The sequence below is a fragment of the Acinetobacter sp. AG1 genome, from assembly GCF_001005525.1.
GTDB classification, from domain to species: domain Bacteria; phylum Pseudomonadota; class Gammaproteobacteria; order Pseudomonadales; family Moraxellaceae; genus Acinetobacter; species Acinetobacter modestus.
Genome location: NZ_LBMZ01000108.1, coordinates 1 through 57,671 on the forward strand (window position 1 = coordinate 1; position 57,671 = coordinate 57,671).

Annotated in this window: 57 protein-coding genes and 1 riboswitch (1 of these 58 running past the window's edge); of the genes, 36 read left to right on the forward strand and 21 right to left on the reverse strand. The window is 39.1% G+C overall.

The window, feature by feature from the left end:
* Positions 1-6: 6 nt before the first annotated feature.
* Together AAV96_RS07945 and AAV96_RS07950 are read left to right on the forward strand one after the other, a co-directional pair.
* Positions 7-819 carry a TorF family putative porin gene (locus AAV96_RS07945; RefSeq protein ID WP_046738965.1) on the forward strand — a complete coding sequence of 271 codons (813 nt, stop codon included), beginning with the start codon at positions 7-9 and terminating at the stop codon, positions 817-819.
* A gap of 324 nt (positions 820-1,143) precedes the next feature.
* Positions 1,144-1,932, forward strand: coding sequence for a TorF family putative porin (locus tag AAV96_RS07950; RefSeq protein ID WP_005218751.1), 789 nt, complete (start codon positions 1,144-1,146; stop codon positions 1,930-1,932).
* 58 nt (positions 1,933-1,990) lie between these two features.
* Here the strand turns inward: AAV96_RS07950 and AAV96_RS07955 are convergent, their stop codons facing one another.
* The 3 genes from AAV96_RS07955 to AAV96_RS07965 all read right to left on the reverse strand — a co-directional run bounded on the left by AAV96_RS07955 (position 1,991) and on the right by AAV96_RS07965 (position 4,473).
* Entirely contained in the window at positions 1,991-2,686 is a 696-nt protein-coding gene (locus AAV96_RS07955; protein WP_046738925.1) for a hypothetical protein, read from the reverse strand.
* A 12-nt stretch (positions 2,687-2,698) separates the two neighbouring features.
* Complete coding sequence (locus AAV96_RS07960; protein WP_046738926.1) at positions 2,699-4,177, reverse strand: YifB family Mg chelatase-like AAA ATPase; 1,479 nt, start codon at positions 4,175-4,177, stop codon at positions 2,699-2,701.
* A gap of 68 nt (positions 4,178-4,245) precedes the next feature.
* Entirely contained in the window at positions 4,246-4,473 is a 228-nt protein-coding gene (locus AAV96_RS07965; RefSeq protein ID WP_046738927.1) for an accessory factor UbiK family protein, read from the reverse strand.
* Positions 4,474-4,748: 275 nt separating this feature from the next.
* On the opposite strand from AAV96_RS07965, the gene glnK reads away from it, so the two are divergent.
* From glnK to AAV96_RS08000, 7 genes are all read left to right on the forward strand, one after another.
* Entirely contained in the window at positions 4,749-5,087 is a 339-nt protein-coding gene (gene glnK, locus AAV96_RS07970; protein WP_000780326.1) for a P-II family nitrogen regulator, read from the forward strand.
* 67 nt (positions 5,088-5,154) lie between these two features.
* Positions 5,155-6,567, forward strand: coding sequence for an ammonium transporter (locus AAV96_RS07975; protein ID WP_046738928.1), 1,413 nt, complete (start codon positions 5,155-5,157; stop codon positions 6,565-6,567).
* 127 nt (positions 6,568-6,694) lie between these two features.
* Positions 6,695-7,159 (forward strand): transcriptional regulator NrdR, encoded by a 465-nt coding sequence (nrdR, locus tag AAV96_RS07980; RefSeq protein ID WP_004659444.1) that lies wholly within the window; start codon positions 6,695-6,697, stop codon positions 7,157-7,159.
* 12 nt (positions 7,160-7,171) lie between these two features.
* On the forward strand, positions 7,172-8,272 hold the full coding sequence (gene ribD / locus AAV96_RS07985) for a bifunctional diaminohydroxyphosphoribosylaminopyrimidine deaminase/5-amino-6-(5-phosphoribosylamino)uracil reductase RibD (protein ID WP_046738929.1): 1,101 nt from the start codon (positions 7,172-7,174) through the stop codon (positions 8,270-8,272).
* The gene (locus AAV96_RS07990) at positions 8,269-9,561 is read left to right on the forward strand and encodes a DNA adenine methylase (protein WP_004659442.1); all 1,293 of its coding nucleotides are present in this window, start codon (positions 8,269-8,271) and stop codon (positions 9,559-9,561) included. Before ribD ends, AAV96_RS07990 begins: the two co-directional genes overlap by 4 nt.
* A 341-nt stretch (positions 9,562-9,902) precedes the next feature.
* Positions 9,903-10,742, forward strand: coding sequence for an MIP/aquaporin family protein (locus AAV96_RS07995; RefSeq protein ID WP_046738930.1), 840 nt, complete (start codon positions 9,903-9,905; stop codon positions 10,740-10,742).
* Between the two features lie 151 nt (positions 10,743-10,893).
* Positions 10,894-11,553 (forward strand): riboflavin synthase, encoded by a 660-nt coding sequence (locus AAV96_RS08000; protein WP_046738931.1) that lies wholly within the window; start codon positions 10,894-10,896, stop codon positions 11,551-11,553.
* A gap of 43 nt (positions 11,554-11,596) precedes the next feature.
* Here AAV96_RS08000 and AAV96_RS08005 read toward each other — a convergent pair whose 3' ends face one another.
* The 3 genes from AAV96_RS08005 to AAV96_RS08015 are packed head-to-tail and all read right to left on the reverse strand — an operon-like array spanning position 11,597 to position 14,118.
* On the reverse strand, positions 11,597-12,223 hold the full coding sequence (locus AAV96_RS08005) for a hypothetical protein (RefSeq protein ID WP_046738932.1): 627 nt from the start codon (positions 12,221-12,223) through the stop codon (positions 11,597-11,599).
* 35 nt (positions 12,224-12,258) lie between these two features.
* Entirely contained in the window at positions 12,259-12,666 is a 408-nt protein-coding gene (locus AAV96_RS08010; protein ID WP_046738933.1) for a DNA polymerase III subunit chi, read from the reverse strand.
* Positions 12,667-12,669: 3 nt separating this feature from the next.
* Positions 12,670-14,118 carry a leucyl aminopeptidase gene (locus tag AAV96_RS08015; RefSeq protein ID WP_046738934.1) on the reverse strand — a complete coding sequence of 483 codons (1,449 nt, stop codon included), beginning with the start codon at positions 14,116-14,118 and terminating at the stop codon, positions 12,670-12,672.
* Between the two features lie 157 nt (positions 14,119-14,275).
* On the opposite strand from AAV96_RS08015, the gene lptF reads away from it, so the two are divergent.
* The 5 genes from lptF to AAV96_RS08040 all read left to right on the forward strand — a co-directional run bounded on the left by lptF (position 14,276) and on the right by AAV96_RS08040 (position 19,803).
* Positions 14,276-15,376 (forward strand): LPS export ABC transporter permease LptF, encoded by a 1,101-nt coding sequence (gene lptF / locus AAV96_RS08020; RefSeq protein ID WP_004659434.1) that lies wholly within the window; start codon positions 14,276-14,278, stop codon positions 15,374-15,376.
* Entirely contained in the window at positions 15,376-16,446 is a 1,071-nt protein-coding gene (gene lptG, locus AAV96_RS08025) for an LPS export ABC transporter permease LptG (protein ID WP_004659432.1), read from the forward strand. The genes lptF and lptG overlap by 1 nt, the downstream gene beginning before the upstream one ends.
* A gap of 14 nt (positions 16,447-16,460) precedes the next feature.
* Positions 16,461-16,955, forward strand: coding sequence for a putative molybdenum carrier protein (locus tag AAV96_RS08030; RefSeq protein ID WP_046738935.1), 495 nt, complete (start codon positions 16,461-16,463; stop codon positions 16,953-16,955).
* A 118-nt stretch (positions 16,956-17,073) separates the two neighbouring features.
* Complete coding sequence (gene gpmI / locus AAV96_RS08035; RefSeq protein ID WP_046738936.1) at positions 17,074-18,618, forward strand: 2,3-bisphosphoglycerate-independent phosphoglycerate mutase; 1,545 nt, start codon at positions 17,074-17,076, stop codon at positions 18,616-18,618.
* A gap of 9 nt (positions 18,619-18,627) precedes the next feature.
* Positions 18,628-19,803 carry a S41 family peptidase gene (locus AAV96_RS08040; RefSeq protein WP_046738937.1) on the forward strand — a complete coding sequence of 392 codons (1,176 nt, stop codon included), beginning with the start codon at positions 18,628-18,630 and terminating at the stop codon, positions 19,801-19,803.
* A 40-nt stretch (positions 19,804-19,843) separates the two neighbouring features.
* Here the strand turns inward: AAV96_RS08040 and AAV96_RS08045 are convergent, their stop codons facing one another.
* The 3 genes from AAV96_RS08045 to AAV96_RS08055 are packed head-to-tail and all read right to left on the reverse strand — an operon-like array spanning position 19,844 to position 23,517.
* On the reverse strand, positions 19,844-21,274 hold the full coding sequence (locus AAV96_RS08045; RefSeq protein ID WP_046738938.1) for a sigma-54-dependent transcriptional regulator: 1,431 nt from the start codon (positions 21,272-21,274) through the stop codon (positions 19,844-19,846).
* Positions 21,275-21,296: 22 nt separating this feature from the next.
* A complete protein-coding gene (locus tag AAV96_RS08050) occupies positions 21,297-22,862 on the reverse strand; it encodes a sensor histidine kinase (RefSeq protein ID WP_046738939.1) in 1,566 nt (521 codons plus the stop codon).
* Positions 22,863-22,881: 19 nt separating this feature from the next.
* On the reverse strand, positions 22,882-23,517 hold the full coding sequence (locus tag AAV96_RS08055; RefSeq protein ID WP_005163158.1) for a response regulator: 636 nt from the start codon (positions 23,515-23,517) through the stop codon (positions 22,882-22,884).
* Positions 23,518-23,728: 211 nt separating this feature from the next.
* Here AAV96_RS08055 and pbpG point away from each other — a divergent pair, with 211 nt between their 5' ends.
* Entirely contained in the window at positions 23,729-24,796 is a 1,068-nt protein-coding gene (pbpG, locus tag AAV96_RS08060; protein ID WP_155857125.1) for a D-alanyl-D-alanine endopeptidase PBP7/8, read from the forward strand.
* 171 nt (positions 24,797-24,967) lie between these two features.
* On the forward strand, positions 24,968-25,738 hold the full coding sequence (locus AAV96_RS08065) for a hypothetical protein (RefSeq protein ID WP_046738941.1): 771 nt from the start codon (positions 24,968-24,970) through the stop codon (positions 25,736-25,738).
* A gap of 75 nt (positions 25,739-25,813) precedes the next feature.
* Here AAV96_RS08065 and AAV96_RS08070 read toward each other — a convergent pair whose 3' ends face one another.
* The 5 genes from AAV96_RS08070 to xerD all read right to left on the reverse strand — a co-directional run bounded on the left by AAV96_RS08070 (position 25,814) and on the right by xerD (position 31,258).
* The gene (locus AAV96_RS08070; protein ID WP_046738942.1) at positions 25,814-26,641 is read right to left on the reverse strand and encodes a hypothetical protein; all 828 of its coding nucleotides are present in this window, start codon (positions 26,639-26,641) and stop codon (positions 25,814-25,816) included.
* 134 nt (positions 26,642-26,775) lie between these two features.
* Positions 26,776-27,915, reverse strand: a complete 1,140-nt coding sequence (gene thrC, locus AAV96_RS08075; RefSeq protein WP_046738943.1) for a threonine synthase — start codon at positions 27,913-27,915, stop codon at positions 26,776-26,778.
* Positions 27,916-27,973: 58 nt separating this feature from the next.
* Positions 27,974-29,275, reverse strand: coding sequence for a homoserine dehydrogenase (locus AAV96_RS08080; protein ID WP_004659413.1), 1,302 nt, complete (start codon positions 29,273-29,275; stop codon positions 27,974-27,976).
* A gap of 127 nt (positions 29,276-29,402) precedes the next feature.
* The gene (locus AAV96_RS08085) at positions 29,403-30,218 is read right to left on the reverse strand and encodes a DsbC family protein (protein ID WP_046738944.1); all 816 of its coding nucleotides are present in this window, start codon (positions 30,216-30,218) and stop codon (positions 29,403-29,405) included.
* Positions 30,219-30,337: 119 nt separating this feature from the next.
* Positions 30,338-31,258 (reverse strand): site-specific tyrosine recombinase XerD, encoded by a 921-nt coding sequence (gene xerD / locus AAV96_RS08090; RefSeq protein ID WP_046738966.1) that lies wholly within the window; start codon positions 31,256-31,258, stop codon positions 30,338-30,340.
* A 150-nt stretch (positions 31,259-31,408) separates the two neighbouring features.
* Between xerD and AAV96_RS08095 the strand changes: the two genes are divergently transcribed.
* From AAV96_RS08095 to ftsW, 5 genes are all read left to right on the forward strand, one after another.
* Positions 31,409-31,669, forward strand: coding sequence for a FeoA family protein (locus AAV96_RS08095; RefSeq protein WP_034600743.1), 261 nt, complete (start codon positions 31,409-31,411; stop codon positions 31,667-31,669).
* Entirely contained in the window at positions 31,666-33,519 is a 1,854-nt protein-coding gene (gene feoB, locus AAV96_RS08100; RefSeq protein WP_004659407.1) for a ferrous iron transporter B, read from the forward strand. Before AAV96_RS08095 ends, feoB begins: the two co-directional genes overlap by 4 nt.
* A 12-nt stretch (positions 33,520-33,531) precedes the next feature.
* Complete coding sequence (locus AAV96_RS08105) at positions 33,532-33,783, forward strand: DUF6587 family protein (protein ID WP_046738945.1); 252 nt, start codon at positions 33,532-33,534, stop codon at positions 33,781-33,783.
* Positions 33,784-34,182: 399 nt separating this feature from the next.
* A complete protein-coding gene (gene murD / locus AAV96_RS08110; RefSeq protein ID WP_046738946.1) occupies positions 34,183-35,541 on the forward strand; it encodes a UDP-N-acetylmuramoyl-L-alanine--D-glutamate ligase in 1,359 nt (452 codons plus the stop codon).
* A gap of 10 nt (positions 35,542-35,551) precedes the next feature.
* Positions 35,552-36,745, forward strand: coding sequence for a putative lipid II flippase FtsW (gene ftsW / locus AAV96_RS08115; protein WP_046738947.1), 1,194 nt, complete (start codon positions 35,552-35,554; stop codon positions 36,743-36,745).
* Between the two features lie 51 nt (positions 36,746-36,796).
* Here ftsW and gluQRS read toward each other — a convergent pair whose 3' ends face one another.
* From gluQRS to thiC, 5 genes are all read right to left on the reverse strand, one after another.
* Positions 36,797-37,738, reverse strand: coding sequence for a tRNA glutamyl-Q(34) synthetase GluQRS (gene gluQRS, locus AAV96_RS08120; protein ID WP_227505831.1), 942 nt, complete (start codon positions 37,736-37,738; stop codon positions 36,797-36,799).
* Positions 37,739-37,740: 2 nt separating this feature from the next.
* Entirely contained in the window at positions 37,741-38,274 is a 534-nt protein-coding gene (gene dksA / locus AAV96_RS08125) for an RNA polymerase-binding protein DksA (protein WP_004659397.1), read from the reverse strand.
* Between the two features lie 189 nt (positions 38,275-38,463).
* Positions 38,464-39,279 carry a 3',5'-cyclic-AMP phosphodiesterase gene (gene cpdA, locus AAV96_RS08130; RefSeq protein WP_046738948.1) on the reverse strand — a complete coding sequence of 272 codons (816 nt, stop codon included), beginning with the start codon at positions 39,277-39,279 and terminating at the stop codon, positions 38,464-38,466.
* 19 nt (positions 39,280-39,298) lie between these two features.
* A complete protein-coding gene (locus tag AAV96_RS08135) occupies positions 39,299-39,910 on the reverse strand; it encodes an NUDIX domain-containing protein (RefSeq protein WP_046738949.1) in 612 nt (203 codons plus the stop codon).
* 75 nt (positions 39,911-39,985) lie between these two features.
* Complete coding sequence (gene thiC / locus AAV96_RS08140; RefSeq protein ID WP_004659392.1) at positions 39,986-41,881, reverse strand: phosphomethylpyrimidine synthase ThiC; 1,896 nt, start codon at positions 41,879-41,881, stop codon at positions 39,986-39,988.
* 84 nt (positions 41,882-41,965) lie between these two features.
* A riboswitch (TPP riboswitch) is annotated at positions 41,966-42,086 on the reverse strand.
* Between the two features lie 146 nt (positions 42,087-42,232).
* Between thiC and phoU the strand changes: the two genes are divergently transcribed.
* Entirely contained in the window at positions 42,233-42,955 is a 723-nt protein-coding gene (gene phoU / locus AAV96_RS08145; protein ID WP_004659390.1) for a phosphate signaling complex protein PhoU, read from the forward strand.
* A gap of 462 nt (positions 42,956-43,417) precedes the next feature.
* Here phoU and AAV96_RS08150 read toward each other — a convergent pair whose 3' ends face one another.
* Together AAV96_RS08150 and argH are read right to left on the reverse strand one after the other, a co-directional pair.
* Complete coding sequence (locus tag AAV96_RS08150) at positions 43,418-43,690, reverse strand: oxidative damage protection protein (protein ID WP_004659388.1); 273 nt, start codon at positions 43,688-43,690, stop codon at positions 43,418-43,420.
* Positions 43,691-43,699: 9 nt separating this feature from the next.
* Positions 43,700-45,133, reverse strand: a complete 1,434-nt coding sequence (gene argH / locus AAV96_RS08155; RefSeq protein WP_034602814.1) for an argininosuccinate lyase — start codon at positions 45,131-45,133, stop codon at positions 43,700-43,702.
* Between argH and AAV96_RS08160 the strand changes: the two genes are divergently transcribed.
* The 14 genes from AAV96_RS08160 to trpE form a co-directional block, all read left to right on the forward strand.
* Positions 45,124-46,266: a sensor histidine kinase gene (locus AAV96_RS08160; RefSeq protein WP_046738950.1), complete on the forward strand. Its 1,143-nt coding sequence runs from the start codon at positions 45,124-45,126 to the stop codon at positions 46,264-46,266. The genes argH and AAV96_RS08160 overlap by 10 nt on opposite strands.
* 57 nt (positions 46,267-46,323) lie before the next feature.
* The gene (locus tag AAV96_RS08165; RefSeq protein WP_004659382.1) at positions 46,324-47,064 is read left to right on the forward strand and encodes a LytR/AlgR family response regulator transcription factor; all 741 of its coding nucleotides are present in this window, start codon (positions 46,324-46,326) and stop codon (positions 47,062-47,064) included.
* A 103-nt stretch (positions 47,065-47,167) separates the two neighbouring features.
* Positions 47,168-48,085 (forward strand): hydroxymethylbilane synthase, encoded by a 918-nt coding sequence (hemC, locus tag AAV96_RS08170; protein ID WP_046738951.1) that lies wholly within the window; start codon positions 47,168-47,170, stop codon positions 48,083-48,085.
* On the forward strand, positions 48,085-48,861 hold the full coding sequence (locus AAV96_RS08175) for a uroporphyrinogen-III synthase (protein ID WP_046738952.1): 777 nt from the start codon (positions 48,085-48,087) through the stop codon (positions 48,859-48,861). The genes hemC and AAV96_RS08175 overlap by 1 nt, the downstream gene beginning before the upstream one ends.
* Positions 48,858-49,685 carry a hypothetical protein gene (locus AAV96_RS08180; protein ID WP_046738953.1) on the forward strand — a complete coding sequence of 276 codons (828 nt, stop codon included), beginning with the start codon at positions 48,858-48,860 and terminating at the stop codon, positions 49,683-49,685. The genes AAV96_RS08175 and AAV96_RS08180 overlap by 4 nt, the downstream gene beginning before the upstream one ends.
* A gap of 7 nt (positions 49,686-49,692) precedes the next feature.
* Entirely contained in the window at positions 49,693-50,886 is a 1,194-nt protein-coding gene (locus AAV96_RS08185) for a heme biosynthesis protein HemY (protein WP_046738954.1), read from the forward strand.
* A 7-nt stretch (positions 50,887-50,893) separates the two neighbouring features.
* Entirely contained in the window at positions 50,894-51,331 is a 438-nt protein-coding gene (locus tag AAV96_RS08190) for an acyl-CoA thioesterase (RefSeq protein ID WP_046738955.1), read from the forward strand.
* 391 nt (positions 51,332-51,722) lie between these two features.
* Positions 51,723-52,049, forward strand: coding sequence for an H-NS family nucleoid-associated regulatory protein (locus AAV96_RS08195; protein WP_046738956.1), 327 nt, complete (start codon positions 51,723-51,725; stop codon positions 52,047-52,049).
* Between the two features lie 176 nt (positions 52,050-52,225).
* Positions 52,226-52,969, forward strand: coding sequence for a type II secretion system protein N (gene gspN / locus AAV96_RS08200; RefSeq protein WP_005218647.1), 744 nt, complete (start codon positions 52,226-52,228; stop codon positions 52,967-52,969).
* Positions 52,969-53,805, forward strand: a complete 837-nt coding sequence (locus AAV96_RS08205) for a type II secretion system protein N (protein ID WP_046738957.1) — start codon at positions 52,969-52,971, stop codon at positions 53,803-53,805. Before gspN ends, AAV96_RS08205 begins: the two co-directional genes overlap by 1 nt.
* Positions 53,806-53,846: 41 nt before the next feature.
* Complete coding sequence (gene gspD, locus AAV96_RS08210) at positions 53,847-56,105, forward strand: type II secretion system secretin GspD (RefSeq protein WP_046738958.1); 2,259 nt, start codon at positions 53,847-53,849, stop codon at positions 56,103-56,105.
* Between the two features lie 64 nt (positions 56,106-56,169).
* Positions 56,170-56,787 carry an FHA domain-containing protein gene (locus AAV96_RS08215; protein ID WP_046738959.1) on the forward strand — a complete coding sequence of 206 codons (618 nt, stop codon included), beginning with the start codon at positions 56,170-56,172 and terminating at the stop codon, positions 56,785-56,787.
* Between the two features lie 69 nt (positions 56,788-56,856).
* Entirely contained in the window at positions 56,857-57,549 is a 693-nt protein-coding gene (locus AAV96_RS08220; protein WP_046738960.1) for a phosphoglycolate phosphatase, read from the forward strand.
* A gap of 82 nt (positions 57,550-57,631) precedes the next feature.
* Positions 57,632-57,671: the 5' end (the start) of an anthranilate synthase component I gene (gene trpE / locus AAV96_RS08225; RefSeq protein WP_046738961.1), read on the forward strand. Its footprint extends 1,454 nt past the window's final position; 40 of the gene's 1,494 nt are visible here — the first part of the coding sequence; the start codon lies at positions 57,632-57,634; its stop codon lies beyond the right edge, outside the window.

Here is a 57,671-nt window from a genome sequence, read left to right on the forward strand (position 1 = left end):
ATCAATATGATGAAATTTGCATGTAAGGCGATCGCGTTAAGTATTTTTGCTGTGACTTCGACTTTTGCTATGGCAGAAGATAAACCTTCATTATATGGTATTACTGCATCGGGCAATGTTTCAGCTGTAACAGATTATCGTTTTCGTGGTGTGACACAATCCTCGAATAATCCTGCGATTCAAGGTGGATTTACATTTTCACATACGTCGGGCGCATATTTAGCACTTTGGGGTTCAAGTGTTGACTTTAGTATTCCTGGTGTTTCAACTGAAACTGATGCTACATTAGGTTTTACTAATAGTTTTGCCTTAACAGATAAAATTAAACCAACCTATGATGTAGGTGTAATTCATTATGGATATATAGGTTCCAAATCTAATGCTGTGAATAAATATAATGATAAGAAAGGTTTAGCTTTTACAGAAGTATTTGGTAAGCTAACTTTCCCTGAAACATTATTAGCAGGCGATGCTCTAAGTGTAGGTGTGAATTATTCACCTGATTACTGGGGGAGAACTGATGATTTTTGGTATTTTAACTTAGGTTACTCAGCGCCAATTGCAAGTACTGGTTTAACAGGTTTAGCTTCAGTAGGGTATAATAAATTAAAAAATAAAGATTCTTTAAGTATTGTTGCTGGTGGTCCTGGAAAAGATAATAATTATATCGACTACAAAGTTGGTGTAAATTATAACTTCTTAGGTATCCTCGCTGAAGTTGATGTTGTTGGAACAAATGTAAGTACTTCAGGTATGAGTGATAATGACAAAAAACCTTATGACACAGGTGTTTTATTTAGTTTGACTAAAACATTCTAATTTAAAAAACATTTATAAACCTTTAAAAAGCCAGCGTATATGCTGGTTTTTTTATTCATTTTTAGAAAATAAAAAACGAAAACTTTATATTCAAAATAGGTGCTAATTATGTGCGCCTCTATATTTAAAGATGCATTTTATTATCGCATGCTTGTCGTGGGCGGTTGATTGATTAATAGTAAAATAAAATAAATATAATTATAATCAATAGCTTGTATTTAATTTAAATTTAAATTCTACTTTTGGCACAGCATTTGCAAATTTCATCATGATGCAATTTAGAACATAAATCAGTTGAATATCTAAATCATGGGGGAAATCAATATGATGAAATTTGCATGCAAAGCTACAGTTCTAGCGATGGTATTTACAACATCAACTTTAAGTTTGGCTGAAGAAACAAAGCTACCATTTCCAGGGACAATTACAGGCAATATAAACGTAGTATCTAGTTATAATCTACGTGGTATGACAAATTCACCTGAAAGTGATACACCTGCAGTACAAGGTGGACTTGATTATACGCATGATAGTGGATTCTATTTGGGATACTGGTTTTCGACCTTAACTGCTGCATATGCAGATTTAAATACCTCACCGACTTATGTAAACGAAGATAAGAAGTCATTTGAAAATGATTTATATGCTGGTTATAAAGGTAAGATTACAGATGATCTTGGTTATCAAATTGGCGGTACGGTTTATTACTATTATCCAGGTTGGGAATCAACTGGGTATGAAACCATTGTCGGCTTAAGTTATAAAGATTTGAGTATTACAGCACAAACTTTATTAAATAATGTCACTTTTGGAAATAAAGGTGATACTTATTTCCTAGCAACCTATGCACCAAAATTAGCTGGTGGTTTTACGGGTAAAGCTCAATTAGCAGCCTATTATTATGGTGATGATGATGAGTATTTAGCTTACCAAGCCAAAGCAGGAGATGTTACCAAAACTGATTTTGCTTTCCGTCACGCAACTCTTGGATTGTCACATCCTTTAGGTAATACTGGTGCAACTTGGAGTTTAGACTATATCTTTGGTGGCTATACTCGTGATGAAACAAAGCAAAAAAATAAAGTTGTTTTGGGTTTAGGTTACGCTTTTTAAAGACATTTTATTTAGTAAAAAGGCTGAGATATCTCTCAGCCTTTTTATATGGGGTTGATTATTTGGAGAAAGTAAACCTTTCTCCAAAATCATTTTCAATACTTATTAAATTGTATTCTTTACCATTTTCTATTTTTCGATAACCTCTTAGAAATACATCTGTTCCTACACCCCAGCATCTTTTCTTATCACTCACCATCACTGCTCCTTGAGGATATACTTGTTGGACGGGACCATCAAATATGAATCCATGTGGAATATATAATGCTTTGTGAACGTCTTGTTTAGTTACTTCCATAAAGAATGGATTGTTTTCATCAATAATTTTAGTATCCCTTAATACACTGGATGCACGTTTATTATAAAAATCAATAATGTTCAATTCTTGTTTGGCGTATGCTAAAAGCGTCTTAATACTTTGTAAGTTCAGATTTTTATTTTGTCCTAAAAGAGCATGATATTTTTCGAGTAATAACGATGCTTGTGATGAAGTAATGTCATTAATAATAATACAGTCTTCACCATTACCTAGAGCTGCTTGCCATGCAGAGTCAACCCCATTATAAAAAACAATACCTCTCCCTTGCTTAATTTGTTGACCTGAGTAACGACTTTGCGATGGAAAAATCAGTGCTTCGCCGCCATGTAATAAGGCAGGAACAAAAACAATAAAACGTTTCGTACGATTGACGACTTTCAGCCCACGTTCAATGTCGCTAGTTTTTAGTTTTAATAAAGGCAATTTTTGATTCATGTAATTTTCTATCTAGCCTCGATAAGATAAGGCTTCTGTTAAATGGGTTGTTAAAATGATATCGCTTTCGGCCAAGTCGGCTATGGTTCGTGCAACACGAAGTACACGGTGATAGGCGCGTGCTGAGAGATTAAGTCGCTTTTGAGCCATTTCGATGATTTTGGCTGAATTTTCATCTAATTGAGCATATTGTTCTAGCAAATTTGGAGAAAGTGCCTGATTCAAACATTGCTGTCTTAACATTTGTTTATCATAAGCTTTCATCACGCGTTGCCGCACAATTGTAGAACTTTCTGTCGGACTTTGATCTTGTAGTTCTTTGGTCTGCAAAGGTGGCACATCAATATGTAAATCAATACGATCTAATAATGGACCTGAGATACGATTTTGATAGCGTTGAATATTTTCTACTGAGCACTGGCAGCGGCTATCTTGATTAAATGCGTAGCCACAAGGACATGGATTCATTGCTGCAATAAATTGAAAATTCGCTGGGAATGTCATTTGTCTTGCCGCACGAGAGATGACGATCTCTTTCGATTCTAGAGGTTGTCGGAGAACTTCCAAAACTTTGCGGTCAAATTCAGGTAATTCGTCTAAAAATAATACGCCTAAATGTGCAAGCGTAATTTCACCTGGTTTAGGTTGTGAACCGCCTCCAACTAATGCAATCGCTGACGCAGTATGGTGTGGTGCACGGAAGGGTCGTTGACCAAAAGTATGCTGAGCATTTGCAACTGAATAAATACTTGCGACTTCTAAATTTTCTTGGGCATTGAGTGGTGGCAAAATAGAAGGTAACCGAGAAGCCAGTAATGTTTTACCTGTACCAGGTGGACCTTTGAAAAGTAAAGAATGTCCACCCGCTGCTGCTATTTCTAGTGCACGACGAGGACGTAATTGACCTTTGACATCTGCAAGATCAAATTGATACTGAGTAGTGGTTAAATTTTCATGTTTGGGCGACGCTGATAAATAAGAAGTGCCCAAAAAGTGTGCGCATACGTCTTGCAGATGCTTAGCAGCATACACTTCGAACTGCGGGAGTTGATTGGCTTCTTCTAGATTATGAGTAGGAACCAATAAGCGGTGTTGGGCTTGTTGGCAAGCCATCGCAATTGGCAATATTCCCGAAACAGGACGTAAATGTCCATCTAATGCAAGTTCACCAGTAAATTCAAATCCTTCAGTACAATTTTCAGGAAGTTGACCTGAAGCAATCAAAATTCCTAGTGCGATCGGTAAATCTAGACGGGAGCCATCTTTGGGAAGATCCGCAGGTGCTAAGTTAATCGTTAAACGTTTGGTTGGAAACAAGAAACCACTATTAATAATTGCTGATCTAACTCGATCTTTACTTTCCCTTACAGCGGCTTCAGCTAAACCTACAATGGTTAAGGAGGGGAGTCCTGAACTGATATGAACTTCAACTTCGATTTGAGGGGCATGTAAACCCAATAAACCCCTCGTGTAAATTTTTGCGAAAGACATTTTATTATTGTTCCATCATGGTGCTTTATTTTTAATCATTTTTATTTGTTGTTGCGCTAAACTAGTGCTTATTTTTGCTTCTGCACCATCTCTTGTAGTGCATTCATTTGCTGTTGCAGTGCAGCGAGGCGTTGGTTTGCCAAATTTAGCGCTATTTTCTGGCGTTCCAGCTCTTGTTTAGAGACTAAATCTAATTTTTCGATGCTTTCATTGAGCAAAGCACGTAAATTTTTTTCTAAATCTTTTTTAGGTTGATCAACTTGTTTAAGAATGGCTTGTAAAAGAGTTTCAATCATGAAGCGCTCAATAGGTTATATGTATTTGTAGGCAAGTGTACCATTGCTTGTAGTAATCCCATAGCCCTGTTCAACGCATTGATGCCACCGATATCTAAATTCAGTTAAACAGGAGCAAATGAAACTTATTTTCGATTGAATATCTACATCTTGACGCCCAAATAGGTTATAAAGAAAGCTCTTGCTAATGGTTTGAAAATCCCCAACCTTCAAATATTGGCATGAAAATTGAACATAAAACCTTACTGGTGAAAATAAGCCGAAGGAAAACACACATGAAGCTTGTAACTGCAATTGTAAAACCATTCAAACTCGATGATGTGCGTGAAGCACTCTCTGATATTGGTGTTCAAGGGATTACCGTAACTGAAGTAAAAGGTTTTGGTCGTCAAAAAGGTCATACTGAACTGTATCGTGGTGCAGAGTATGTCGTTGATTTTTTACCGAAAGTAAAGATTGAAATTGCGATTAGCGATGAAATGGTCGATGCGGTTATTGAATCTATCACTCGTGTCGCAAGCACTGGAAAAATTGGTGACGGTAAAATCTTTGTCACGAATTTGGAACAAGTCATCCGTATTCGTACTGGTGAAACTGGACCAGATGCTGTCTAAATTGGCACAAAGTTTGCTGAGTTAGAATTAAGAGAAATAGCTCACAAAATAAGGTTGGGGGACACGAATGAAAAAAATGCTTATGGCGCTCAGTCTATCTGGCGCACTCTTAGGTGGTTCAGCGATGGTTTGGGCAGAAGATGCTGCATCAACACCCATTGCTGAACAAACTGTAGCAGCGTCTGATACGGCGGCTGCATCAACTGTCACTGTAGCAGCAGAAGCTCCTGCTCCTGTAGAAGCTGCTCCAGCTCCTGCACCAGTTGCAAAAGTTGATACAGGCGATACAGCTTGGATTCTCGTTTCAACAGCACTGGTTCTGTTGATGACTATTCCTGGTTTGGCTCTATTTTATGGTGGTATGGTTCGTAAGAAAAACGTACTCAGCACCATGATGTTTAGCCTTTCTGCGGCAATTCTAGTCAGCTTAATTTGGGTTATCGTTGGTTATTCGCTTGCATTCTCTGGTTCAGGTGCCTATGTCGGTGACTTTGCCAAATCCATGCTAAATGGCGTGGCATTTGATGCCTTAAGTGGAACTATTCCAGAAAGCTTGTTTGTTATTTTCCAAATGACATTTGCCATCATCACTGTTGCAATTATTAGTGGTTCGATTGCTGATCGTATGAAATATTCAGCATTCATGGCGTTTATTGCAGTTTGGGTAATCTTGGTTTATGCACCAATTACTCACTGGGTTTGGGCCGCTGATGGTTGGTTATTCAAAGCTGGTGCTTTAGATTTTGCAGGCGGTACAGTTGTACATATCAACGCAGGTGTAGCTGGTTTAGTGGCTGCATACATGTTGGGTAAACGTGCTGGTCTAGGTCGCGAATCAATGGCACCGCACAACCTTACTCTCACTGTGATTGGCGCAAGCTTAATTTGGGTAGGTTGGTTTGGCTTTAACGGTGGTAGTGCTTTAGGTGCTGGCGCTCGTGCAAGTATGGCAATTCTTGTAACTCAAGTTGCTGCTGCCGCTGCTGCATTCTCTTGGTTGATTGTTGAACGTCTAGTTCGTGGTAAGGCTTCAGTACTTGGTGGTGCATCAGGTGCGGTTGCTGGTTTGGTTGTGATTACTCCTGCTGCTGGTTTCGTTGGTGTGGGTGGTGCATTAATCATGGGCTTAATCGGTGGTGTAGTGTGCTTCTGGGGTATTACTGCACTTAAACGTCTCCTTAAAGCAGATGATGCATTGGATGCTTTCGGTCTACACGCAGTTGGTGGTATCGTTGGTGCGATTCTTACTGGTGTGTTCTACAGTGATGAAATCATTAAAGCTGCTAACGTTGCGCTTGCTCCAACAATCATCGAACAACTAAAAGTACAACTTGAAGGTGTACTCGCAACGATGGTATATAGCGCAGTAGTGACTTTCATTATCCTTAAAGTGATTGATCTTGTGATTGGTATCCGCGTAAGTGCTGATGATGAGCGCATGGGTCTTGACCTTAGCCAACATGGCGAACGTATCGAATAATTCATTATTCTTTGAAGTTTAAAAAAACAGCCGAATAAGGCTGTTTTTTTATGCCTTTCGTGTGCTAGTTCAGCAATTGCAGAAACTTTGCTACACTTAAGCAAAGTGAGTAAATAATCGCACAATTATGCATTGTCCATTTTGTAACGCTGCTGATAGTAAAGTCATCGACTCTCGCCTTGCGGCTGAGGGTTGTCAAATCCGTCGTCGTCGAGAATGCACGATTTGTGGTGAGCGGTTTACCACCTTTGAAAGTTATGAAATGGTGATGCCGCGAGTTATTAAATCCGATTCAAAAAGCGAACCATTTGATGAAGCAAAATTGCGCCGCTCATTGATGCATGCTTTACAGAAACGCCCAGTAACCCAAGAGCAAATTGAAACGGTTTTAAGTGATATACAATCACAAATTCGACGTTTAGGTGAGCGAGATGTAAAGTCTAGAACAATTGGTGAGATTGTGATGCAGGCTTTATTTGCACTTGATCATGTAGCCTATGTTCGTTTTGCCTCTGTTTATCAAGATTTCCAAGATGTTGAAGCATTTCGTCGTCAGATTGAGCAAATGCAACAACGTGAAAATGAAGCATAAGTTAGAGAAATCATGTCTGAGTTCACGCAAATTCATTTATCCCAAGATCAATATTGGATGCAGCAAGCAATTGAGTTGGCTCGACTAGGGCAATATTCAACCAAGCCGAATCCTAATGTGGGTTGCGTTATTGTCAAAGATGGGCAGCTGATTGGAGAGGGCTATCACCCTAAAGCGGGTCAACCCCACGCAGAAGTTTTTGCACTTCGCCAAGCGGGCGAACATGCTAAAGGCGCGACAGCTTACGTGACTTTGGAACCATGTGCACATTATGGTAGAACGCCGCCTTGTGCAGAAGCATTAGTTAAAGCTCAGGTAAAGAAAGTCGTGGTAGCTTGTTCAGACCCAAACCCATTAGTCGCGGGAAAAGGCGTTCAAATTTTACAAGCAGCGGGTATTGAAGTTGAAACAGGACTTTGTGTAGAAACTGCGAAAACGCTCAATTTGGGCTTTTTAAAAGCGATGTCTACGGGTTCGCCGTATGTGCGTTTGAAAATTGCATCAAGTTTAGATGGACGTACTGCAATGGCTTCAGGAGAATCAAAATGGATTACTGGAGCAATCGCTAGACAAGATGTACAACATTGGCGTGCAATTTCGGGTGCTGTGATTACAGGGATTCAAACCGTTTTAGCGGATGATTGTGAGCTGAATGTACGTGAATTGGAGGGAGTTGATCTTACTTCGGTGGTTCAACCTAAGCGAGTTGTACTCGACCGACAAGGACAGTTACCACTTTTAGCTAAGATTTTGAAAAATCCTGAAACAGTGATAGTGATGACACCATTTCGTCAAGAACTTGCTGATTTAGGCGTGATACAATTGACGCCGCAACCCTTAAGTCAATTATTGCAAACTTTAACTCAACAGTATCAAATTTATGATGTGCTGGTTGAAGCAGGCGCAACTTTATCAACGGCTTTTTTACAGCAAGGTTTAGTTGATGAAATGATCAGTTATGTTGCACCGACTTTACTTGGTCAATCTGCTCGTGCAATGTTCAATGCTGAATTTAGTACAATGGCAGAACAATTGCGTTTTGATTTAGTCGATGTAACCCAACTTGGGCAAGATATTCGCCTAAGATTGCTCCCTATCCAAGAGATGATATGAATCCAGAACCATCGGTTTATCACAAGCGTCGTCATGCAGCACGTACGACTGACGAATATCTTTTTCATCAGTTAGTACCTTATTTAGGCAATAAGCGTCGACTGCTTCATCTCATTTTGGAAGCACTTGAGATTACGGGAACGCTAAATAGCAAGAAAAAGAACCCACCGATTTTTGCGGATTTCTTTGCGGGGAGTGGTGTTGTCTCTCGTTTAGCTCGTCAAAATGGTTATCGTGTGATTGCCAATGACTGGGAGCCTTATAGCCATGCGTTGAACAATGCGATTTTAGCCTGTGTTGATGCACCCGCATTTAAAGAGTTAGGTGGCTATCAAAAAGCGATCGACTATTTGAATCGATTACCAGAAGTCAAAGGCTGGGTGACACATAATCTTTGTCCACGTAATGATGATGTGTATGATCCTGCTCGTGACCGTTTGTTCTTCAAACGCCGTAATGGGATGCGTATTGATGCAATTCGTCAACAGATCGCAACTTGGCAAGCGCAAGGTGCAATCAATGATGTCGAAATGAGTGCTCTATTGGCACCACTTTTATATTCGGCAAGTTTTGTTAGCAATACCAGTGGTGTATTTAAGAGCTTTCATCAGGGTTGGGGTGGTCGAACTCAAACTGCTCTAGAACGGATTGAGTCATTAATATGGCTTACACCGAGCCGTTTTTGTGAGATTGGTGATCCCAAACGACCTGCGGCTGAAATGTGGTGTGTCGATGCACAACATTTAGCCAACCAAATGAGTGGTTTCGAAGTCGATGTTGCCTATCTTGATCCACCTTATAATCAGCATGCCTACAGCAGTAACTATCATGTTTTAAATGCTCTGACTTTATGGGATCAAGTGGATTTACCATCACCTGATACCAAAGGCTTTAAGAGTGGAATTGATCGAGCATGGCGTAAAGAGCGCCCAAGTCCTTATAATTCTTCTAAGTATGCGAAAGAAGCTTATGAAAAGTTATTGGAAACAATTAATGCTCGCTATATTTTGACTAGTTATTCAACTGATGGGAATATTGAGCCTAAAGATTTGCTTACTGCTAATTTAAAGCGCGGTAAAGTGACTTTGTTAACTCAAGATGTACCGCGTTATCGAGTGAGTAAACAACGTCAATCAGAACGTGCACGTGTTCTTGAATTTATTGTGATTACTGATACCCATGCGAAGTCTGGCCCTCCATTACGACAACTTTTAGGGCAGTTATATCATTTTGCTGAGTTGGGTGGTGTTGATACGACAGGCAATAGTACTCAGCTTGCACTTTGGTAAATTCAAGTAGACACCATTTTTGGATAATGTGGTGTCTATTTTCTATTTTTTTCACTTTCTTGCTAATACATATAATTTTATAAAATAAATGATTGTTTTTACATGAATTGTCATTGAATTTAAATAAGTCTTTCTGAATAACTATTTACCTTTAAATTAATTAAAAACAATTGTTTATCTATTCTTATTGCGTGGTTTAATCTTTTTTATTTACAAAAAATATTTTACTATTTGGTTGAAAAACTACCATAAGAATATTGATCATTTTCGAAAATGAATATATTTTGCCGAGCTTTATTTCAGGTCATGTCTATACGCAGCACTGACCAAGAGAGGTTGTGATGAGTCGCTCGGAACCCAGCTTGTTGGGGCAATGTATAGCTGAATTTTTTGCTACCGCAGTTTTTTTATCTTTTGGTATTGGTGTCGTGGCTGCGCTTAAACTTGCAGGTGCAAGTTTAGGGCTGTGGGAAATCAGTCTTGTATGGGGCTTGGCTGTAGCATTAGCTGTTTATCTATCTGCAGGTATTTCTGGAGCTCATCTCAATCCTGCCGTTACAATTGCATTAGCATTGTTTGCTGGTTTTGATAAACGTAAAGTTCCTTTCTATATTATTTCTCAAGTTTCTGGTGCTGCTTTAGGCGCACTATTGGTTTATGGTTTGTATAGCAATCTATTTATTGATTATGAGCAAACACACCATATGATACGGGGGAGTGTAGAGAGTTTGGAGTTGGCTGGAATTTTCTCAACTTATCCACATCATTTATTGTCTATTGGACAGGCGTTTATGGTGGAAATGTTTATCACTATGTTATTGCTTTGGCTCATCATGGCGATTGGGGATGATCATAATGGTTTGCCACGTGGTGCTTTAGCACCAATTTTGGTTGGTTTATTAGTTGCTGTCATTGGAGCTTCTTTTGGTCCATTAACAGGCTTTGCTATGAATCCTGCACGCGATTTTGGTCCAAAAGTTGTGGCCTATTTTTCGGGCTGGGGTTCAATTGCTTTTACTGGCGGTCGTGATATTCCTTATTTTATTGTGCCTATCCTTGCACCGATTGTTGGCGCTTGCTTAGGCGTATTAGGCTATAAATTATTTTTTAGCCATTTCTTGTTAAATAATACGGTTGATCTTAAACAGACAGCCAATAAGCGTGTCTCTGAAATGCAGTAATTTAAGATTGAAAATAATAAAAGGGTGATCAATGGATCGCCTTTTTTATTGCAGATATTTGAACTTGGAGTCCCTTGTTATCTCTAGGGCTTTGCTTTATGGTATTCGATTCACTATGGCATATATTGCATAAGATTAGGTTAGAACTCCCATGTTTACAGGCATTATTGAAAGTTTAGGTAAGGTTGAGAGCTTACAAAGTGTAGGCGGTGATGTACGTCTACGTATTCAAACTGATTTGGATATGTCTGATGTGCATTTAGGTGATTCAATTGCCACCAATGGAATTTGTCTCACAGTGATCGAGTGGGGAAGCAATTGGTATGCTGCAGATGTGTCTCGTGAAAGCTTAAATCGAACGACTTTAGGTCAATGGAAAGTGGGTCAATCCGTCAATGTCGAAAAAGCAATGTTGCCAACAACTCGTTTTGGTGGACATATTGTGAGTGGGCATGTCGATGGTCTTGGAGAAATTACAGTCGTTCGACAAGACGCACGTTCATTATATTTTGAAGTAACAGCACCTGTTGAGTTGGCAAAATATTTAGCTGAAAAAGGTTCTGTAACTGTCGATGGAATTAGTCTGACTATTAACCATCTACGTGGCAATATTCTGAGTTTGAATCTCATCCCTCATACTGCTGAGCGTACCAATATTGGCACATGGCAAGTTGGTACAAAAGTTAATTTAGAGGTTGATGTGCTGGCACGTTATATCGAGCGCTTATTGTTGGGTGATAGAGCAGCGGAACAAAAAACTGAGTCGAACATCAGTATGGCATTTTTGGCTGAAAACGGTTTCTTAAAATAAACAATGAAACATAAAAAGGCCCAGTTTAAACTGGGCTTTTTTATTATTTTTCATCTGAAAACTTACTATTTTTCAGAATGTAATCAATTTCATCTTGGGCAAGTGCATGTAGTTTTGCTCGGAATACAGTTACAGCTTGTTCTATTAAGTTTTCTGCTTCTAGTTCTAAGCGAACACGCACACTTTCGAGCTCAGATAAGATTTGTTGGTCATCAATCCGAACACGTTGAGCCTGCGCATAATCAATACTTGGTTGTTCAGGATTTGGTTGATAACGTTCAGTTTGTTGTGCAATTTCTTGATCAATGTGTTGTCGAAGGGCAACAAGATTTTCCGTTTGTTGTTCGAACTGATTTAACTCATCTGCTTGCAGTTGCGCGGCATAAGCAGCTTGGGCAGCACGTTTTTCTGCTAAAGCTTTTTCCAAAGCTAATTGTTTACGAACGCGTGCTTGTTCAATTAACTCGGCTTTTAAATGTGCATAAGCTTGATCAATGCGTTGTTGAGAGCGTAGCTGAGCTTTTTCTTCGAGTTGTATCCATGTTTGGATTTGTGTTTGTGGTAACAGTAGATCACAGATACGAGCTAAATCTTCCTGATAGGTCTGACGTACAGTTTCAGGCGTATTTAACCAACGTTTTTTAAAATCTTGACCTACATTTAATGCCACACGACACTCCTTATACGATGCTATGATTTACAGACTTATAATTTAAATGTGCGTGGCTCAATGCCTAAACGACGATACATCTTAAATTTCTCTCGCCCGATCTGTTTTGCAGTTTCATTATTTTCAATAATTTCGATAATGTGGCGAAAATCTTGAGTTTGTTCAAGTGCATGATTGTTAAAATTAAATACAATCCAATCATTGGATGGCGGTAATTCAGCTGAAATACACACTGGACTATTCAACTGATCAATTCCATGAGCAATAAAGCTACTTGAATCAAAACTCCATAGCTTGTTATCCAACTCATTTTGTAAATTTGAATCAACACAATACCACCAAATCTGTGGGTGCTGATTCAGAATTTTTCGACATAAACGGCAAGCACTTTCGACTTGCCGCTCAACGCTGTTTTCAAACAAATAAAAACTAACTTGTGCCATAGATTAGTTATTCGTTTCAACACGATTAGCTAAAAACTGCATAAGTAACGGTACTGGGCGTCCAGTTGCACCTTTAGCTGCACCAGATAACCATGCTGTCCCAGCCACATCAAGGTGTGCCCAGCGGTAATCACGAGTAAAACGCTCAAGGAAACATGCTGCAGTTATTGCACCACCATAAGGACCACCAATATTGGCAATATCGGCAAACGGTGAATCAAGGAGTTCTTGATATTCTTCCATCACAGGCATACGCCATACACGGTCGAGTGATTGTTCACCAGCAAGTTGTAATTCTTGTACAAGTTCATCATCTGGAGAGAATAGCCCACTGACGACTTTGCCCAGCGCAACAACACATGCACCTGTAAGTGTCGCAATATCAATCACAAGCGCAGGATTAAAACGTTTGATATAAGTGAGGGTGTCACATAGAACCAAACGACCTTCTGCATCAGTATTCAAAATTTCTACAGTTTGACCACTCATGGTCGTCACAATATCTCCAGGGCGTGTTGCATGACCTGAAGGCATATTTTCTGCTGCTGCGATCGCACCGATAACATGAATTGGGAGTTGAGCTTCGCAAAGTGCTTGCATAGTACCTAATACAGAGGCAGCACCACACATATCGAATTTCATTTCATCCATACCTAAGCCTGGTTTCAATGAAATACCGCCTGTATCAAAAGTAACGCCTTTACCGACAAGTACGATAGGTGCTTGATCAGCTTTTGCGTGATATTCAAGTGTAATGATTCTGCCTGGTCGATCAGAGCCTTTGCTTACAGCAAGAAAAGCATTCATCCCTAAATCAGCCATTTGCTGTTCATTAAGGATAGTGACTTTTAATAGGTCAGGGTATTGTGCTGCAAGTGCAATCGCCTGATCTGCAAGGTATTCGGGGAAGCAAATATTTCCTGGACGATTGCCTAAATCTCGAGCATAGTTTTGTCCAGATTGAACTGCTTGGACGAGTTTTAATTGAGCATCATTAAGTACAGTTTCATTTGCAACTAGATTAATCGTTTCTAAGATGAACTCATTTTTTTTCGATTTAAACTCATCATAGGCATAGGCCGCTTGAGTTAAACCTAAGGCAAATAGGTAATGTAAATCAGTTGGTAATGCGCTGAGATCTACGGTGATTTGTCTAAATTTATTTTGTGATGATTTGATAATCGTTTGTGCGAGTTTTGCTAATTTTGTCGCTTTCAATTCAGCGCTTTTGCCTAAACCGAGTAAATGTGCATTGGCTTGCACAGCGACATTGATAATCAGGGCAATATTTTCATTAAAACCAGCTTTGAATTGTGTAGCATTCAGAACATCTTCTAGATGATTGATTTGATAACTATTTAAGTTCTGTTGTAATTGTTCTGAATCAACCAAAATCCACAAAGATTCACTAGACGACTGTGTTGGGAATGCGGTATGAAGGGTAAATTTCATTGTTTGTATAGAACCTAAGCAGCGAAAAAGAAAGATAAGCCCATTAAACACTTTCAGATATGAGGTTGCAATCCGCAACAAGCGATAGGTTTTATATTTTTAACATTCGGGTAAACTAGCACTACCCCTCGATTGGTCTATTTTTGGAAGCATTACTTTGATTATTCGGCGTTATCTCGTCAAACAAGTGGTCTCCACCTCTTTGGTTGTGACTGCTTTGCTTACTTTAATTATTATGGGTGGGCAGTTAATCAAGATTTTTGGGCGAGCTGCACAGGGTCGTTTAGACGCTAGTGTGTTGCTGAGTATCATTGCTTATCGTTTGCCAGAGTTTCTAACTTTAATTTTGCCATTGGGTTTCTTCATTGGACTCATGCTGGTTTTTGGTCGTCTATATGTTGACCATGAAATGGCAGTTTTAAATGGCAGTGGTGTTAGCCGTAATCAATTGGCCAAACTTTTATTGCCGATGACATTTGTTTTTTTGATTGTTCAAGCAATATTAATGTTTTGGGGTTCATCATCTGGAATTCGTGCTTACGAAAGCTTGATGCAAACACAAGCAGTGCGAGCAGGTTTTGATTTGGTCCGACCTAAGGAATTTATTTCTTCAGGTCCTTATACCATTTACGCAGGTTCACTTTCTGAAGATCGAAAAAATTTAAAAGATATTTTTTATTATCAGAAAGCCGATCGTGAAGATAAACCAGATGTGATGATTTTAGCCAAAGAAGCGACACGGGTCGAAATGGCAAATGATACGGCAAATGTCGTTGATTTGGTTCAAGGTCGTCGTTACGAAATTTATCCGAATCAGCCACGCTATACCCAAGCAGAATTTCAATCTTATCGTTTACGTTTAGAGAATGATAAAGACGTTAAGTTTGAAAGCGATGATGTTGAAGCTTTATCGATGTCTAAGCTATGGGAAAGACGTGATGACCCTGTTATTCGCAGCGAGCTTGGTTGGCGTATCTTTGGTCCATTTGTGATTATTGTTGGATTGATGCTTGCGGTTGCGTTATCTGAAGTAAGTCCACGTCAAGGCCGATATTATCGTCTTATTCCATCTATATTTATTTTTGCTAGTCTTATTGTATTAATGATCGCAATTCAGACACGAATTAGTAAAGGTGAGTTAGACATCTGGGCTTATCCTGTCGCATTAATGATTTATGCTATTGCGGCAGCAATTTTTGCACGGAAACAAAAGTTAGCACCAAAACTTAAGAAAAGTATTCAGCGAGTGGGGTTGTAATGTTAGCACGTCGAATAGTCGCCAAACATGTGACAAAAACTACAGTCCTTGCAATGCTGGGCACAACGCTGGTGTTATCTTTTTTACAAATATTATTCACTTACTTAGGTGAATTAGGCTCGCTGAAACCAACTTATAATGCATGGCAAGCTTTCCTATATGTGATATGGGGTGCACCGAGTTATTTGTATGATATTTTACCTGTTGCAGCGTTAATCGGCTCTGTTTTAGGTTTGGGTGCTCTTGCTTCGAATAGTGAACTGATCGTCATGCGTTCGGTTGGTATCAGCCTGTGGCGTATAGTGGGTTGGGTGATGCGCTCAGCTTTACTTTTAATTGTATTGTCTTTTGTATTGAGTGAATGGGTGATTCCTTATACCAATGAAAAAGCACAAAGCATTAAAAAACAACGTAGTGTAGCAGCTTTAGGTGAGGTAAAAGGTTATTGGTCGCGTGAAGGCCAACGTTTTATCTATATTGATTATGCGAATTCCCAAGGTCAATTACGTAATATTCAAGCGATTGATTTTGATCAGAACTATCGATTGCAGTCCTTTGTCACTGCTGAAAAAGGCCAATTTTTAAAAGATGGTCAGTGGACTTTAGAGAAATCACATCAGGTTGATTTACTTGCTCAAGGGAATGCGATTAAAACGGATCACGAGCAACAAGCGTTAGGATTGGCTTTACAACCTAAATATGTACATATGGTGACTTTGGACCCAGACGATTTATCTCCAAGTCAATTGATTAGTTTTATGCAGTATTTATCAGAATATAGCCAAGTTCCAAAGACCTATGAATTAGCCTTTTGGAAAAAAGTCACGTCTCCATTTGCACTGATTACGTTGGTTCTTATTGCCTGTTCATTTATTTTTGGCCCATTGCGTCAGCAGTCGATGGGTTTTCGCTTGGTTATCGCACTTTTCACTGGGTTAGGGTTCTTCTATTTACAAGACTTTTTAGGTTATGCAAGCTTAGTTTATGCACCGTCACCTGCTTGGTTCGTATTATTACCAGTGGTATTGATGTTCATGATGGGTAGCTATTTATTATATCGAGCAAGGTAGAAAATTAGATTTCTATGCACATTAAAATTATATCTGGTGGACAAACTGGAGTTGATAGAGGTGCTTTAGATGCCGCATTAGATTTAGGGGTGCCGTGTGGTGGCTGGTGTCCCGAGGATCGAATGGCAGAAGATGGAAGAATTCCAGACAAGTATCCTTTAATTATTTTAGCAGAGAGTGGCTATCGAAAGAGGACTAAGCAGAATGTTCGAGATAGTGATGCAACGGTCATTATCTATTTCGATTATATTTATCCCAAAGGTGGTACAGAGCTTACCTTATTAGAATGTATCAAGCAGTCCAAAGCATATTTGCTTATTGATGGAAATGAGGTTTCGATTGAGCGAGCAGCAGAGCGTATCTATTTATTTTGTTATCAGAATAATATTACTGCTTTAAATGTCGCAGGTCCCAAAGGGGCGAGTTTGCCTCAGGCACATAGTTATACCCAACAAGTCATCACGCAGATGCTCAATAAAATAATTAATCAAGATCAGCCCCAAACTTGAATATAAAGATGATTCCCGATGCTTTTGATTGATGAAAGCCATCAGTAACGCCATAGAGAATTACAGTAAATTTGGGTAAAATACGCCGATCAAATGATAGACAAACAGAGAGTCCATTATGACGGATGCAAATGCTGGCAAAATTCCTCACGTTCTTGTAATTATGGATGGTGTAGGACATCGTGAAGCAGTTGAGGATAATGCATATTTAGCAGCAAGAACACCAAATCTGACTGCGATGAAAGCAAAGCATCCAAATAGTTTGATTTCAGGTTCTGGCGAAGATGTAGGCCTACCTGATGGACAAATGGGCAACTCTGAAGTTGGTCATATGAACTTAGGTGCAGGTCGTGTTTTATATCAGGACTTTACACGGATTACCAAAGATATTCGGACAGGTGCTTTTTTTGAGCATGAAGTGTTAGTGGATGCAGTTGAAAAAGCCAAAACAGCAAATGGCGCTGTCCATGTCATGGGGTTGTTGTCACAAGGTGGAGTGCATTCGCATGAAGATCATATTGTGGCGATGTGTGAACTTGCATTAAAACGTGGCGCAACCGTATATCTACACGCTTTCCTTGATGGTCGTGATACCCCTCCACGTAGCGCAAAGCCTTCATTAGAAAAATTCGATGCTTTATTTGCCCAGTATCCAAATCAAGGTCGTATCGTTTCGATGATTGGCCGTTATTTTGCAATGGATCGTGATAACCGCTGGAATCGTGTTGAACTCGCTTATCGTTTAATGACAGAAGGCGAAGCAGTTCGTGTTGTAAACTCAGCTGTAGAAGGTTTAGAGCAAGCCTATGCAGCAGAAGAAAATGATGAGTTTGTTCAAGCAACACGTATTGGTGAAATTGCCAAAATCCAAGATGGCGATAGTGTGGTTTTCATGAACTTCCGTGCTGATCGTGCGCGTGAAATCACCCGTGCCTTAGTTGAGAAAGATTTTACTGGGTTTACGCGTAAAGTCGTTCCAAGTTTATCTAAATTTGTGATGCTAACACGCTATCAGGCAAGTATTGATGCACCAGTTGCATACATGCCAGAAGAACTTAAAAATTCCATCGGTGAATATTTATCAGGTTTGGGTAAAACCCAATTGCGTATTGCTGAAACAGAGAAATATGCGCATGTGACATTCTTCTTCAGCGGTGGTCGTGAAGATGAATATCTAGGAGAGAAACGTATTTTGATTCCTTCTCCGAATGTCGCAACCTATGATCTAAAACCAGAAATGAGTGCTTATGAAGTCACTGATGAGTTAGTGAATGCTATTAATTCGGGTGAGTTTGACCTTCTGGTTGTCAATTACGCCAATGGTGACATGGTCGGACATACTGGTGTATTTGATGCAGCAGTGAAAGCGGTTGAAACCGTTGATACGTGTTTAGGTCGTGTCTATGAAGCAGTAATGGCAAACAAAGGTCATATGTTAATTACAGCGGATCATGGTAATGTAGAGCAAATGCAAGACTACGACAGTGGACAAGTTCATACACAACATACCACTGAATTGGTGCCATTTATTTATGTCGGTCCAACTCAAGCAACGATTGCAGAGGGTGGTGTATTGGCTGATGTTGCACCAACATTACTTCATTTGATGAATATTCCTGTACCTTCAGACATGCAAGGCAAGAATTTAATTACTTTAAAATAAGGTGAACTTATGACCCAACACAACAACATTTATCGAGGGTTCTTTGCGAGTTTGTTGATGTGTTGGGGATCGCATACGTTATCTGCACCTATTACACATGCCTCAGGATGGGGGGAAGAGACTACAAGTCGGAATGCTGAAGTGCCACTTGAATCTATTCAGCAATTTGTACAGATTTATGGGATTGTGAAAGATAACTACGTTGATAAAAAAACAGACGATGCACTTTTTCAGCAAGCAATCAAAGGGTTGGTGAGCGGTTTAGATCGTTATTCTCGTTATTTATCCGCCGAAGAATACCGCCAGCTTATTCAATACACTGAAGGTGACCTGGCTTCTGTTGATTTCAATTTAAATTACGATGCTCATACTCGTTTATGGCAAATCCAAGACCTAAAATCAGGATCTGATTCTAGTAAGTTGGGTTTGCGTAATGGACAAGCTATACTCAAAGTCGATAATCAAGAATTAAAAAATTTAAATCAGGATCAAGTGCAAGGTCTGCTGTATGGCTCGATAGGCAGTACCGTACAAATACAACCAGAAAATAATAATAGTACGGTGATTTTGGTTCGAAACAAAAAGGTTGAGACAGATATTGAACCTGTTTTACTACATAATCAGGTGCTTGTACTTAAAATTAGAGTGTTTCAACAAGATACAGCGAATGAAATTAAACGTTTAATCGAAGAATATAGTACAACTAAACTCAAGGCTGTCGTTCTTGACCTGCGTAATAATCCAGGTGGTTTATTGTCTGCTGCTGTTGAATCAACAGATTTATTCTTGAATCAAGGATTGATAGTGACGACAAAAAGTCGTTCAGAAGGAGATCAACAATTTCAGGCTTTACCCTCAAATGAATTTCAAAATATAAAATTAGGTATCTTAATCAACCATCGTTCAGCCTCGGCAGCTGAAGTATTTACTGCAGCATTAAAAGAACATAAACGTGCGTGGGTTGTAGGTGAAAATAGCTATGGAAAAGGCGTGGTACAGAAATTATTTCCATTACCGAGTGGCGCAGCACTGCAAATGACGGTCTCACATTATTACACACCCAATGGGAACATGATTGAAGGTCAAGGGATTCAACCGAATCAAAGTTATCCGTTGTTACCTGAAATGAAAGAAGATGGCTATTTGGAACACGTCACAGATTTGGTTCTAAAAAGTAAAATTTAATTAAAAATAAAGCCCCTATTTAGGGGCTTTATTTTTAAGACTATTCATCATCTTCTGTATCTAAACCAAATTTTTTCAAACGATAACGTAAAGAACGGAAAGTCATTCCTAATTTCTTAGCTGCTAACGTTCGGTTCCAATGGGTTAAATTCAGTGCATTGAGAAGAATCTCTTTTTCAATATTTTCTAAATAGCGTTCCAAACCTTCTGGCGGTAGTTTTTTAGAGCCCATCATTGGGCTTGCACTGGCTGTTGTATGATCAGTTTCTTCTTGTGAGGAAAATGAAATACTTGGTGTCGGAATTGGACTACGTAATGGTGCAGTTTGTAGATGAGCAAGATCAATTGTTTCATCATCACTGAGCGTAATTGCACGTTCAATAATATTTCGAAGTTCACGTACATTACCTGGAAAATATTGTTGCAATAAGAATTGTTCAGCACGCGAAGAAAGGGTTTTGACTGAGACTTCCCATTCTTGGCTAATTTTCTGAATAAAGTGATTTGCTAACAATAAGATATCTTGCCCACGTTCACGTAAAGGAGGTAATACAATATCCATGACGTGAATGCGGAAGAATAAATCTTGTCTGAAACGAGCTTGTTGCACTAGTAATTCAAGATCTTGATGACTTGCACTGATGACACGGAAATCAACATCAATTTCTTGATCTGAGCCGACAGGTCGAATTTTCTTTTCTTGTACAGCACGAAGCAGTTTTACCTGCATACTTAAGGGTAATTCAGCGATTTCATCTAAGAATAAACTACCCCCATGTGCGGAAAGAATTAAACCTTGTTTGTCTTGGGTTGCGCCTGTAAAGCTGCCCTTTTTATGACCAAATAGTTCACTTTCCATTAACTCTGTTGGAATAGCACCACAGTTAATCGCAATAAAAGGTCCTTCACTACGGTTACTTAGACGATGAACTAAATTGGCAACAACTTCTTTTCCTGTCCCTGATTCACCAGTAATAAATACAGGGGCTTGAGATCGAGCAATTTTCTTTAAAGCAATGCGTAATTGCTGAATGGGCGTAGATCGACCAATGAGAAGTTTATTTTCTAATGCGCTTTCAGCAGCTTCTTGTTCAGGCTGTGGTCGATTCAATGCTTTTTGAATCAATTGATCTAGGTGAGTTTGATTGACAGGTTTACTGACAAAATCAAAAGCGCCTGCTTTTAATGCAGCAATTGCAATATCCATATTGCCATACGCTGTTAATACTGCAATCGGTGTGTTGGGATAGTTTTGTGTGACATGTTTAACCAAGTCCAGACCGTTGCCATCTGGGAGATTCAAATCTGTTAAACAAGCATCGTACTGAAACTCGGTAAAGAATTTTTTTGCTTGCTCTACGCGATAGGCAAGATGAGTTTTAATGCCCATTCGTGCGAGCGTCATTTGCATTAAAAGACATAAGTCTTCTTCATCGTCTACGAGTAAGACGAGCGGTTGTTTAGTTGCCATTTCCCCGAAAAACCTAATCTAATCAATGAATTTTTGAGCATTCAATCCTGAAACATGCTCCTTGTTGTCGCTCTACGTAAGTGAGCTTTGCATGATTTGCCTCACAAAAGGTGTGAGACAAATACAATCCTAAACCAGTTCCTTTAATTTCGGTACTAAAAAATGGTTTGAATAGCTGAGAAATATCTCGTTTTGCGACACCCGTACCAAAATCGATCACATCAATACATGTTCTGCCATCTTTTAAGTCTACATTCACTTCAATAAATTGAGCATCAGCTGCATTGTGCCGCAGGGCATTTCGAATCAGATTAATTAGAACTTGACGTAATTGTTTCTCATCAAAAAGAATGTTAATTCGTTCTGTCAAATTGAGTTTAACCATATGCTTCGCATCGACTAGATCTTCATTTAATAAGCTTTCAAAAAAATCGGCAAGTTGAATGACTTGTGGCTCTGTTGGTTTGTTGCGCGCCATGCCTAATGTATCTTGCACAATATTATCAATACGTCTAGCTTGTTTGCTAATCATACGACAGAGCATTTCTTGTTGATGACTATCACTTTCTTTAAATAATTCATTGGCCTGCACAATTGCCGCTAAAGGATTCCGAATTTCATGTGCAATACTTGCAGAGAGTTGACCGAGCGCGGCGAGTTTTAATTGTTGAACTTGTTGCGTGAGTTTTTGTGCATCTTTCAAGATAAGTAAAATTAATGATTGTTCAGGGACGATTAGGTGTTTAACACGGACATTAATTGTGTAAGGACTTTGTTGTGATTCAAAACTAAATTCCTCACCATCTTCTAACTCACTAAATTTAATTAACTCGAATAGGTCAGGTTGCCATTTGAGTAATGGTGTTTTTTCAGGAGAAATAGGGATATGAATCCCTAATAATGTATTAGCGGCTGGGTTACTCAGTACGATATGGTTACTGGTATCTAAAACCAAGTAGCCATCTTCGATTTGCTCCAAAATATAGCGGTTAATATTTTGGAGCTGATGAATTTCAATTGACTGATGAAAAGTGAGTGTTTCTAAAATCTTAAATCGTTGAACGGCAATACGACCAATTGCGTGTACTACAAAAAATAAGAAAGCAAGTAATGCGCTATTGCCTAAGTTATTTAAATTATTGTAATCGAAGAAATTGCCAAGGAAACGCTGGTAAACCACCATAATAACAGCAAAAAGCGTCACAATCAGTGAAAGATGAGCATTCAGGAGAATGGCTGAGGAGAAAATAATGATAACGTACAATAAGCTTAGTTGTAAGTTTGGACCACCTGCTGAAAATGTAATCAAACTTAAACAGATCACGTCTACAATAAAAATAAAAATAAGCTGTTTACTGATTTGTAACGGAACCAGCTTAAGTAAAAAAAGCTGGAAAATATTAAAGCTGATATAACAAATCAGAGTGTAAAAATATAAAAACGGATAATCATAATTGGTAGCGAGCTGCTCTGCGGTAAGTAAGTAAATAAGGATCAGACTGATTGAAATAATCAGTCGATATCCACTATACCAAATTCCGAGCCGATAAACGGTTTGGGACACTGATGACGCAATTTTTCCCAACATAAGCGATCACTTAATATGATTAAGGTTTAATGAGTCCATAACGAATGGCGAGATGGGTTAATTTTACATCGCTATCAATTGCTAGTTTCTCAAAAATTCGATAGCGATAAGTATTTACAGTTTTAACACTAACAAATAATTTGTCAGCGATTTCTTGAGCACTAATACAATTAACCACCATCATTGCGACTTGCATTTCACGCTCAGAAAGTGCGTCAAAAGGGGATTGTTGTGTGTCTGAAAGATAAGAACTCGCAAGCTGTTCGGCAATATCTGCACTGAAGTATTTACCACCTTGCATCACTTTATTGATTGCACGTACCATTTCTGAAATAGGCGCACCTTTTGTGATATAGCCTTTTGCCCCTGCTTTTAATAACAACGATGGGTAGGGTTCTTCCGCTAAACCACTAACAGCAATCACTTTAGTCTCAGGTGCTGTTTGTAAAAGACGACGTGTTGTTTCTACGCCACCAATTCCTGGCATATTGACATCTAATAGTACAACCTGAGGATGCTTCAATCGAACTAAAGCAATCGCTTCTTCTCCAGATTCAGCTTGTCCAATGACTTCTACATCTGGGTGGTCTTCCAGCATACGACAAATGCCTGTACGTACGAGTTCATGATCATCAACAACGAGAACAGTGATCAAGAAGACCTCCTTTTTTCAAGAAAAACGATTTTTTTGTTACATAAAGAAAAATGAGCTTGCAATCAAACGACAAAATTAGCAATCCTATTCTCCATGTTTAGAGAATAGTTGTACACAATTGTGTCTATAAAAGCTTTACCCGATTTGTTCAAATGTAAGGCATAATGTTAGTAAGCGCAAATGTGCAGCGTCCCGAGTTGAGTATTGTGTCGTGAAAAATTCTAAAAAATCTATCATGCATGCCTTGAGCATGTCTATTTTGTTGGCTCTTAGTTCAACAAGTTATGCTGAGCTGGTTGTAAATAACAATCCAGCATCTACAAGTGCGAATAGTTCTTCAGCTTCGTTAAATTGGTCTGCAAGTGATGCAAGCCAATTGATGGAAGATGATGATTCATTAGAGATCAGCCCGCAAGGTTCAACTTTGGTTACCACCACTTTACGAAGTGGTGGTTCTGCAAGTATTAGTTCATCTGCAACGCCACAAAAAAGCATACAGATTCGAGATACCTCTCATTTCAGTAGCCAACCCGCTGTAAATGCACGTGCAGCCTTAGTGATGGATGCTCAAACGGGCGAAGTACTGTTTAGTAAAAACAGTAATATGTCGGTACCGATCGCCTCAATTACCAAATTGATGACGGCTGTGATTACCGCAGATGCACGGCTGAATATGTCGGAAGAAATCACGCTACAGCAAATTGATTTTGCAGGTGCAGGTGGAAAGAATTCAAGTTCGACCTTGAAAGTAGGCGATACCATGAATCGTGCGGAACTTTTGTTATTCGCTTTGATGAAATCAGAAAATCCTGCTGCGGCAGCATTAGCGAGGACTTACCCAAGCGGGCGTTCAGCATTTATTGCTGCAATGAATGCCAAAGCAAAACAATTAGGAATGACGTCAACCCGTTATGCAGAATCAACAGGTTTAGATCCTCATAATGTTTCTTCCGCACGTGATCTTGGTATTTTGGTGAGTGCTGCTTCTCAGTATGGCTTAATTCGTCAGTTTTCCACTACGCCAACCTATGATTTTAATTTAGGTTATCGTGTGCTTAAGTCAAATAATACCAATGCTTTGGTACGTAATGGTGGTTGGAATATTAACCTATCTAAAACGGGATATATTGGTGAGGCTGGGCGTTGTGTAGTCATGCATGCAACCGTTAATTCACGTCCTGCTGTAGTCGTGCTATTGGGAGCTTCAACTTCTCAAGCACGTACCAATGATGCAACTAACCTATTAACTTGGCTGAGTACTTTACCGAAAAGAATTTAATTGCTTATGAACATAAAGCTCCTCATCTGAGGAGCTTTTTTTATATAACGTAACGACATTTTATGACGTAAAAAATGCTTTATGACTTCTATTTTGAGCAATTTTTGTTAGATTAGCATTTCACACATTAATAATTATTTTGATATCTAAAAGCTAAAATGGGGGGATAAAATGACGACTTATGTGATTCGTGAGAAATATTTTGGTTATAACGATGAAGTTTTTTATGCTTCGGGTAATAGAATTGCCAGTATTTTTGAGCAAAAAGAGCAAGCTGAAGCAACCTATAAACAACTTGAAATCAATGGAGCACGTGATTTTCCACTCTATGAAGTTGAATCATTATTTGATGCAGATGAAACATTATTAAAAAAATTGGATGATTTCGTTTTTTCTTGCTCAGGCGATCACATTTATCAAGACGGTGAGGTTTCTCGTGATACTTTACCTGAAAGTTTAAATGATGAAGATACTTTTGAGTTTATTCAACTTGCCAATATGCAAAAATTTCAACTGGTTCAGTTTGAACATGAGGCTAAATTTTATGCACTTTGGTCAGTCAAACAGCAGAAATGGGTGGAAGAGCACGATGAGTTTTTTGCCAGTTTAGCTTATGCAGATCAACCTGAACAGCTAAAAACGAATGTCAGAACCATTTTTGCAGATTACGATCATGGCGATATTGAGCTGAAAGGTTCATTTGAAGATTTATCGGAACAACCTGTGTTATTGCAAGCCTTAATAAAAAATAATAAAGCGTTAAAATATAATAATAAAAGTCAAACGTTAACCATTCTACAGGGCTGGGAGGAAGAGGGTTTATATGTGGTTAATCCTTTATTAAAACAGCCTTTATTTGAGATCAAAGAAATTGAGATTGAAGAAATCCAAAGAATAGAGAAAGATTTAGCTGCCCAATATAGTTACGATGATTACGAATAACTTTTCTTTCCACGGTTGCCAATAAAAAACCAGTTGCAAGCAACTGGTTTTATTTGTGGTAAGTAATATAAAATTTTATAATTTATCTTCATTAAATATATAAATCTGCGGATATTCTATACCAACGGAATCTTTTAATGTTGCTATACAACGATCTTGATCATTATAAATGAAATCAAAGCTGACTTTATTAAATGCGCCAACTTTTCCCCAAGATTTTCCTGAAATTTTTTCACATTTACTTTGTAATGCAGGGTCTAGTTTTTTGATGTCGAGATGATTGTTTAAATCTAATATGAATATATCTATTAATTGATTAAAAGCATTATCTGAAATTTTAATGAATTTTTCTTTGTTTATACTTTTCATTTCTGTGAAAGAACGATCTCTATATCTATAAAATTTCACTTTATTTTTGATCTCTGTTGTTAGTGTGAAATCTAAAAAAAAGTCGTTAGTTGAAGAAGATATAAATACAAATGGTATTATTTTCATATCAGTGTTTTGAGAGTCTATAATCTGTAAATGAATATTTTTTTCAGCAAATTGTTGTCTAATTTTTTCTTTAACATTTGATGAAAATTTTAATGTCTTTAGAAAATCAAGTTGATTATTGGTTTTATTGTTTGTTCTGCTTATATTGGAAAAAAATTCTGCAACAACCAGTGCATCTAAAGGACCTCCTATTACCACTCCCGAATTTGTTTGAAGTGGGGATTGTCCAATAAGAATTTGTGCATTTGGAATAGATTTATCAATTACTCTTCCATACCGAACCTTATTAACTTCTTCTGAGGATATAGAAATAGTATTTTGTGTAGTAAAGCTAGGATATTTTTTTAGAGGACCTGTACAACCCAATAATATGCTTGTTAATGATAATATGGTCAATATTTTTAACATTACTTTCTCATAATTTGAATTTATTAGTAAATATTATATTGAATTATTATTAAAGTAGAAAATGTTTTACTGATTATGAAATATTATATATTGGAATCAATCCACTCTACTAGGAGTGGATTGACTTTTTAATATTACATATTTGAAAGAATTGAATCTTTCACTTGAGCCATCGTTGCATCGATTGACAACATTACGGCATCAGCACATTGTTTGATTGCGGTATCAGGATCTTTTAAACCATTGCCCGTAACAGTACAAACGATTACCGAACCTTCAGCAATTTTACCTGCTTTGATGTCACGAATCGCACCGCCAATAGATGCTGCTGAAGCAGGTTCTACGAACACGCCCTCATACATAGAAAGTAAGCGTTGTGCTTCAAGAATTTCGCTATCTTGAAGTTCATCAAACCAACCTTTTGAATCGCGTACAACTGCTTTGGCATGATTCCAGCTTTGTGGGTTACCAATACGAATTGCCGTTGCGATAGTTTCTGGGCTTTCGACTGGAGCACCACGTAAGAATGGCGCTGCGCCAGAAGCTTGATAGCCTACCATCGTCGGTAAACCTTCTGGTTTAGGACCTGTGAATTGATCTGTTGCAGCATCATAGATAACTGATTCAAACTGATCCACAGGTTGATTTGCAACTGCTTCGGTATAACCCATCCAGTGAGCCGTGATATTACCTGCATTACCTACTGGTAAGCAGTGATAGTCAGGTGCACGGCCCAATGCTTCTACGATTTCATAAGCAATCGTTTTTTGGCCTTGCAAACGGTAAGGGTTGATCGAGTTTACAATTGTCACAGGCGCTTGATCTGCAACTTCTTTTACGAGGCGCATACCATCATCAAAGTTACCGCGGATTTGCATGGTGATCGCACCATACATCATCGCCTGAGCCATTTTACCCATTGCGATTTTGCCTTCAGGAATTAAAACAAAGGCTTTAATTCCTGCACGCGCTGCATATGCTGCTGCTGCTGCTGAAGTATTTCCAGTAGATGCACAGATAATCGCTTTTGAACCTTCTTCAACAGCTTTTGTTACAGCCATCGTCATACCGCGGTCTTTAAATGAACCTGTTGGGTTAAGACCTTCGTATTTCACATAGATTTCAACGTTTTTGCCAATAATACGTGGAATATTCTCAAGTTTAATAAGAGGAGTATTTCCTTCACCTAGAGAAATTGCACGTGTAGTTGCAGACACAGGTAAACGGTCACGATAACGATCTACAAGACCAGTATAACGATTGGCATTCGACATGATGGTGTTCCAATATGAGGTAGAGCTGGGAGAGGGAATACATTTTCCCTCAACCTGATTAACTATCGAGCGATTCTAAACGAATTCTTACGATTTCGCCACGAATAGCTGGTAATGCTTGAATTTGAGCAAGTGCTTCATCCATTTTTGATTCAACAATTGGATCTGTTAAAATCACGATTGGAATTAAATCTTTCAAGCGAGATTGCTGCATGATCGCATCAATGCTGATACCAGCACGGCTAAGGATGGTGGTTACATCAGCGAGTACGCCCGTTTGGTCTTCAGCATTTAAACGGATGTAGTATCCAGTCGTCATTTCTTCACGACTCAGGATAGGCATGTTCGTTAGTGCTTCAAATGCCAATTGTGGAATCGTTCCTGCACCATCTTCGGTATAAGAAATATCACGTACGATATCAATCACATCAGCAACAACTGCAGAAGCCGTTGGACCAGCACCAGCACCAGCACCATAGTAAAGCGTTGGGCCTACGGCATGTGCTTGTACCAATACCGCATTTTTAACACCGTTCACATTCGCAATCAGTTGTTCTGCTGGAATCAGTGTAGGATGAACACGTAACTCAATACCATTACTTGCACGACGTGCAATACCCAAATGTTTGATACGGAAGCCAAGCTCTTCAGCATATTTCACATCTTGTGCTGTAATTTTGCTAATACCTTCTGTGTAGACCTTATCAAACTGTAATGGGATACCAAAAGCACATGACGCCAAGATAGTGAGTTTGTGCGCAGCATCAATCCCTTCTACATCAAAAGTTGGATCTGCTTCAGCATAACCGAGTTCTTGAGCTTCTTTGAGGACATCATCAAATGCACGACCTTTTTCGCGCATTTCAGTCAGAATGAAGTTACCTGTACCATTAATGATACCTGCAAGCCATTGAATATGGTTTGCAGCTAGACCTTCACGAATGACTTTAATAATTGGAATACCACCAGCAACAGCTGCTTCATAAGCGATTTGAACAGCATTATCTTCAGCTGCTTTAAACAACTCATTACCATGTTCTGCAAGTAATGCTTTATTGGCAGTGACAACTTGCTTGCCATGTTTGATGGCTTCCATGATAACTTCATAGGCAGGATGAATACCGCCCATCACTTCGACTACGACATCAACATCAGGTTGACGTACGATGTCCATGAGATCATCACTTTGTTTGATCCCTTCGAGTTGTAAATCTGGACGTGGACGGCGTGTGCCTACATGTGTAATTTGAATTTCGCGACCGGTACGGCGTTTAATTTCAGCAGCATTTTCTTGTAATAATTTAAGGGCTCCACCACCTACAGTACCAAGACCGAGTATCGCCAGACGAACTGGTTTCACGTCACACTCCATTTTATTCAATCATTTTAATGAAGCTTGATCATAGCTAAAAAAGTGCGCAGACACTAGGGCTAAGATCATCTTTAATCTGTCGCCCGAGTCGTGGTGAGACGGTGTGGAGAATGTTTTATTTTTCTAGACGTTTAATGATTTCATCTGGAGTCATGTACCCACCTAAATACACACCTTCAACATTATAAATTGCAGGTGTACCATTCACGCCCATATTTAAGCCTAATTGATATTGATCACGAACTGGGTTTTTACATTCTGCTGATGCAACTGGTAAACCTTGCGCAGCTTGATCGAATGCAGCTTTACGATCTTGACTACACCAAATCGCTTGCATGGTTGGCATAAACTGCTCTCCGCGTGGCCATGCGATGTAACGGACTTCAATGCCTTTCGCATTAATTTCGGCAAGATGTTCATGTAGTTTGTGACAATAAGGGCAGCTTGAATCAGTGAATACATAAATGACGTGTTTCGCTTTACCCCCTTGTGCTGGGTAAACGATAAGGTCTTCTGTTTTGAGTGCTGCTAAGTGCTTTTTATTTTCAGTCGCTTGTAAAGCTTCACTCACATTTTTTAATTGTTTTTCACCAAGGCGAATAACATCGCCCTGAATGATATATTGTCCATCACTGGTCGCATAAACCGATCCCATACCTTCTAGGCTCACCCAAAATAAATTTGGAACCTCAGTTTTTTTAATGGTAAGAATTTTGGCATTAATATTGGCTGTTTTAAAATTTTTTTCTAAAGTAGAAACCAGACGTTGTTGCGCATTACGTTCATTTAACGTTGATGCTTCACCAGTAGCTGGCGCACTCGCTGTCAGAGCATCAGGCTTTTGTGCTGAATTTTCTTTTGAACAAGCACTGATCAAGAGTGTTGAAGTTAATGCACATGCAATAAACAACTGAGACCGAGTAAACAACATAAACAACCTTTCATACTGTATTTATAAGCTTCCCCAAGCATACCAAAAATTTAAATTGACTTCGTTAAATCTTGCTGATGCTGTGTGAATGAAATCATATTGATAGATAAAAGGTGGTTTTATCCTCTTGGATGGTATTTGTTATGTAGTTCTTGCATTCGATGCTGAGCAACATGCGTGTAAATTTGAGTAGTTGATAAATCACTATGGCCAAGTAACATTTGCACAACACGTAAATCAGCACCATGATTGAGTAAATGTGTTGCAAACGCGTGTCGTAATGTATGTGGGGATAGTTCAGCGATAATATTCGCTTGTAGTGCATAACGTTTAATCGCATACCAAAAATTTTGCCGACTCATGATGCCACCATGTTGTGTTAAAAATAAATAATCCGTACTACTTTTATAGAGTTGCGGGCGTGATTCAGCGAGATATTTTTCGATCCATTCACAAGCATGTTGTCCGAGCGGAACGAGGCGTTCTTTATTGCCTTTACCTGTAATACGAAGAAAGCCCTGTTTTAGATTAATCAATTCCAAACGTAAATTAAGTAGTTCTGATACACGTAAGCCACAGGCATATAACACTTCGAACATTGCTCGGTCACGGAGACCCAACGCCGTATTGACATCGGGTGCATTGATTAATGCTTCTACATCTTTTTCTGATAAATCTTTGGGTAAAGCACGTCCAATTTTAGGAGAACGATGGTTTGCAACGGGATTATCATCTCTGAGTTTCTGCTCTCTCAGAAATTTATAAAATTGACGTAAAGCAGACAGGCAGCGTGCAATGGAGCGTGGGCTTTTGCCTGCTTTAGTGAGTGCAATTAATACATCAGCAATATCATCACTCGACCATTGCGTTAATGTCACATTTGGATGTAACTCAGCACATTGAATAAGATCTGATAGATAGGCATTGCGTGTATGTGGACTGACGGTTTGTGCAACTAAATAATCACGAAATCCTTGTAGAAAACTGAGATCTTTAGGAATCGTAACAGGAGTAGGAATACGGGGTTTTTTATTTAGCATCATCAGCAGAATCCTTCATTCAATGGCACTGTAAAAGAAAAATGAATTGTTGTCGATCTGTCACAAAAGCAAATGCCATTGATATTGTTTTTGGTAATTATTCTCATTTGCCTGTATACTCTAGGAGAAAAGAGTTTAGGGTTAGAAGCGGTGCGATTGTCAGCATTAAAAGTCAAGCAAACGGCGATGATCACAAAAGTGAATCGCTTAGTAGATGATACCGAACAGCCAGATCTTGTGGCTATTCGACTAGAGAGTTTGGGTTTTGTGCCCGGTACACAAGTGCAAGTGATTACCAAAGGTATTTTTGGTGGCGATCCGATTCTAATCCAAATTGGTTTTACTCGTTTTGCATTACGTAAAACGGAAGCCGATAAAATTGAAATCCAATTTGAAGGAGCACCTGCATGAGTGATGCGTTACGTGTTGCCCTTGTGGGAAATCCAAACTGCGGTAAGACTTCTTTATTCAATCACTTAACTGGAACACGCCAGAAAGTTGCCAATTATGCAGGGGTCACAGTAGAGCGTAAGGTTGGACATTTTCAGTTGCCTTCTGGTCGAAATGTTCGAGTACTTGATTTGCCTGGAACATATAGTTTGCAAGCAACAAGCCCTGATGAAGAAATCACGCGTGATGTGTGTGAAGGTAAAATTGCTGAAGAAGGGCAGCAAGATGCATTTTTATGTGTTGTTGATGCGACTAATTTAAAGCTTCATCTCGGATTAGTGCTAGAAATTATTGAGTTAGGTCGTCCGATCCTTGTTGTGTTAAACATGATGGATGAAGCACGTCGCCGTGGAATTCAAATCAATACTCAAAAATTATCAGAGCGATTGGGCGTTCCCGTGGTTGAGACAGTCGCTGTGCGTAACTCAGGTATTGAGAACTTACTGCACGCATTAGATCAACAAAAATATACAGTGCCGCATACCGAACTCAGTGGTTTAACGGGTGAGCATCATCAAAAGATCCAAATTATTTTTAAAGATGTGGTGAATTTTGTTGATCAAGAAGATAAGCGAACCGATTTTCTCGACAAAATATTTTTGCATCCTGTGTTGGGTTTGTTAAGCCTCGCTGTGATGATGTTTATTGTGTTCCAAGCTGTATTTGCTTGGGCAGCTCCATTTATGGATGGGATTGAAGGTCTTTTTGGATGGTTAGGTACGACACTTGGTGCCTATATCTCGCAGCCTTTGCTCCATAGTTTAGTTGTTGATGGAATTATTGCTGGGGCGGGGGGCGTTATTGTGTTCTTGCCTCAAATTCTGATTTTATTCTTTTTTATTTTGGTTTTAGAAGAATCTGGCTATCTGCCGCGTGCCGCATTTTTGTTAGATAAATTGATGTTTAAAGCAGGCTTGAGTGGTCGTGCTTTTATTCCTTTATTATCAAGCTTTGCTTGTGCAGTACCAGGCATTATGGCAACCCGTAGTATTAGTGATCCACGTGATCGCTTTACCACGATTATGGTTGCACCATTGATGACTTGTTCAGCACGACTACCTGTCTATGCCTTATTGATTGCAGCATTTATTCCAAATCAAATGGTATGGGGAATTTTCAACCTACAAGGCTTGGTGTTATTTGGCTTATATATGTCGGGTATTGTTAGTGCTTTGTGTGTTTCGATTGTGATGAAATTTCTACAAAAAGATAAATCACAACATGCATTATTACTCGAGTTACCAAGTTATCGTATTCCTGATTTAAAAAGTGTCGGGATTGGATTATTAGACCGTGCCAAAATCTTTTTAAAACGTGTGGGTGGAATTATTTTCGCTCTTTCGATTTTACTTTGGTTCCTATGTACTTTCCCGCAAGCACCAGATGGTGCGACACAGCCTGCAATTGATTATAGCTTTGCAGGGATGTTGGGGCACTTGATACAACCAATTTTTGCTCCGATAGGATTTAATTGGCAGATTTGTATCGCATTAATCCCTGCGATGGCAGCGCGTGAAGTGGTTGTTGCAGCATTAGGGACGGTTTATGCCTTATCAGGGGCGAATGATGATGCTGTGGCACAAGGTTTATCTCATCTGATTAGTATGGATGGCACGGGTTGGTCATTGGCTACAGGTTTATCGCTATTGGTTTGGTTTATTTATGCTCCGCATTGTTTGGCAACTTTGGCAACCGTTCGTCGTGAAACAGGTTCATGGAAATATGTTGCAATTATGGCAACGTATTTGTTCGGCTTAGCTTATCTAATGTCTTTTTTCACCTACCAAATTGCATCACGCATTTGGGGCTAAAAGGAGTCGCTTATGTTTGAGTATTTGATTGTTGCCGTATTAGTGTTATGGAGCACTTTTGTCGTTTTTAAGAAAGTATTCCCTAAAACCGCAAGTTCCTTGTCGCTTATTTTGTCAAATATATGTCAGCGATTTGGTTGGCAGAGTTTGGCCATGTGGTTAAAACCAAAAGCTGTTATCGGATGTGCTGGTGGTTGTGGTTGCTCGACTGACACGAATGAACCACAAAATAAAGAAGCGATTCAAACAGTAAAATGGCGTTGAATCTCTAAAAGCTCACATTAGATTGTGGGCTTTATTTTTTGATACTCGTGATTGTGAGTTCTTTGAAAATATGTCTCTCTTTAAATACGGGTGTTTTTCTTATTTTAGATCATTCAAAAAGAACCTGTAGCATGAATATGCTGGATTAAATAAATATTTAAAATCAGTCAACTTCTCGCCCATCTTTGAAACATCCGATTGCTAAATTACATTCATTTTTAAGTAAAAATGATTTATATCTTGAATCAATAAGCCGAAAAAATAACAGTAAATTTTATCTGCTTAACACTTACGCACTGACACAAAAAATATCGAATAAAATGAAAACTGAAAAAGCATTTAAAACAGTAAAGTGCTAACATTTTTGCCATTCTGTAATCTGCAAAAAATGGGGCAAAAATGTTAATACAACGTGGTGGATTAAAAGTTGTAGCTGGCTTAGGGATTTCGGGAGTGTCAGCAGTCAACTTCCTACATGAGCAAGGCTACCAAGTTGCAGTAACGGATTCTCGGGAAACACCGCCAGGGCATGATCAAATTCCTACTGGTGTTCGTACCAGTTTTGGAAAGTTGGATACAGAACTTTTATTACAAGCAGAAGAAATTATTCTTAGTCCAGGACTTGCCCCTCAATTGCCAGAAATTCAACAAGCAATTGAACAAGGTATTCCTGTTGTTGGTGATATTCAAATACTATGTCGTGCTACTGAAGTCCCAATAGTTGCAATTACAGGCTCAAATGCAAAAAGCACAGTAACGACGCTGATTGGATTAATGGCACAAGAAGCTGGTCGAAAAGTCGCTGTGGGGGGGAATTTAGGACGTCCCGCACTAGATTTGCTCAAAGATAAGCCAGAGTTAATTGTTTTAGAGTTATCTAGTTTTCAGTTAGAAACAACCTCGAATTTAAATGCAGAAGTCGCAGTTGTTTTGAATATGAGTGAAGATCATTTAGATCGTCATGGTGATATGCTTGGTTATCACAAGGCCAAACATCGAATCTTCCAAGGCGTGAAAAAAGTGGTCTATAACCGCGATGATAATTTAAGTCGTCCGCTTGTACCTGATGTTACACCGATGCAAAGTTTTGGTCTGAATGCACCTGATTTAAATCAATATGGTGTGCTTCGTGATGCTGATGGCACGATGTGGTTAGCACGTGGTAGAGCGCGTTTGATGAAAACCTCAGATATGTATATTCAAGGTATGCACAATGTTGCTAATGCACTCGCATGTTTGGCGTTGGGTGAGGCGATTGGTTTAGATACAGCATCCATGTTGGAAACACTCAAGCACTTTAAAGGTTTAGAGCATCGCTGTGAATATGTGAAAACAGTTTCTGGGGTGCGTTACTATAATGATTCTAAAGGAACCAATGTAGGTGCAACCCTTGCTGCAATTGATGGTTTAGGTGCTGCTATTGAAGTGAAACATGGCAAACTAGCCTTGATTTTAGGGGGGCAAGGTAAAGGGCAGGATTTCAAACCATTACGAGATGCGATTCAAAAATATGTAAAATCAGCGATTCTGATTGGTGAAGATGCGGCTGTGATTGAACAAGCTATTCAAGGTACCACCGTAATTCAACACGCAACGAGTTTATCGGAAGCTGTAGCACTCGCACAGAAATATACTCAAGTTGAAGATGTCGTTTTACTATCACCAGCTTGTGCAAGCTTTGATATGTTTAAAAGCTATAATGATCGTGGACATCAATTCGTGGCATGTGTAAATGCCCTGAATGAAAATAAAAATTAGGAACTGATCTATGGCTGATTTAGCCCCAAATACGGTACAAAAGATTTCACAATTATTGAATCGTTTACCTAAACTCCCTGCCGAAATGACAGCGCGTAATGTGCTCATTTTTTGTGTAATTTGTTTGCTGTGTTTCGGTTCGGTCATGGTGGCGTCTGCATCAATGCCATATGCTGAATATATTCATGAGAATCCATTTTATTTCTTAATTCGTCATGGAATTTCGATTGTTGTTGCTGCCGTAGTGGCATTCTTAACCTATAGAGTTTCCTTGAATTTATGGTTTAAAAATGCTTTTCCATTATGGCTTGTGACGATGGTACTGCTATTGGCAGTGTTGGTCGTTGGTTCTGAAGTAAACGGTTCACATCGTTGGATTAAGCTTGGTGGTTTTACCCTACAACCGACGGAAATTGCGAAAATCGTAATGGCAATTTTTACCGCTGACTATGTTGTTCGCCGCGCTAAAGAAGTTCGAACGCATTGGAAAGGCTTATTGCGACTGAGTGGTGTCATGGCTTTGACAGTTGGATTTATTGTGGCAGAGCCCGATCTCGGTGCAACGGTTGTTATTGTCCTCATGATGGTTGGCGTGTTTTTCTTGGCAGGTGCACCAGCAACTCAATTTTTAATTATGCTTGGGGCAATTCTGGCAGGGATTACTGCCCTTATTTTATTTGAACCATTCCGTTTCCAGCGTTTAATTTCCTTTACGAATCCTTGGGCTGACCCATTAGGTGTCGGTTATCAGTTATCAAATGCGTTGATGGCATTTGGACGTGGAGAATGGATTGGAACAGGTTTAGGACACAGCGTACAAAAGCTTTCCTATCTTCCAGAGGCGCATACAGACTTTATGTTAGCGGTTCTTGGCGAAGAATTTGGCTTTGTTGGCGTCACCTTGGTGATGGTATTGTCCTTTACTATGTTGGCGTGCTGTATTCGAATAGGACATCGTGCTCTGCAACATAACTATTTACGCGCAGGCTATTTAGCATATGGCATTAGCATTATTTTTCTTATGCAAATTTTGGTAAATGCTGGCATGAATATGGGCTTAATGCCGACTAAAGGTTTGACTTTGCCATTCATTAGTTATGGCGGTACATCTTTAATGATGTGCGCTGCGATGATTAGTTTAATTCTGAAAATTGATGCTTCAACTCAAGAATTAAACCCTGTAAAAGAAGAGTCGAATTTCTAGGCTATTTAAACAATAAAAAGGCTCTGTCATTATGCAGGGCTTTTTTATTACTTATAAGAAAACACCATTAAGATGAATGCCTTTTGGGATTCGATTTATATCCCATTGTTGTACGGCTTGTTGAAGCATGATTCGTGGCTGATCAAGTTCTATAGCAGATTGACCTAAAGCTAAAATGGCCTGCTGTAAGAGCTCAGGTGCCTGATTGATATCTAGCGCTTGAGCCAAATTTTGTTTAGATAATTTTTGCCTTTGATCATTCATGGCAAGGGGGAGGTGCATATAGTTGAGAGATGGGTAATTCAGTAAAGAGCCTAACCAAATTTGTCTGACGGTATTGTCTAAAAGGTCTGCGCCACGCACCACATGCGTAATACCTTGTAAATAGTCATCTACCACGACAGCGAGTTGATAACTAATAATGCCATCACGGCGTTTTAAAACAAAATCACCCAAGTCATATTTAAGATTAGAGCATAACTGACCCTGTAAGCGATCTTGAAAACAAATCTGTTGATCCGTGACTTTTAAACGAATGGCTTGATCAGCAAACTCTAAATTTAAATCGCGACAGGTTCCTGCATAGATATGATTTGAACCCAGTATTTTTCGTGTGCATTGGCAGGCATAAATCGCATCGGATTGCTTGAGTTGCTCAAGTACCTGTTCATAGATATCGAAACGATCTTTTTGGAAAATAATCTCAGCATCTGGTTCAAATTGAAAGGCATCAATGCAAGAGAGGATATGTGTTTCGCTATTCGGAAAAATACGAGGAATATCGGTATCTTCGATGCGAACTAGCCATTTCCCTTGATTGGCCTTGGCATCGCAATAACTGGCAACTGCGGTAATCAAAGAACCAAAATGCAATGGGCCGGTTGGCGATGGCGCAAACCGACCCACATATGAGCAGCGATTAAGCAAAGCACCGCTTTGCCGCTGCGCAAGAGCGAAGCTATGCTTCGCTGCATGGTTTAACACAGCTGTCAAAATTAACCGTTATTTTGCTTTTCTTTGATTTCAGCCAAAGTTTTGCAATCAATACACAAGGTCGCCGTAGGGCGAGCTTCTAAACGACGTAAACCAATTTCAATACCACAGGTTTCACAGAAACCGTAGTCTTCATTTTGAATTGCTTCAATAGATTGTTCGATTTTACGAATGAGTTTACGCTCACGATCACGTGTACGTAATTCAATCGCAAATTCTTCTTCTTGCGTTGCTCGGTCGTTGACGTCAGGAAGAGCAGTTGACTCATCTTGCATTGTGTTCAATGTACGATCAACTTCAGACATTAACTCAGCTTTCCATGCATTTAAAATTTGGCGGAAATGCTCAAGCTGTCCTTCAGACATATATTCTTCATTTTTCTTCGGCTGATAAGGTGCAATTCCAAATAAGCTTGCAGTTGTACCACCTTCTGAAGCTTTTGGTTTGGTTTTACGTACGCGTTTCACAGCCGATTTTTGATCGTCGATCACTTCTGTCTGTTCGTCCAAGACTTGATTTTGGTTGTCATTCGCCATATAGGGCATTCCTCATCTTACACGTACTATCTATACGCAAAAAATATGGTGATATGCAAGTGTTTTTATAGAAACCTAAGATGGTTTTTTCCATCAAGGGTCGACATCATATAGAGTTTTTCAAAAAGATGGTAGTCATTCCCGTCCAGATTTTGTGAGAAAACGATAATGTAATTTGTAATCAAAAGTTTAGTCATATCCCAAGACTTCAGAGCTATTCATTCGCTGTGAAGTTGATAAACGATAGACCTGAGTTTCGATTTCTCCATTTGCTTTAAGCTTAATAAAGCGGTAACCCGGATGTTCTTCATCAAGTGCAAACTTATCACTTTTAGGTTTAAACTGTATGCAGGTTGATGGCGTTGATAAAAATTGAATACCTTGCCATGTGTTAATAGAATCTTGGTGGACATGACCACAGATGATGGCTTTGATATTTGAAAAAGGTCGAATCGTTTCGAGCAAATCAGATGAGTTCTTTAGTTTATGTTGATCAATCCAAGCAGATTCCATCGCAAAAGGATGGTGATGGCAGGCAATCATAATATGGCGATCATGATGTTTTTTTAATAATTCTGTTAATTGTTCAAGGCCAGCCTCTGCAATTTTGCCATCAATTCTTGTTGGCTGTGAGCTATTAAGTAAAATAAGGCACCAATCGCCAATTTCTACGACAGTAGGTTGATGTGGATCTGCTCCATGAAAAGGGAAGTAAGATACATCATCATGATTGCCGGGCGTCTGAAAAAAGGGAATACCTACACTCTGCATATGCTTAAGATAGCGATCATAAGTCACAGTTGTTGGGTTTTGTGCTAAATCTCCAGTATGCACAATCATATCTATCTGCGGATGTTGTTGGCGCATCAAGTCAATTACTGCATGAAAGCTTTGTTCAGGATGCATCCCGACAAACTCTAAATGCGGATACTCCAATAGATGAGTATCAGTAATTTGTATGATCACAAAATCTTTTTGTGATAATTTTGAGACTTGGAAAGTCACCGTCTTACCCCTTTCAGATTTATTGTCGTTGTATATGTTGACTAAGCCATTGTAATGCCATGATGACAGGGGCATTCTTCAAGCGATTATTTTTGAATAACATCGTGATTTCAGCGTAATCAAATAGATGGAGTTGAATATCTTCTCCTTCATCTGGAACGCCAAAGATGCCTCCATTGCTTGGTAAATCAACTTCTGCAGCATATAAATGAAAAAACTCAGCGCATGCACCAGCAGAAGGATAAAAACTGAATAAATGCTGCAATTCATTAATTTCGCAGCCTGATTCTTCTAGACTTTCACGACGAATACAGGTTTCTGGGGATTCATTTCCATCCAGTACACCAGCAATGATCTCAAGTTGCCATGCTGACTCGGAGTCATTTAATGCACCAACACGAAATTGTTCAATAAGTGCGAAACGTTGTTGCTGATTGTTATAAAGTAAAACGCCAGCAGCTTTTGGACGATGTATAAGTTCACGCTGAATAATTGGTGAATATTCAGATCGATGAAATAGTCGGTGCGTAAGATTCACTTTCTCAACTTGAATGAATCCTCGGAATAAAAACTCTCGAGATTCTATCGTAACGTCGGATGCTGAATAGCTGGCGTGGTCAAGAATATTCATCTTCAATCAGGATGAGATTGTACATATCTCATCCTAACCGAGAATGATTCGTGGGCAAATCTTTTTTTAGTCGATTTACAGTTTGTGGTACAATTTTTGACCATGTTCCTGATAAGCGGTTTTCATTGCATTGAGACCTGCTTCAACATCTGTTTCAGCATCATTTGATTGCTTGGCATTGTGCTGATTTTGGGCATAATCTCGCACATTCTGCGTGATTTTCATCGAGCAAAATTTTGGTCCACACATAGAACAGAAATGTGCAGATTTGTGTGCTTCTTTGGGTAAAGTCTCATCGTGCATGCTACGTGCTGTATCAGGGTCTAAGCTGAGGTTGAACTGGTCATCCCATCGGAATTCGAAACGTGCTTTCGACAATGCATTATCACGAACTTGAGCACCCGGATGACCTTTGGCTAAGTCTGCTGCATGTGCTGCAATTTTATAAGTGATAATACCATCTTTAACATCTTTCTTATTTGGTAAACCTAAGTGCTCTTTCGGTGTGACATAACAGAGCATTGCTGTGCCATACCATCCAATCATTGCAGCACCAATTGCAGAAGTAATATGATCATAACCCGGTGCGATATCGGTGGTGAGTGGGCCAAGTGTGTAGAAAGGTGCTTCTTTACATACTTCAAGTTGTAGATCCATATTTTCTTTAATCATATGCATAGGCACATGACCCGGACCTTCAATCATCACTTGTACATCATGTTCCCAAGCGCGATGTGTGAGTTCACCTAATGTTTTAAGCTCGCTAAATTGAGCCTCATCATTTGCATCCTGAATACAGCCCGGACGTAAACCATCACCTAAGCTAAATGAAACGTCATAGGCTTTCATGATTTCACAGATTTCATCGAAATGCGTATACAAGAAGTTTTCTTGATGATGAGCAAGACACCATTGCGCCATAATTGAACCGCCACGAGACACAATACCTGTGAGACGATTTGCTGTCATAGGCACATAGCGTAATAACACACCTGCATGAATGGTGAAATAATCTACACCTTGTTCAGCTTGCTCAATCAAAGTGTCTTTAAAGATTTCCCAAGTGAGATCTTCCGCGACACCATCTACTTTTTCTAAAGCTTGATAAATTGGAACAGTACCAATTGGTACAGGAGAGTTACGGATAATCCATTCTCTGGTTTCATGAATATTCTTACCCGTCGATAAGTCCATGATAGTGTCCGCGCCCCAACGCGTTGCCCATGTCATTTTAGCAACTTCTTCATCAATCGATGAACCTAGAGCGGAGTTCCCAATATTGGCATTAATTTTTACTAAAAAGTTGCGACCAATGATCATTGGTTCAATTTCAGGATGATTAATGTTGGCAGGAATAATCGCACGACCTGCGGCAACTTCTTGACGCACGAATTCAGGTGTAATTTCTCTTAAATTCTGAGCACCAAAGTTTTGTCCTGCATGCTGACGCATGTCTACGCCTTCACCTTGGCGTTGATTTTCACGAATTGCAATATATTCCATTTCAGGCGTAATAATGCCCTGTTTGGCATAATGCATTTGCGTAACATTTTTACCAGCCTTAGCTCGACGAGGGTTTTGAATATGAGCAAAACGAATGTCAGCAGTACGAATATCTTTTAAGCGAGCCTGACCAAAATCAGAACTTAAACTTGAGAGTACATCGGTATCATCACGTTCTTCAATCCAAGTTTGGCGGACAGAAGGTAAACCTTGATTTAAATCAATTTGTACATCAGGATCTGTATAAACACCTGATGTGTCATAAACCATTACAGGTGGGTTGTATTCACCCCCTAGACCTGTCGGTGTTTCTGTCAAACTAATTTCGCGAAATGGAACTTGGATATCTGGGCGAGAACCTTCAACATAAACCTTGCGTGAAGCAGGTAAAATACGGGTTAAATCTTTAGCATCTTGCTCATGTTGAGCAGAAATATCAGCAGAGGGAAGATTCGTTAACTGGTTCATGGCATGATCCTTATGTATTACATTAACGAATCAAGCACGAGCAAAAACGATAGCGAATTTATCTCTTTGATAAATAAAGGCGAGGCTTTTGTTGGGCTTGATTCCTACGCAGGTGTTAACCTGATCAGGTTCAACGGTACTCATCTTTAAATCTTGTGATTAAGATAATCTCAGCAGTTAATTAACTGCGCTCCGTCAAGCTAGGTATTTAGACTAACAGATTTTTAGATTTTTGTTTTATCAATTCACACCAATCGACTTTTGACTCAGCTGTGTTATTGTCATAAAAGTTTCATCATTGCTGTGTTTTAATCACCAATCATTTTTCCATGTGTCTAGTGGAGGCATACTGTGAGTCCAAGTAATCCTGTGTTAAGTCACCATATTTCTTCACAATTTAATGAAGACTTACAAGATGTACATACCAAATTTATGACGATGGGTGGCTTAGTAGAGCAGCAGGTTGCAAATGCAATTCATGCTTTATTAGACACAGATGAAAATTTGGCGATTGATGTTCAATTTAAAGATAATGTTGTTAATCAATATGAGCGTGATATTGATGAAGGTTTAACCTTGATTCTTGCTCGCCGTCATCCTGCTGCAATTGATTTGCGTATGGTAATTGCGATGAGTAAAGCAAATACAGATTTAGAGCGGATTGGTGACGAAGCTTCAAAAATTGCTCGTATTGCGCAAAATTTATGTGAAGAAGGTGAGTCTCCACGCGGTTATATGGAAACACGCCATATTGGTAACCAAGTGCGTGTTATGATTCATGATGCTTTGGATGCTTTTGCGCGTTTAGATGTTGATCAGGCTTTAAAAGTGGTGATGGCAGACGTGGATATTGATCGTGAATATCAGTCTGCAACACGAACCTTGATGACCTACATGATTGAAGACCCACGTCATATTGCTCGTGTGATTAATGTGATGTGGGTATTGCGTTCGCTTGAGCGAATTGGCGATCATGCACGTAATATTTCAGAGCAAGTTATTTATATGGCAAAAGGTATGGATGTACGTCATACCAGTATTGAAGAAATCGAACAAAAAGTGAATCAAAAATAATCACCAAATAAAGATTCAAAGCTGCTACATAATGAGCAGCTTTTTTATCGCCATACGTTGCATAAAGTCATCGGAAATGAGGTAATCATTAGGTAAATTTCAAGAGTAGTCATCCAATAATTTCTCAAAATCCTAAGGTATTTTTTATTTTGGGGTTAGCGTAGTTTGAACAACGTTGCTGGGGGCAATTTATTGTCCTAATATAATCGCGAATATAAATTTATATCATACAAATAAAAAAATCCCAGACTTCGGGGGAAAGTCTGGGAGAGAAATATCATGTGTTGCTTGAGATATCTAACTATCTCTTTGTGTTTCTGTTATTCAATATAAGCGGAGAGCGTTGATCTGTCATGTAGACAACTGTGTATACTCTGTAACCCTTTATTACTTATGTAAATGTCACGTAAAAAGAGAGCTATATTCAGCTCTCTTTTATTCAGTGGTGTTAGCTGAAATGATTTACTTTTGTTCCGTCCAACCTTCTGCTTTTTCAACACTTTCGTCATTGTTGAAGAACTTCTCCCGTTGCTCTTCAAGAAACTTCTTCGCATCGGGTTCGAATACATTGAGTCGTTTTTCATTAATGAGTGTGGTTTGGTGTTTTAACCATTCTTGCCAAGCCTGTTTTGAAACCGTCTCAAAGAATTCTTGACCTTTTGCACCTGGGAATGGTGCAAAGTCTAAACCGTCAAGCTCTTGTTTATATTTGCGGCAAAATACTTGTCTAGTCATGATTTATCCTTAAGCGTACAACTGTTCTAGGCGAGTGTGTGCACGAGTAATAGCTGCTTCAACTTGTTTTGGTGATGTCCCGCCGATATGATCACGCGCATTCACAGAAGCTTCTAAAGTTAAGGCTTTATCAAATACATCTGCTTCGATCAAATCAGAGAATTGTTGAAGCTGTTCCAGTGTCAATTCAGATAAATCTTTTTCTTCAGCGACACCAAGCGCAACTGCTTTACCTACAATTTCGTGTGCATCACGGAAAGCAACACCTTTCTTCACAAGGTAATCAGCAAGGTCAGTTGCTGTAGAGAAACCACGAAGCGCTGCTTCACGCATAATTTCAATGTTTGGAACGAGTGCAGGCACCATGTCTGCAAAAGCCATTAAGCAACCACGTACGGTATCAATCGCATCAAACAAAGGTTCTTTATCTTCTTGGTTGTCTTTGTTATATGCCAATGGTTGACCTTTCATTAAAGTCAATAAGCTGATTAAATCACCAAACACGCGACCTGATTTACCACGCACAAGTTCAGGTACATCTGGATTTTTCTTCTGAGGCATAATTGAAGAGCCTGTGCAGAAACGATCTGGGATGTTCACGAATTTAAATTGTGCTGAAGTCCATAAAATCAGTTCTTCAGACATACGTGATAAATGCATCATGATCAATGATGCGGCAGCGTTAAATTCAATCGCAAAGTCACGATCGGAAACAGCATCAAGCGAATTTTCAGAAACTGCTTCAAAACCCAATAATTCTGCTGTATATGCGCGATCAATTGGGTAGGTTGTTCCTGCTAAGGCTGCTGAACCGAGTGGCATGCGATTAACTCGTTTGCGGCAATCTTGAAGGCGTTCAGTATCGCGAACTAACATCTCAAACCAAGCCAACAGGTGATGACCAAAAGTCACGGGTTGAGCTGTTTGTAAATGAGTAAAACCAGGCATGATAGTGTTGGTATTTTTACTTGCCAGACTGAGTAGGCCTTTTTGTAAGCGTAGTAATAGACCTAAAATGTCATCAATTTCATCGCGCAAATATAAACGGATGTCAGTTGCAACTTGGTCATTACGGCTACGACCAGTATGTAATTTTTTACCTGTAATGCCGATACGTTGAGTCAAGCGAGACTCAATGTTCATGTGTACATCTTCTAAATCAATACGCCATTCGAAATTACCCGCTTCGATTTCGGCTTTGATTGTATTCAAACCTTGGATAATATCATCACGTTCAGCTTCAGTCAGTACACCAACTTTAGCAAGCATGGTTGCATGTGCAATCGAACCTGCAATATCTTGTTTATAAAAACGTTGGTCAAATTGAACAGATGCGGTAAATTCTGCAACAAATGCATCTGTTGCTTCAGAGAAGCGACCGCCCCACATTCCAGAGGTTTGATTAGGGCTTGCTGAAGAAGAGGATTGAGAAGATGTGGTCATGGCGGCTCAGTAAAATAAAAAAGAGTATAGCAAATCCAAACGTAGTTGCTGAAATTCGACGCAAGAAGTTATCGAAAACACGTCAAATGAGTCCAGCAGGGTCCTATTTTTTTACGAAAATAAGGCAATCGCAACACTTATTGGAATTAATTGTAGCAAGTAATGTTTTGGCAATGGTACTTGCACTTGCAGAAGCTCGTTCTTGGCAAGCAGTGGAAAGTATCCGAGTTTTTCAATACATGCTTTTTATTAACTGGATAATTTTATCGTTTTCTGCTTTTGTTGACTATTTTCAAGAGTTTTTTGCCAAATTTAGTCAGAAAATGGCGTTAATTTTAGGTTTTATTTTTCTTCAACTTATTGTTTTACTTACCACTTGTGTCATTAATATAATTCAATACTGGGGTTCATCAACCAATGAGTTTTCTGAAGATATCTTATTTCAAGGTGTAAGTCTGCATTTGGGGTATGGCATCTTGCTTGGTGCTTTCTGTTTGCGTTATCTCTATATGCGAGAGCAATGGATGAATCAGCAATATAGTGAGCTGAATGCACGGATTCAAGCCATGCAAGCACGTATTCATCCTCATTTCTTATTTAATAGTTTAAATAGTGTCGTAAGTTTGATTTCAATTGATCCTGACAAAGCAGAAAACATGTTGATTAACTTGTCACGATTATTCCGCGCCAGTTTTCAAGAGTTGAAATTGGTGAGTTTGGCTGAAGAAATTGACTTGTGTCAGCAGTACTTAAGTATTGAAAAATTACGTCTAGGAGAACGTTTAAAGGTAGAATGGAATATACAGGCGACGTCTTTAGAATTAAAACGAGTCACGATTCCATTATTAACATTGCAACCTTTGCTAGAGAATAGTATTTTTCATGGGGTAGAAAAAGTTTTACAGCCCTCAACCATTAGTGTATTGGTTGAAATATTGCAAAATCAAGTCAGTATAGTCATTACTAACCCTTATTCTCACGATACAATAAAATCGAGACAAGGGAATGGTATTGCAATAGAAAATGTGAAGCAACGTCTAAAAGCCTATTACGGACAGACAGTGAAGTTTCAGGTTTATGGGGGAGTATCGTTATATACCACGGTGGTAAGTTATCACTATCGAGTAAAATAATAAGTTAAGTTAACCATAAAAATGACGGATGAAGTTAACGGTGACAAGGAGGAGAGGATGAAAGTTCTGATTGCTGATGATGAACCTCTCGCAGTAGAGCGTTTGTCACGTTTAGTGACCCAAATGGGCCATGAAGTGATTGCGACGGCGCATCATGGGCAGGATGTGTTAAACCATATTGAAAATGATTCGCCCGATGTTGTTCTATTAGATATTCAAATGCCTGGAATGAACGGATTGGAGTGCGCTGAGCAGATCAGTCATCTTAGCCCTCGTCCAGCTATTATTTTTTGTACGGCATATGATCAACACGCATTGGAAGCGTTTAAGTTTCAAGCACAGGGATATTTGCTCAAGCCTATTGCACAACAAGATTTACAACAGGTGTTCAATAGTCTGACGCAACTTACACAAGCACAAATGACTGGTTTACAACAACAAGACGATATGTACGATACTAAAACTCAACGCCATCAAATTGCTGCGAAAACTTATCGCGGGGTCGAACTTATTCCAATAGAGAATATTTACTATTTTCTAGCAGATCAGAAATATGTCACTGTTCGTCATCGAAATGGCAGTGTATTAATTGATGAAACTTTAAAAGATCTAGAATCTGAGTTTTCAGATCGTTTCATTCGAATTCATCGTAATGCTTTAGTTTCTCTTGATTATTTAGAAGGTTTGGAACTGATTGCGGCTGGTCAGTATCAGGTTAGATTGCGTGAGCTGGATGAACGCTTATCTGTGAGTCGCCGTCATTTACCAAGCTTAAGAGAATGCATGCATCAATTATAAAATATTGAGCTTAAGTCAGATGAAAAATCAGTTTTTGCTTGCAATTTTAGGTGAGCAAGTTAAGTTTGAAACAATTGTTTTGATCCATGCTTAACTTGAATTTATGAAAACCTTAAAAATTGCGACTCGACAAAGCCCTCTTGCACTTTGGCAGGCGGAGCATATTCGCTCCCGTTTAAACGCGCTTTATCCAGATTTAACGGTTGAGTTGGTTAAGTTTGTGACGCAGGGTGATAAAATTCTAGATACACCTTTGGCAAAAATTGGTGGTAAAGGATTATTCGTTAAAGAACTGGAAGCTGCTTTGTTAGATGGTCGCGCTGATTTGGCGGTCCATTCAATGAAAGACGTGCCAATGCACTTACCAGAAGGTTTAACGCTCGCTGTGACTTGTGAGCGAGAAGACCCACTTGATGCCTTTGTTTCGAATCATTACCAAAGTTTTGATGAGTTACCTCAAGGTGCTAAAGTAGGTACATCTAGTTTACGTCGCAAATGCCAGATTTTACAAATACGCCCTGATTTAGAGATTATTGACTTACGTGGGAATGTGGGGACGCGTTTATCAAAACTTGATGATGGTTTATATGATGCCATTATTTTAGCCAGTGCAGGATTAAAGCGTTTAGGTTTGGCAGATCGAATTCGTCATTGTTTAGCGCCTGTTTTAAGTTTACCTGCTGTTGGTCAGGGTGCATTGGGCTTAGAGTGCCGTGCAGATGATGTGGAATTATTAAAAATTATCCAACCATTACAGCATGAAGAAACCTCAATTTGTGTGCGTGCAGAACGTGCGTTTAATGCCTATCTAGAAGGTGGTTGTCAAGTTCCAATAGCAGGGTATGCAACTTTAGCCAATGATCAGCTATACATAGAAGGTCGTGTGGGAAGTGTTGATGGGAAAATCTTACTAAAACAACAATTGGTTGGAACTTCAGAAGATGCTGAACAATTAGGTGAACAACTTGCACAATGCTTATTGGAGCAAGGTGCAGGTGAATTGTTAAAAGCGCTTTATTAATGCTTTTTATTAATACGCGCCCTGAAGACCGTGCTGTGAACTTAACGCAAGCGTTGTTGGAAGTGGGTCATCAGGTTATCAATCTGCCATTGTTGGAACTTGTAGCTGAACCTTTTTCGGGGCATTTGCGTGAACTGTATCAGCAACTTGAGCAGGTGCAAGTTATTGTTGTTGTCAGCCCGACCGCCGCTGATGTCGGTATGCAATATTTACAACAACAAAAGATATCCTTAGATCAACTCAAGCATGTGCAATGGATCGCAGTGGGTCAAGCAACTGCCCAAGCACTCGCAAAATTTAATATAGACAGCCACATCCCTGAGGTTGAAAATTCGGAAGGTATGCTAGATCTCCCAATATTAAATCAACAAGTACATTTGGATAAAGTTGCTTTTTGGCGTGGTCTTGGGGGGCGGCAGTTTATGATGCAGCAGTTGCAACAGCAAGGTGTCGAGATTCTTAATTTTGTTCTTTATCGTCGCCAATGCCCAATTCAAAGTGTTACGCTTTTTCCAAAAATTTTAAAAAAAATAATGCCAAGTCAACCTGTTATGGTGTTGATTAGTAGTGAGGCGAGTTGGAATAATTGGCAGCAGCTTTGTGGTCAAAATAATATAGATGTGAAATGGATATATTTGGCGCTAGGTGAACGTTTAACGCAGCTACTCAAAAATGCACGTTTGCAAACACATCAAGAGATTAACATTATTCAGCTTGATAATTTATCTATATCAGAGATTATTCAACGTATCGGTGCTTGGCAAGGACGTATATGAGAAAGATTGTTTACCTGATTTTATTACTAAGTTTATTATGGTTAGCCAAACTTAGTTATGACGTAGCACAATATTCTCAGATCGTTCCTCAACTCCAGCAACAGCTTACACAGCAGCAGCAACGTTATTCTTTGCTGAATGATCAATTTGTCGCTGTGCAGCGACAATTACAAGATGCTCATTTATCTGACCCTTCAGAAGCTTCGAGCTTACCCAGTATGGTCACGGGTGTTGCTCCTGTTATATTAATCAAACAGCAATTACTGTTAGTTCAATTCGCAATAGATCAACAACAGTTCATTTATGCGATTGATCAATTAAATCAAGTACAGCAGCATATTGTTCAATATACGGTTTCTCCTGCTTTACAGCATAGTTTGATGAAAGCGATCGAACAGGATAAACAAGCTATTCAACATTATGTGCTTATGCAAACCCAACAGCAGCAGCAGATTGATACTTTATTGCAGCAATTGGATCAAAAGCTTTTACAAGAAGTGCATAACCCAACTATTAAAATGCAAAAAGCTGAAGCTTCTTCATGGTGGTCTTGGTTTAAATTTGAAAAGGTGCAGCGTACACAGCCTGATTTAATCAATCGTCATCTCATTTTAAAAGAAGCTCAGTTACGTTTACTACTTGCTTCACAAGCCTTACATCAAGGGCAGGCATCTGAGTATCGCAAATCCGTTCAAGAGGTAATTCGATTATTATCAATTTTACCTGATCAAAACAGTCAAACGATCAAGCAAAAATTAGAAAAGCTGTTAAATCTTTCAGTTATTCCGACACCTAAATTAACGACCCTTGGTTTACTGGGGTAATGTAATTATGAAACAACTGGTGCTCATTTATTTACTTCTCAGCCTATTATTTTTTGCTATGTTTGCCATGATGAGCTATGGCTACGGTAATGGTTATGTGTATATTTACTGGCGCGATTGGCAGTTCCAAAGCAGTTTATGGGGCTTACTCGCACTTTTTATTGTGATTAGTTTATTTGCACAGTTGTTATGGTTTGTGAGTCGCAGATATTTTGCGCGAGAACAGCGTAAGAAAGAAAATATTTTACAATTTAAAGATCTACATCCATATGAGCAGCTCGGTATAGTCTGGCTGCTTGATGCGGCAAAAGAACAGCAAGGATTTATTGAGCGTGTTTTTACTCAATCAGGATTGCTGAGTAATATTGTTGATGCACAATTTGATTATAAAAATGGTGACTATCAACTGGCTTTGCAGAAATTAGAGAAATCAGCACCGATGGCCTTTGAGCTGGCAGAACTACAGCGGATCGATATTTTCTTAGAACAACATGAAACAGAAAAAGCATTAACCCATTTAGAATTCCTTGCACAGCATCAGCTTTCACCTTGGTTGGCTGAGATTGAAACTGCCTACCAACAACGCATTACTGCTTTGTGGGGCAAACTTGCCTTACAACAGCCTTGGTTATTTTTACAATCAATTCAGCATGGTTTATTAAGTGCAGAACATCGTGATCTTTGGTTGCAACAATTGCTCATACAGTTTGATCAAGCATCTGTGGATGACTTAGCTGCACTACAACAGCGATATATTGCTCTAGAGAATGAAATTCAAGCGAGACCATATAGTAGTAAGGTTTTGTGGTTAAAATTATTGGCACGTATGCCAGAAATGGGATTGCAGCATGAGGATCTTGCATTGCATTTATTGCAAGAAAATTTTGATCCAGAGGTTTTTTATCTTTGGTTCCAACAGCAACTACTGAAGCAAATTCCCGATTATAGCTATGTTGAGCAACGTATTATTCAGCTAGAACAGCGTTACACGAGTGTTCCAATGTTGACCTTTGCAAAATGGCATATTTATGTTGCAACTCAACGTTCAGAAGAAGCCGAGCAGTTATTAACTTTATATCCTGATAATATATTAATGAGCTATTTGCGGATTAAATCAACGCTTGGGGATAATCTGGATTTAATCAGACAGTTGAATTTAATCTTTGAAAATGATGTTAATTTTCTAAACTTTAAGATATGAGTGAAATATGAAAGAACTGTCTGTCTATCCTGTTATACATCGACAAACAATTGCTTGGGGAGATATGGATGCTTTTGGGCATGTAAATAATGTGCAGTATTATCGCTATATTGAAAGTGCACGAATTGCTTATTTAATGGCATTAAATATATTTGATCAAGATATAGTGACGGTGGTAGCCTCTAGTCAATGTAAATATTTAAAGCCAGTATTTTACCCTGATGTGCTGCATATTGGTGCACGTATTGAGGAGCTCAGAAATAGTGCTTTTCGAATGCATTATAGTTTATGGAGTGAAACACAAAACCAAATCGTTGCAACAGGAGAGGCAGTGATGGTTTGTGTTGATAAATTAACGTCCAATAAACTAGCTATTCCTGAATTGATTAAACAAAATATTATTGCTATTGAACAAAGTGTTGGAAATAATCTTGCATTAAAATAATTTTTATAAAGACTATTATGTCTATATTTATTTTAAGTGCGTTAATCTCATATAACTTATCTTTTTATTTTGTGAATTAATTCATAGATAGTCTGGATTTGTTATATGAAATTCAACCTATAGAAAACATCAAGAATTAAGATAAAATTAATATTCATCAGGTTCTAAAAATTATTTCATGATTTTAAAAAAATTAATACAATAGATTTAATCAAATGCACTTAAGTTTTTTTGTTTTATTGTAAATATAAGATGATTTATGGTTATATTGTGATTAAGTTGACTAATTTAATATTGATTATTTAATTGTATATAAATTACTATGGAAATAGAATTTTTGAATTCGTTTTTATTTTGAGTGATATATTTCTTTTGAGTTGGAGTGGTTCTAATGAAACCAGATATTAGTGATTTATCTGTAGAAGACTTAAAACGTTTACAGGTAGAAGCAGAAGCTTTAATCGCAAGCAAAAAAGATCAAGCAATTGAAGATGCTTATAATCAAATTATTGCAATAGCTGAAGCAGTTGGTTTTAGTGTTGAAGAGTTATTAGAGTTAGGTGAGCAAAAGCGTAAGAAAACAACGCGCAAAGCAGTAGAGCCACGCTACCGTAATAAAAAGAATACAGAAGAAACTTGGACTGGTCGTGGTAAACAGCCACGTTGGTTAGTTGCTGAATTAGAAAAGGGCGCAAAACTTGAAGATTTTCTAATCTAAGTAAGTTTTAGCCGTCATCGTTTTGTCATACGATGATTCTATGCTTCATTAAAGCCAAGCTTAAAAAGCTTGGTTTTTTTATATGAGAGAATTGGCGATGTTGAAAAAGTATGCATAATGTCATTCAGGGGCGAGTGTCTCTAAAAGGATGATATTTTGCATTTGGTAAGGGTGGAATGAAGAAAAATACCAAACAATGGAAGTGGTGGGTTTTCGCCATTTTTGCATTTTTAATTTTTATTATTTTACAAATTCCAGCAACATGGTTAATTGCGAAATTTTCTAAAGATAATCAAATCTTACATAATGTCAGCGGCAATATTTGGCAGGGACAAGCGGATTGGCAAAAAGGTCAGTTACGTGGTTCTGTACATTGGAAAACCCGTCCTTTAGATTTATTAATGTTGCGTCTTGGCGCAAATCTCGATATTCACAGCGGGAATACTCAATTTAATGGCATTTTTGGTTACGGTTTAGGTCAAAAGATTTTGATCAAAGATTTGCAAGGTGAAATTGCACCTGAGACTTTAAAGTATTTTGCCAATTGGCAGTGGCCTGAGAATTCAATTCAACTTAAAGATGTACAATTTAATTATCAAAAAGAAAAAGGCTTTACTGCAACTGAAGGTAAATTGCACTGGGGTGGTGGTGAATTGAATTATACCTTTGGTCAACGCCAAGATCGTATGAATATGCCTTCATTAACTGCGGAAATGAAAGATGAAAATGGGCAATTGCAAATAGATGTTCGGGATCAGCAAAGTCAGAAAATGGCGAATCTAAGTTTAGACCCGAATCTTATGCTCGATGTTCAATTGACACAGCGGATGTTATTAAATGTACCATCTTATCAAGGTAAAGCGGGACTCGACACTTACGTGATTAGTTCTCGCCAACCATTGTTGCAAGGTGGTTTTTAATGAAAACAATAGCACAAAAACTACAACAGTTTCGTTGGCAGCAATTCGATAAAACAAGTGCTTTTATCTTAGTTTTACTAATTTTATGGTTGTGCTGGAAGTTAGCTTCTTTATTTTGGTGGGTGGTGGCTCCACCTCAGCCGATGCAGTTTGATCGTGTTGCATTGGGTTCACAACAGGCGCAAGTTCCTAATATTAGTTCTTTTGCACTATTTAATGAACCTGCTACTACGACAGCACAAGATAATGTCAATGTGGAGTTGCAGGGCGTATTGTTGGGTTATCCAAGCTATTTGTCATCAGCGGTTATTAAGTTAAATGATACTGCTGAACGTTATCGTGTTGGTGAAACCATCGGTTCAACTTCCTATCAACTGGCGGAAGTGTATTGGGATCATGTAATTCTGAAGCAGGGTAATGGTGCGACACGAGAAGTTAAATTTAAGGGTTTAGATAATGGTTTATACCAGCCAATTGCCCCTGTATTAAACCCTCAAGCTGCAGCACCTCAAACACCTGCGCCTGCTCAAAACTCATCGCAATCTGCGCTAGGACAAGCGATCCAACAAATGCAGGAAAATCGTGAGCAGTATTTAAAAAATATGGGAGTGAGTGGCGGTGGCTCAGATGGTTACGAAATCTCAGATCGAACACCAACGAATTTAAAAAATACCTTGGGTTTGCGGTCTGGTGATCGTATTCTATCGATCAACGGTCAGACAGTCGGGCAGGGTCTTAGCGAAGTGCAATTATTAGAGCAAGTACGTCGTGAAGGACATGCCAAAATAGAAATAAAACGTGGTGATCAAGTGATGACCATACAACAAAGTTTTTAGTGATAACACGTCATCACATTAGTTAGGAATAAGTGCAGGTTATGGCTTTCTTGAATCATCAACGTCCACTTTGGGCACTACTTGCTGCCGCACCTTTGGTTGCGACCATCAGTACCAATGTGCAAGCACAAACATGGAAGATTAATCTACGTGATGCGGATTTAACGGCATTTATTAATGAAGTCGCTGATATTACGGGTAAGAACTTTGCAGTTGATCCTCGTGTGCGCGGGAACGTTACTGTTATTTCCAATAAACCTCTCAATAAAGATGAGGTATATGACCTATTTTTAGGTGTGTTGAATGTTAATGGTGTGGTTGCACTTCCATCAGGTAATACGGTCAAGTTAGTTCCTGATAGCAATGCTAAAAACTCAGGGATTCCTTACGATGCTCGAAGTCGTGCAGGTGGGGATCAAATTGTTACTCGCGTTATTTGGTTGCAAAACACGAACCCAAATGATTTGATTCCTGCGTTAAGACCATTAATGCCGCAATTTGCACATTTGGCTGCTGTGGCTGGCACCAATGCTTTGATCGTTTCAGATCGTGCGACGAATATTTATCAACTTGAAAATATTATCCGTAATTTGGATGGTACCGGGCAAAATGATATTGAAGCGATCAGTTTGCAATCAAGTCAAGCTGAAGAAGTTATTGGTTTGCTCGAAACCATGAGTGCGACAGGTGCGTCGAAAGATTTTATTGGTTCGCGTGTGCGAATTATTGCAGATAACCGAACCAATCGTATTTTAATTAAGGGTGATCCTGATTCACGCAAACGTTTACGCCAGATGATTGAAATGCTTGATGTTCCATCGGCAGATCGCTTAGGTGGTTTGAAAGTATTCCGTTTGAAATATGCCAGTGCGAAGAACTTAGCTGAAATTCTACAAGGTTTAGTCGCAGGACAGTCAGTTTCGTCCTCATCAAATACTAGTGCTAGTAAATCAAACTCAATTAGCAATCTAGTTTCAAATAATCAAAATTCGGGTTCATCGACGGGAACTTCAACTTCTTCAATTTCCACGCCGTCAATTAATCTCAACAATAACAGCAATAATAGCCAAAATAGTGGTGTTACAAGCTTTAATAGTGGTGGTGTGAGTATTATTGCAGATAGTACTCAAAATGCTTTGGTTGTTAAAGCTGATCCGCAATTGATGCGTGAAATTGAGGCAGCCATTCAGCAGTTAGATACTCGACGTCAGCAAGTCTTGATTGAGGCTGCCATTATTGAAATTGTAGGTAGTGATGCTGATCAACTCGGTGTGCAATGGGCATTAGGTGATTTAAATAGCGGTGTTGGCTTAATTAACTTTTCGAATGTTGGCTCTAGTATCTCTAAGCTCGCAGCAGGTTATCTAACAGGTGGGGCGGCTGGCGTTGGTTCCGCACTTGGTACAGGTTCATCCATTATTCTGGGTGAATACAAGGAAGGTGCGAATGGCTCACGTAAATTGTATGGTGCTCTCATTCAAGCGCTAAAAGAAAATAAAAAATCAAATTTATTGTCTACGCCATCTATCGTGACAATGGATAATGAAGAAGCGTATATCGTAGTGGGGCAGAATGTTCCATTTGTGACAGGGTCAGTTGCGACGACTGGAAATAGTACGGTGAATCCTTACACAACTGTTGAACGTAAAGATGTGGGTGTTACTTTAAAGGTGATCCCTCATATTGGTGAAGGCGGTTCTGTTCGACTTGAAGTAGAGCAAGAAGTTTCAAACGTTGAAAATAGTAAGGGTCAGGCTGCTGACTTGGTGACAAGTAAACGAGCGATTAAAACTTCAGTCCTCGCAGATCATGGGCAAACAGTCGTGTTAGGTGGTTTGGTTACCGATCAGACAGATGTTAGTCGTCAAAGTTTGCCTGTTCTTGGGGATATTCCTTATCTTGGTCGTTTGTTCCGTTCAGATAGTCGTGGCAATGAAAAACGTAATTTACTTGTATTTATCCATCCAACCATAGTGGGTGATGCTGAGGATGTGCAACGTATATCTCAACAACGTTATAACCAGCTATACAGCCTCCAATTGTCTATGGATAAGAATGGTAATTTTGCAAAATTACCTGAAAATGTTGCGGATATTTATCGCCCACAACCTGCGGTAAGTAGCTCACCATACCAAAAAGTTCCAACAACAACGCAAAAAGAGGCTGTGGTTATCACAAAGCCTGTCGTTGTGGTTGAGCCTCAAGTACAAAGAAAAACGGTGCAGCTTCCAGCCAAAGCAACTGAACGCAGTAAAAATACAGTGACAACCACGACGATTCGTCCTGCGTCTTCACAGTAGATGCACAGAAGCGCTTATGTCACAATGTTATGATTGAAAGAAATTATGATAAGGATAAACATCTATGACTTGGAAATTACAAGCCATTACAGGTGAATTTACAGGGCAAGAGATTAGTATTGAGCGTGATATGTTGGTGGGGCGACATCAGGATGCAGATATTTTATTGCAATCTGCGGATATTTCACGCCGTCACGCAGCACTGCTACTCAAAGGAGAGCAGCTATGGGTGCAAGATTTGAATTCTTCAAACGGTACGTTTATTAATGATACTCGTGTTGAACAAGAAACTGCTTTAAATGATGGCGATATTTTACAATTTGCGAGTTTTGTGTTTTCAGTTTTGGCAATTGTGCCAACGCTTACAGAGCTACCAGAAATTGAAGTTGAGCCAGTAACGGCAACGAAGCACGATGCGGGTATGCCAACGCTTGCAGAGCGAGCTGCGGAAACTTCGATTAATCGAGATGGTATGCCACAACAAGTTGGAATTCCAAAACCGGCACCAATTCCTGAAGGTATTGCTGTTCAGGCGGCTGCTGGACAGCAACCGATCGCGATTGAAGAACCTATTTCTCGTGTCCAACAAGAAATTGAACAGCAAAAAAATGCATCGATTGGTTTAATTTCAATTGTTGTGCTCATCATTTTAGCTGTGATTGCTTGGTTATTCTTTAAATAATTATATTAAGCTTTTACAATCAAGGCATGCTCATATGGGTGTGCCTTTTTATTTCTTGAGTCGAAATCTATGTCTGTTGCTCAGTTACAACAACGAAATTTAATTTTATTTGATCTGGATGGGACACTTGTGGACTCGGCAGCTGATTTATATCGAGCAATGAATCTAAGTTTGGAAAAGCTGGCATTACCATTCGTAACAGAGGTGCAGATTCGAGCTTGGGTAGGCAAGGGTGCGGCTAAACTATGTGAGACTGTTTTAGAGCATTTGTTTGGGCAGATTGATGCTCAACAGCAGAAGCAGTTGTTTGATACTTTTGTTGAGATTTACGAGCAAGAATTATGTGTAAACACCAAAGTATATGAAGGTGTTTTACCATTTTTGGATTACTGCCAAGAGCATCATATTACGATGGCTTGCGTAACTAACAAACCAGAGCATTTAGCGCAAGGTATCCTCGATATTTTGCAGTTAAGCCAATATTTTAAGATGGTGGTTGGTGGTGATAGTTTAGCTGAACGTAAACCTCATCCATTGCCTTTACTACACTGTATGCAGCAGCAAAATATTACAGCGTCACAAGCTTTGATGATCGGTGATTCGAGTAATGATGTGGAAGCCGCCAGACGTGCAGGTATTGATTGTATTGTGGTCAGCTATGGCTATAATCATGGGGAAAGTATCTATGACTGTCAGCCACAGCAAGTGGTCGATAGTTTGGCAGAATTGATAGAAGATGATTTAGTCAGGAGACAAGCATGAAGTTTGTTATGGTTTTTCGATGGCGGGCTTGAAAAGGCACTACAGAAAAAACGCACAGAAATTAAAACCATAGAGAAGATTCATGACGACCTTAGTACAATTTGAGCAATTAAAATCAGCAG

Excerpts from the sequence above, each read along its gene's own strand:
- AAV96_RS07945 (WP_046738965.1), top strand. The coding sequence starts at position 7 with ATGATGAAATTTGCATGTAAGGCGATCGCGTTAAGTATTTTTGCTGTG.
- AAV96_RS07950 (WP_005218751.1), top strand. The coding sequence starts at position 1,144 with ATGATGAAATTTGCATGCAAAGCTACAGTTCTAGCGATGGTATTTACA.
- AAV96_RS07955 (WP_046738925.1), bottom strand. The coding sequence starts at position 2,686 with ATGAATCAAAAATTGCCTTTATTAAAACTAAAAACTAGCGACATTGAA.
- AAV96_RS07960 (WP_046738926.1), bottom strand. The coding sequence starts at position 4,177 with ATGTCTTTCGCAAAAATTTACACGAGGGGTTTATTGGGTTTACATGCC.
- AAV96_RS07965 (WP_046738927.1), bottom strand. The coding sequence starts at position 4,473 with ATGATTGAAACTCTTTTACAAGCCATTCTTAAACAAGTTGATCAACCT.
- glnK (WP_000780326.1), top strand. The coding sequence starts at position 4,749 with ATGAAGCTTGTAACTGCAATTGTAAAACCATTCAAACTCGATGATGTG.
- AAV96_RS07975 (WP_046738928.1), top strand. The coding sequence starts at position 5,155 with ATGAAAAAAATGCTTATGGCGCTCAGTCTATCTGGCGCACTCTTAGGT.
- nrdR (WP_004659444.1), top strand. The coding sequence starts at position 6,695 with ATGCATTGTCCATTTTGTAACGCTGCTGATAGTAAAGTCATCGACTCT.
- ribD (WP_046738929.1), top strand. The coding sequence starts at position 7,172 with ATGTCTGAGTTCACGCAAATTCATTTATCCCAAGATCAATATTGGATG.
- AAV96_RS07990 (WP_004659442.1), top strand. The coding sequence starts at position 8,269 with ATGAATCCAGAACCATCGGTTTATCACAAGCGTCGTCATGCAGCACGT.
- AAV96_RS07995 (WP_046738930.1), top strand. The coding sequence starts at position 9,903 with ATGAGTCGCTCGGAACCCAGCTTGTTGGGGCAATGTATAGCTGAATTT.
- AAV96_RS08000 (WP_046738931.1), top strand. The coding sequence starts at position 10,894 with ATGTTTACAGGCATTATTGAAAGTTTAGGTAAGGTTGAGAGCTTACAA.
- AAV96_RS08010 (WP_046738933.1), bottom strand. The coding sequence starts at position 12,666 with ATGGCACAAGTTAGTTTTTATTTGTTTGAAAACAGCGTTGAGCGGCAA.
- AAV96_RS08015 (WP_046738934.1), bottom strand. The coding sequence starts at position 14,118 with ATGAAATTTACCCTTCATACCGCATTCCCAACACAGTCGTCTAGTGAA.
- lptG (WP_004659432.1), top strand. The coding sequence starts at position 15,376 with ATGTTAGCACGTCGAATAGTCGCCAAACATGTGACAAAAACTACAGTC.
- AAV96_RS08030 (WP_046738935.1), top strand. The coding sequence starts at position 16,461 with ATGCACATTAAAATTATATCTGGTGGACAAACTGGAGTTGATAGAGGT.
- gpmI (WP_046738936.1), top strand. The coding sequence starts at position 17,074 with ATGACGGATGCAAATGCTGGCAAAATTCCTCACGTTCTTGTAATTATG.
- AAV96_RS08040 (WP_046738937.1), top strand. The coding sequence starts at position 18,628 with ATGACCCAACACAACAACATTTATCGAGGGTTCTTTGCGAGTTTGTTG.
- AAV96_RS08045 (WP_046738938.1), bottom strand. The coding sequence starts at position 21,274 with ATGGCAACTAAACAACCGCTCGTCTTACTCGTAGACGATGAAGAAGAC.
- AAV96_RS08050 (WP_046738939.1), bottom strand. The coding sequence starts at position 22,862 with ATGTTGGGAAAAATTGCGTCATCAGTGTCCCAAACCGTTTATCGGCTC.
- AAV96_RS08065 (WP_046738941.1), top strand. The coding sequence starts at position 24,968 with ATGACGACTTATGTGATTCGTGAGAAATATTTTGGTTATAACGATGAA.
- AAV96_RS08070 (WP_046738942.1), bottom strand. The coding sequence starts at position 26,641 with ATGTTAAAAATATTGACCATATTATCATTAACAAGCATATTATTGGGT.
- thrC (WP_046738943.1), bottom strand. The coding sequence starts at position 27,915 with ATGTCGAATGCCAATCGTTATACTGGTCTTGTAGATCGTTATCGTGAC.
- AAV96_RS08085 (WP_046738944.1), bottom strand. The coding sequence starts at position 30,218 with ATGTTGTTTACTCGGTCTCAGTTGTTTATTGCATGTGCATTAACTTCA.
- xerD (WP_046738966.1), bottom strand. The coding sequence starts at position 31,258 with ATGCTAAATAAAAAACCCCGTATTCCTACTCCTGTTACGATTCCTAAA.
- feoB (WP_004659407.1), top strand. The coding sequence starts at position 31,666 with ATGAGTGATGCGTTACGTGTTGCCCTTGTGGGAAATCCAAACTGCGGT.
- AAV96_RS08105 (WP_046738945.1), top strand. The coding sequence starts at position 33,532 with ATGTTTGAGTATTTGATTGTTGCCGTATTAGTGTTATGGAGCACTTTT.
- murD (WP_046738946.1), top strand. The coding sequence starts at position 34,183 with ATGTTAATACAACGTGGTGGATTAAAAGTTGTAGCTGGCTTAGGGATT.
- ftsW (WP_046738947.1), top strand. The coding sequence starts at position 35,552 with ATGGCTGATTTAGCCCCAAATACGGTACAAAAGATTTCACAATTATTG.
- dksA (WP_004659397.1), bottom strand. The coding sequence starts at position 38,274 with ATGGCGAATGACAACCAAAATCAAGTCTTGGACGAACAGACAGAAGTG.
- AAV96_RS08135 (WP_046738949.1), bottom strand. The coding sequence starts at position 39,910 with ATGAATATTCTTGACCACGCCAGCTATTCAGCATCCGACGTTACGATA.
- thiC (WP_004659392.1), bottom strand. The coding sequence starts at position 41,881 with ATGAACCAGTTAACGAATCTTCCCTCTGCTGATATTTCTGCTCAACAT.
- AAV96_RS08150 (WP_004659388.1), bottom strand. The coding sequence starts at position 43,690 with ATGACTAGACAAGTATTTTGCCGCAAATATAAACAAGAGCTTGACGGT.
- AAV96_RS08160 (WP_046738950.1), top strand. The coding sequence starts at position 45,124 with ATGTGGTCATGGCGGCTCAGTAAAATAAAAAAGAGTATAGCAAATCCA.
- argH (WP_034602814.1), bottom strand. The coding sequence starts at position 45,133 with ATGACCACATCTTCTCAATCCTCTTCTTCAGCAAGCCCTAATCAAACC.
- AAV96_RS08165 (WP_004659382.1), top strand. The coding sequence starts at position 46,324 with ATGAAAGTTCTGATTGCTGATGATGAACCTCTCGCAGTAGAGCGTTTG.
- hemC (WP_046738951.1), top strand. The coding sequence starts at position 47,168 with ATGAAAACCTTAAAAATTGCGACTCGACAAAGCCCTCTTGCACTTTGG.
- AAV96_RS08175 (WP_046738952.1), top strand. The coding sequence starts at position 48,085 with ATGCTTTTTATTAATACGCGCCCTGAAGACCGTGCTGTGAACTTAACG.
- AAV96_RS08180 (WP_046738953.1), top strand. The coding sequence starts at position 48,858 with ATGAGAAAGATTGTTTACCTGATTTTATTACTAAGTTTATTATGGTTA.
- AAV96_RS08185 (WP_046738954.1), top strand. The coding sequence starts at position 49,693 with ATGAAACAACTGGTGCTCATTTATTTACTTCTCAGCCTATTATTTTTT.
- AAV96_RS08190 (WP_046738955.1), top strand. The coding sequence starts at position 50,894 with ATGAAAGAACTGTCTGTCTATCCTGTTATACATCGACAAACAATTGCT.
- AAV96_RS08195 (WP_046738956.1), top strand. The coding sequence starts at position 51,723 with ATGAAACCAGATATTAGTGATTTATCTGTAGAAGACTTAAAACGTTTA.
- gspN (WP_005218647.1), top strand. The coding sequence starts at position 52,226 with ATGAAGAAAAATACCAAACAATGGAAGTGGTGGGTTTTCGCCATTTTT.
- AAV96_RS08205 (WP_046738957.1), top strand. The coding sequence starts at position 52,969 with ATGAAAACAATAGCACAAAAACTACAACAGTTTCGTTGGCAGCAATTC.
- gspD (WP_046738958.1), top strand. The coding sequence starts at position 53,847 with ATGGCTTTCTTGAATCATCAACGTCCACTTTGGGCACTACTTGCTGCC.
- AAV96_RS08215 (WP_046738959.1), top strand. The coding sequence starts at position 56,170 with ATGACTTGGAAATTACAAGCCATTACAGGTGAATTTACAGGGCAAGAG.
- AAV96_RS08220 (WP_046738960.1), top strand. The coding sequence starts at position 56,857 with ATGTCTGTTGCTCAGTTACAACAACGAAATTTAATTTTATTTGATCTG.